The sequence below is a fragment of the Candidatus Formimonas warabiya genome (genome assembly GCF_002777255.1).
In the GTDB taxonomy this organism is placed as follows: Bacteria; Bacillota; Dehalobacteriia; order Dehalobacteriales; family Dehalobacteriaceae; genus Formimonas; species Formimonas warabiya.
Genome location: NZ_CP017634.1, coordinates 4613297 through 4670967 on the forward strand (window position 1 = coordinate 4613297; position 57671 = coordinate 4670967).

At 47.5% G+C, this 57671-nt stretch carries 45 protein-coding genes, 3 pseudogenes and 2 riboswitches (2 of these 50 running past the window's edge); of the genes and pseudogenes, 42 read left to right on the top strand and 6 right to left on the bottom strand.

Annotation, left to right across the window (positions count from 1 at the left end):
• Positions 1-799, bottom strand: partial view of a UbiD family decarboxylase gene (locus tag DCMF_RS20900; RefSeq protein ID WP_148136220.1) — the 5' portion only. It extends 575 nt beyond the left edge of the window; only the first 799 of its 1374 coding nucleotides appear in the window; the start codon lies at positions 797-799; the stop codon falls past the left edge of the window.
• A gap of 25 nt (positions 800-824) precedes the next feature.
• Positions 825-1382 (bottom strand): hypothetical protein, encoded by a 558-nt coding sequence (locus DCMF_RS20905; RefSeq protein WP_236860079.1) that lies wholly within the window; start codon positions 1380-1382, stop codon positions 825-827.
• Between the two features lie 117 nt (positions 1383-1499).
• A riboswitch (cobalamin riboswitch) is annotated at positions 1500-1681 on the bottom strand.
• Between the two features lie 197 nt (positions 1682-1878).
• On the opposite strand from DCMF_RS20905, the gene DCMF_RS20910 reads away from it, so the two are divergent.
• From DCMF_RS20910 to DCMF_RS20970, 13 genes are all read left to right on the top strand, one after another.
• Positions 1879-3765 (top strand): HAMP domain-containing sensor histidine kinase, encoded by a 1887-nt coding sequence (locus DCMF_RS20910; protein ID WP_148136221.1) that lies wholly within the window; start codon positions 1879-1881, stop codon positions 3763-3765.
• A complete protein-coding gene (locus tag DCMF_RS20915; protein ID WP_236860358.1) occupies positions 3765-4457 on the top strand; it encodes a sigma-54-dependent transcriptional regulator in 693 nt (230 codons plus the stop codon). The genes DCMF_RS20910 and DCMF_RS20915 overlap by 1 nt, the downstream gene beginning before the upstream one ends.
• 135 nt (positions 4458-4592) lie before the next feature.
• Positions 4593-5879: a glycosyltransferase family 4 protein gene (locus DCMF_RS20920; RefSeq protein WP_148136223.1), complete on the top strand. Its 1287-nt coding sequence runs from the start codon at positions 4593-4595 to the stop codon at positions 5877-5879.
• Between the two features lie 110 nt (positions 5880-5989).
• Entirely contained in the window at positions 5990-6634 is a 645-nt protein-coding gene (locus tag DCMF_RS20925; protein ID WP_236860080.1) for a PHP-associated domain-containing protein, read from the top strand.
• Between the two features lie 225 nt (positions 6635-6859).
• Entirely contained in the window at positions 6860-7588 is a 729-nt protein-coding gene (locus tag DCMF_RS20930; RefSeq protein WP_214658788.1) for an HAD family hydrolase, read from the top strand.
• Positions 7585-8001: a secondary thiamine-phosphate synthase enzyme YjbQ gene (locus DCMF_RS20935; protein WP_148136225.1), complete on the top strand. Its 417-nt coding sequence runs from the start codon at positions 7585-7587 to the stop codon at positions 7999-8001. The genes DCMF_RS20930 and DCMF_RS20935 overlap by 4 nt, the downstream gene beginning before the upstream one ends.
• Positions 8002-8175: 174 nt before the next feature.
• Positions 8176-8310: riboswitch (cyclic di-AMP (ydaO/yuaA leader) on the top strand.
• Positions 8311-8565: 255 nt separating this feature from the next.
• Positions 8566-9216, top strand: coding sequence for a potassium channel family protein (locus tag DCMF_RS20940; RefSeq protein WP_148136226.1), 651 nt, complete (start codon positions 8566-8568; stop codon positions 9214-9216).
• Positions 9217-9624: 408 nt separating this feature from the next.
• Positions 9625-9708: a potassium-transporting ATPase subunit F gene (locus tag DCMF_RS30530; protein ID WP_148138013.1), complete on the top strand. Its 84-nt coding sequence runs from the start codon at positions 9625-9627 to the stop codon at positions 9706-9708.
• A 2-nt stretch (positions 9709-9710) separates the two neighbouring features.
• Positions 9711-11432, top strand: coding sequence for a potassium-transporting ATPase subunit KdpA (gene kdpA, locus DCMF_RS20950; RefSeq protein WP_148136227.1), 1722 nt, complete (start codon positions 9711-9713; stop codon positions 11430-11432).
• A 20-nt stretch (positions 11433-11452) separates the two neighbouring features.
• Entirely contained in the window at positions 11453-13489 is a 2037-nt protein-coding gene (gene kdpB, locus DCMF_RS20955; protein WP_148138014.1) for a potassium-transporting ATPase subunit KdpB, read from the top strand.
• Between the two features lie 57 nt (positions 13490-13546).
• A complete protein-coding gene (kdpC, locus tag DCMF_RS20960; protein WP_148136228.1) occupies positions 13547-14131 on the top strand; it encodes a potassium-transporting ATPase subunit KdpC in 585 nt (194 codons plus the stop codon).
• A gap of 7 nt (positions 14132-14138) precedes the next feature.
• The gene (locus DCMF_RS20965) at positions 14139-16871 is read left to right on the top strand and encodes a sensor histidine kinase (protein ID WP_148136229.1); all 2733 of its coding nucleotides are present in this window, start codon (positions 14139-14141) and stop codon (positions 16869-16871) included.
• Positions 16837-17520 (top strand): response regulator, encoded by a 684-nt coding sequence (locus DCMF_RS20970; RefSeq protein WP_148136230.1) that lies wholly within the window; start codon positions 16837-16839, stop codon positions 17518-17520. Before DCMF_RS20965 ends, DCMF_RS20970 begins: the two co-directional genes overlap by 35 nt.
• A gap of 19 nt (positions 17521-17539) precedes the next feature.
• Here the strand turns inward: DCMF_RS20970 and DCMF_RS20975 are convergent, their stop codons facing one another.
• The 4 genes from DCMF_RS20975 to DCMF_RS20990 are packed head-to-tail and all read right to left on the bottom strand — an operon-like array spanning position 17540 to position 19058.
• Complete coding sequence (locus tag DCMF_RS20975; protein ID WP_148136231.1) at positions 17540-17884, bottom strand: phage holin family protein; 345 nt, start codon at positions 17882-17884, stop codon at positions 17540-17542.
• A gap of 26 nt (positions 17885-17910) precedes the next feature.
• Entirely contained in the window at positions 17911-18243 is a 333-nt protein-coding gene (locus DCMF_RS20980) for a hypothetical protein (RefSeq protein ID WP_148136232.1), read from the bottom strand.
• Entirely contained in the window at positions 18233-18646 is a 414-nt protein-coding gene (locus tag DCMF_RS20985) for an SHOCT-like domain-containing protein (protein WP_148136233.1), read from the bottom strand. The genes DCMF_RS20980 and DCMF_RS20985 overlap by 11 nt, the downstream gene beginning before the upstream one ends.
• A 34-nt stretch (positions 18647-18680) precedes the next feature.
• A complete protein-coding gene (locus DCMF_RS20990; protein ID WP_148138015.1) occupies positions 18681-19058 on the bottom strand; it encodes a DUF2089 domain-containing protein in 378 nt (125 codons plus the stop codon).
• Between the two features lie 358 nt (positions 19059-19416).
• On the opposite strand from DCMF_RS20990, the gene lgt reads away from it, so the two are divergent.
• The 29 genes and pseudogenes from lgt to DCMF_RS21140 form a co-directional block, all read left to right on the top strand.
• Positions 19417-20211 carry a prolipoprotein diacylglyceryl transferase gene (gene lgt / locus DCMF_RS20995; RefSeq protein ID WP_148136234.1) on the top strand — a complete coding sequence of 265 codons (795 nt, stop codon included), beginning with the start codon at positions 19417-19419 and terminating at the stop codon, positions 20209-20211.
• Positions 20212-20336: 125 nt separating this feature from the next.
• Positions 20337-21062, top strand: a complete 726-nt coding sequence (locus DCMF_RS21000) for a copper amine oxidase N-terminal domain-containing protein (protein WP_148136235.1) — start codon at positions 20337-20339, stop codon at positions 21060-21062.
• Positions 21063-21251: 189 nt separating this feature from the next.
• Positions 21252-21824 carry a metallophosphoesterase family protein gene (locus DCMF_RS21005; protein WP_214658789.1) on the top strand — a complete coding sequence of 191 codons (573 nt, stop codon included), beginning with the start codon at positions 21252-21254 and terminating at the stop codon, positions 21822-21824.
• Between the two features lie 139 nt (positions 21825-21963).
• Positions 21964-22719, top strand: a complete 756-nt coding sequence (locus DCMF_RS21010) for an N-acetylmuramoyl-L-alanine amidase family protein (protein WP_148136237.1) — start codon at positions 21964-21966, stop codon at positions 22717-22719.
• A 173-nt stretch (positions 22720-22892) separates the two neighbouring features.
• Positions 22893-23921, top strand: a complete 1029-nt coding sequence (locus DCMF_RS21015) for a GvpL/GvpF family gas vesicle protein (RefSeq protein WP_148136238.1) — start codon at positions 22893-22895, stop codon at positions 23919-23921.
• A gap of 244 nt (positions 23922-24165) precedes the next feature.
• A complete protein-coding gene (locus tag DCMF_RS21020) occupies positions 24166-25113 on the top strand; it encodes a LysO family transporter (protein ID WP_148136239.1) in 948 nt (315 codons plus the stop codon).
• 160 nt (positions 25114-25273) lie between these two features.
• A complete protein-coding gene (locus DCMF_RS21025; RefSeq protein WP_148136240.1) occupies positions 25274-26194 on the top strand; it encodes a DMT family transporter in 921 nt (306 codons plus the stop codon).
• Between the two features lie 276 nt (positions 26195-26470).
• A complete protein-coding gene (locus tag DCMF_RS21030) occupies positions 26471-27649 on the top strand; it encodes an acetyl-CoA C-acetyltransferase (RefSeq protein ID WP_148136241.1) in 1179 nt (392 codons plus the stop codon).
• Positions 27650-27731: 82 nt separating this feature from the next.
• Complete coding sequence (gene kdd / locus DCMF_RS21035) at positions 27732-28772, top strand: L-erythro-3,5-diaminohexanoate dehydrogenase (protein ID WP_148136242.1); 1041 nt, start codon at positions 27732-27734, stop codon at positions 28770-28772.
• 1 nt (position 28773) lies between these two features.
• Entirely contained in the window at positions 28774-29808 is a 1035-nt protein-coding gene (gene kamB, locus DCMF_RS21040; RefSeq protein WP_148136243.1) for a lysine 5,6-aminomutase reactivase subunit KamB, read from the top strand.
• 12 nt (positions 29809-29820) lie between these two features.
• The gene (locus tag DCMF_RS21045) at positions 29821-31269 is read left to right on the top strand and encodes a sigma-54 interaction domain-containing protein (protein ID WP_236860082.1); all 1449 of its coding nucleotides are present in this window, start codon (positions 29821-29823) and stop codon (positions 31267-31269) included.
• Positions 31270-31346: 77 nt separating this feature from the next.
• Positions 31347-32906: a lysine 5,6-aminomutase subunit alpha gene (gene kamD, locus DCMF_RS21050; protein WP_335582358.1), complete on the top strand. Its 1560-nt coding sequence runs from the start codon at positions 31347-31349 to the stop codon at positions 32904-32906.
• Positions 32899-33651, top strand: coding sequence for a lysine 5,6-aminomutase subunit beta (gene kamE / locus DCMF_RS21055; RefSeq protein ID WP_148136245.1), 753 nt, complete (start codon positions 32899-32901; stop codon positions 33649-33651). The genes kamD and kamE overlap by 8 nt, the downstream gene beginning before the upstream one ends.
• Positions 33644-34456, top strand: coding sequence for a 3-keto-5-aminohexanoate cleavage enzyme (kce, locus tag DCMF_RS21060; RefSeq protein WP_148136246.1), 813 nt, complete (start codon positions 33644-33646; stop codon positions 34454-34456). The genes kamE and kce overlap by 8 nt, the downstream gene beginning before the upstream one ends.
• 353 nt (positions 34457-34809) lie before the next feature.
• Positions 34810-36231 carry an amino acid permease gene (locus tag DCMF_RS21065; protein WP_148138016.1) on the top strand — a complete coding sequence of 474 codons (1422 nt, stop codon included), beginning with the start codon at positions 34810-34812 and terminating at the stop codon, positions 36229-36231.
• A gap of 530 nt (positions 36232-36761) precedes the next feature.
• Entirely contained in the window at positions 36762-38033 is a 1272-nt protein-coding gene (gene kamA, locus DCMF_RS21070; RefSeq protein WP_148136247.1) for a lysine 2,3-aminomutase, read from the top strand.
• Positions 38034-38122: 89 nt separating this feature from the next.
• Complete coding sequence (locus DCMF_RS21075) at positions 38123-39604, top strand: trimethylamine methyltransferase family protein (RefSeq protein WP_148136248.1); 1482 nt, start codon at positions 38123-38125, stop codon at positions 39602-39604.
• Positions 39605-39757: 153 nt separating this feature from the next.
• On the top strand, positions 39758-40420 hold the full coding sequence (locus DCMF_RS21080) for a CoA transferase subunit A (RefSeq protein WP_148136249.1): 663 nt from the start codon (positions 39758-39760) through the stop codon (positions 40418-40420).
• A pseudogene (locus tag DCMF_RS21085) lies at positions 40413-41068 on the top strand (3-oxoacid CoA-transferase subunit B). The gene DCMF_RS21080 and the pseudogene DCMF_RS21085 overlap by 8 nt, the downstream one beginning before the upstream one ends.
• A gap of 139 nt (positions 41069-41207) precedes the next feature.
• Positions 41208-42599: pseudogene (gene mtbB, locus DCMF_RS21090) on the top strand ([dimethylamine--corrinoid protein] Co-methyltransferase).
• A gap of 36 nt (positions 42600-42635) precedes the next feature.
• Positions 42636-43280, top strand: coding sequence for a methyltransferase cognate corrinoid protein (locus DCMF_RS21095; protein WP_148136250.1), 645 nt, complete (start codon positions 42636-42638; stop codon positions 43278-43280).
• 68 nt (positions 43281-43348) lie between these two features.
• Positions 43349-44794 (top strand): annotated as a pseudogene (mttB, locus tag DCMF_RS29820) ([trimethylamine--corrinoid protein] Co-methyltransferase).
• A gap of 54 nt (positions 44795-44848) precedes the next feature.
• Positions 44849-46099 carry an aspartate aminotransferase family protein gene (locus DCMF_RS21110; RefSeq protein WP_148136253.1) on the top strand — a complete coding sequence of 417 codons (1251 nt, stop codon included), beginning with the start codon at positions 44849-44851 and terminating at the stop codon, positions 46097-46099.
• 419 nt (positions 46100-46518) lie between these two features.
• On the top strand, positions 46519-48555 hold the full coding sequence (locus tag DCMF_RS21115; RefSeq protein WP_148136254.1) for a DNRLRE domain-containing protein: 2037 nt from the start codon (positions 46519-46521) through the stop codon (positions 48553-48555).
• Between the two features lie 53 nt (positions 48556-48608).
• A complete protein-coding gene (locus DCMF_RS21120) occupies positions 48609-53912 on the top strand; it encodes an RHS repeat-associated core domain-containing protein (protein WP_148136255.1) in 5304 nt (1767 codons plus the stop codon).
• 109 nt (positions 53913-54021) lie between these two features.
• Positions 54022-54477, top strand: a complete 456-nt coding sequence (locus tag DCMF_RS21125; RefSeq protein ID WP_148136256.1) for a hypothetical protein — start codon at positions 54022-54024, stop codon at positions 54475-54477.
• Positions 54478-54869: 392 nt separating this feature from the next.
• The gene (locus DCMF_RS21130) at positions 54870-55325 is read left to right on the top strand and encodes a hypothetical protein (RefSeq protein ID WP_148136257.1); all 456 of its coding nucleotides are present in this window, start codon (positions 54870-54872) and stop codon (positions 55323-55325) included.
• 463 nt (positions 55326-55788) lie between these two features.
• Positions 55789-56262 (top strand): hypothetical protein, encoded by a 474-nt coding sequence (locus DCMF_RS21135; protein ID WP_148136258.1) that lies wholly within the window; start codon positions 55789-55791, stop codon positions 56260-56262.
• Between the two features lie 816 nt (positions 56263-57078).
• A protein-coding gene (locus tag DCMF_RS21140) for a DUF364 domain-containing protein (RefSeq protein WP_148136259.1) crosses the window boundary here: on the top strand, positions 57079-57671 show its 5' portion. It continues 172 nt past the right edge of the window; only the first 593 of its 765 coding nucleotides appear in the window; its start codon is at positions 57079-57081; its stop codon lies beyond the right edge, outside the window.

The window sequence follows — 57671 nt, forward strand, 5'->3', positions numbered from 1 at the left end:
AATTGGTGAACTCGGCAAAGGGTCCCTCCGGTTCGTGGGTGTCGGCCAGGATTTCTCCTTCAATGACAATCTCCGCCCAGTAAGGCACTTCCACATCAATGGTGCTGCATCGGGCAATCTGCATGGGTGCGCCGAAAAGACCGCCCATGCGGGCGAATTTTCCCTGATCATAGGGGACCAGAGCCATGGAACCCAGGGAAATAGCGGGATGGACGCCCAATACGACGGCCGCCTCCAGGTTTTTGCCGGTTCTTGCCGCCCGGCGGTGGTATTCCCACAGGCGCTGGCGGGAATGGAGACTCACGGATAATTTGTTTTTACTTTTAAATTGCATGCGGTGGTAGCCGCAGGTATCGGCTCCTGATTCCGGGTCTTTGGCGGTAACCAGACCCGCGGTGACATAAGGGCCGGCATCAATGGGGAAATGGGTCAGGATCGGCAGTTTCGTCAGGTCCAGTTCCTCTCCGGCCAAAATATTTTCTTTGAAAGGGGGATTCTCACCAACTTCGGGTGCAATCGCTTTCTTAATTTTTTCGGAAAAAGCAGTAGGAAGCTGCCCTTCCGGCACGGCGATGCCTAAAGCCAGCCGTTCCCTGGTGGCGATGGTGTTGGCAATGACCGGAAACTCCGATCCGGCGATTTTATGAAAATAGACCACCGGATAGCTCTTTTGCCGGTCCAATTCCATGATTAAAGCAGTTGGTTCGTATTGAGGCTTTAACTCCTGCTCAATATGTAAAACGTCATGAGGATGAGACTCTTCAAAGTCGGCTAAAAATTCTCTCCAATCCTGTTTCACGGTCATTCCTCCAGAACAAAATCTTTTAAATAACGCCGGATTTCTTCACGTTGTCGTAAATAATTTTGGTAAAGACGGTGCCGCCGATGATCCCTGCCAGGGTGGTGATTCCGGAAGCAATCAAGATTACCGGCATGGGCAGGTGCAGAATGACGCTTAAACCGATGCCAACACAAATGTTGCCTAATATATTGCTCACAATCTGGGCGAGCAAATGGTGGGACCACTTATCCATGGAAAGCTTCCAGGCTACGAGGGAGTAGCCCAGGGAGGCCAGGCCGTTCGCCGGAATAAAGAAGGGGGCCAGGGGGGAAAGTCCGGAGGCCACGGCTACCAGCGCTTGTACTTCCGAGGTAATCAGCCCTGCGGGCTGCTTGAAGAGCAATACCACCAGTCCGGTAAAGATGGCCCATGTCACACCGCCAATAATCACGCAGGACGGATTAATCATAGCGTCAATCCGGTGGGCGACCTGCTGCACGAGCACAAATACGATGCCTAAAAAAACCGCCCCCACGAGAGCCTTGGTATCCATACGGCCAAATTTTCTGCTTTCTTCCATTGATGCGGTCATTTCTTGCATTTTAAAACTCCTCCTTGATTTGATTGTTTTGGTGAAAAATAAAAAGCCCTCAGCCATAACGAATTACGGCTAAGGACTTTACCATCATCCCTAGGTGAGCATCCTCTCTCCCGGAGGACTTTTACCGATAAACAGGCAGGTTTCCTGACTCACGCTTCATTACTTGCCTGCGCCTTCCCATTCTCCTGAAGAAGAACAGTGGTTTGTGCAGGAGTTCTGCGTTACAGTGGCGGGACCGTTCAGGAGTTGCACCTGATTCCCTTTTATCCCTTATGGGCACCTGTTTACCTTATTGATTTCACTCATATTATAAATATCTGAAGAGAATTGGTCAATATATTTTTGAGAAGTATCATGGGACATCTGGGATTTGGCTAAGGAGATTTTACGTTTTTTTTATGCTTTGAGGTGTAATTATTAACGACGTTTTGACAGAGAATAGTGCTACAATGCAGTGTATAATACATCAGGTGCGGGGATTAAGGTGGTTTAAAAGTTGGCCAGTCTTAAGCAAAAGATAACCCTGGGTTATTTATTTCTGGTATTATTGAGTCTTTTAGCCGGTATTTGGGCCATATTTAATTTTGACAAATTAGTATCCAACACCATTGATCTCACCGAGGACAATTATAAAAGTGTGGTAGCAGCCCAAAATATGATTGGCGCTATCGAACGTCAAGATAGTGCCCAGCTCATTCTTTTGTTAAAGCATGAAGATAAAGCTCTTCAAATGATAAATGATGCAAAAAGTGAATTCAAAAAATGGTTTGTGGTAGCATCCAACAACATTACCGTTCCTCACGAAGATCAGATTATTTTAGGCATTGACGCTGCTTATCATGACTATGACCGCTTAAATGACCAGTTGATGAATAATCAAAAGGCAGGGAATCACGCAGAGGCGGAAGATCTATATTTTTCCGCGATTGATCCCCAGTTTAAATCATTGCGTAAACAACTGCAAAACCTGGCGGAAATAAATAATAGGACCATGTTCCAAAAGATTAACCAGTCACTGGCTACAACCAGGCAGGCTACCATGGTTGTTCTGTTAGCCGCATTGGTGGCGGTATTCTCTGCATTAGCCTTAGCGGCCAATCAGTTTAAAACCATTATTCGGCCGGCAAAAGCGCTCTCGGAAGTGATGAAAAAAACAGCACAAGGGGAACTTGGGGCCAGGCTGGAGCTTTTTTCTAAAGATGAAATTGGCAAATTAACCATGGACTTTAATGAAATGTCGGAAAAGCTGCAGCAAAAAGAACTCAATCATGTACAAAAATTGCTCGCCCAGGAAAAAAAGCTGGCCTCAATTATCAACGTCATCACAGATGGCATTATTGTAACGGATCATCAATTTAACATTTTAACAATAAATCCCAAGGCAGGAGAGATTTTAAACACAGATCAGGATCAGACCGGGAATGTAAACTTGTTTGAAGTTGTAAAAAGTTCTGGGGCAAGGCGGTTATTTAAATTAGCCTTGGCGCGGGAACTCAAAGAAAGAGGTGAATACGACGTTTTAAAGTCCCTAAATCTTGAGGAAGATGCTGGGGAAAGTGTAAATCTGGAAAATGCTATTCCCTTAGATGCAAATCATAAACTCTTTTATACCATTGAATTAATTAAATTAACTCCCCAGGATATGGAAGATGCCCAATATTTGCTGGTGATCAGGGATATCACCCAGTTCAAAGAGATCGATCAGTTAAAAACTGAAATGATCTCAAAGATTTCCCATGAGTTAAAAACTCCTCTTACCTCCATGCTGCTGGGCATTGAGATGCTCAATGAACGTATCGCAAACAAGAAAGAAAAAAACATCATTGATGCTCTGACAGAAGAAACGGTACGTCTGAATCGTTTAGTAAACGGGCTCCTTGAACTGTCAAAATGGAAAATGAACAAGCTGGAATTAAAATTAGGGCCTGTTAACCTAGCTGATTTAATTACGCACATCGTCAACACTTTTAAAATGGAAGCCAACGATGAGGGTAAAAAAATTGAGCTGCACATCGCAGAAGATGATTTGACAGCACGAATTGACAGCGATAAAGTCAGTTCGGTATTGTCCAACTTAATTGCCAATGCCTTAAGATACTCGCCTCCGGATGGTACTGTTACTATTTCGGCCCATAAAGAAAAAGAGTTTATCCAAATCGCGGTCGCGGATCTGGGACCTGGAATTCCCCAAGAAATGCAGGAAAAGATTTTTGATGAATTCTTCCAGATCAAAGGCAGGCCGGGAGGCAATGCCGGTTTGGGTCTAGCCATAGCTGAAGAGATTGTGAAAGCCCATCATGGATCAATCTGGGTAGAATCCGACGGCAAAAAGGGGTCCGTTTTTAAATTCAAAATTCCCAATAAACTGGAGGGTAAAATGTGATGAAAGCCAAGATTCTTTTGGTTGATGACGAAAAAAACATTCGCATGTTAATAGAGGACTGTCTTGAGGCGGCAGGCTATGAGGTATTTACTGCTGTTGACGGGGAACATGGGATAGAGAAGTTCGCCGATAATAGTTTTGACTTGGTGCTGCTTGACATGCTTTTGCCGGGAATAGACGGTCTGGAGGTCTTAAGCAGAATCAAGAGTAAAAAACCGGAACAACTGGTTGCCATGATCACAGCCCACGGCACCATCGAAACAGCGGTGGATGCCATGAAATTGGGAGCGGTGGATTATTTGCAAAAGCCATTTACTCCGGAAGAAATCAGGGTGCTGGTCAAAAAAATATTAGAGAGGGAAAGAATGGCCGAAGTACCGGGGGAAAATTGGATTAGTTGTTTAGAACGGGCCAAATTAAAAATTACCCAAAGAAAATTTGACGAAGCAATAGAGATGCTGAAGAGAACATTTGAATTTTCCCCCGAACACCCGGAACCTTTTAACTTGGCCGGTGCCATTTATGAACTAAAGAAAAGATTTAGCGACGCCAGGAAGATGTACCGGGCGGCATTGGCCATAGATCCCGGTTATAAACCGGCCTTGGATAATCTTCACCGTCTCACCCAGATGAATTACCTGGAAGAAGGCCTGGACCTGGGCCATTTTGAAACACAAGAGCCAGGGAAGTAGAGGTTGATACGATGCATATGATGATACCTTCATGCTCCCGTAGCACCATATTGTCTAATATTTCTGCCGCCTGAAGAATGACCAGGCGGCATTTTTTTTGAAAAAAAGAATGATCAGGCAGGAATAGGCAAAACAATGTTCAATTTGTTTTCCATGGATAAAAGAAAGCAAGGGATAGATATGCCAAGAATTCTCCAAGTATTATGCCAAAAACCAGGGAAGACAGGCAGCGGCATCTTTCTTTTGGCACTGGCAGATTTAGGAGCAAAAAAGGGGCATGAGCAGGCTGTGATAGCAGGAGTTTCCCGGGAAGAGGCTGGCATGTACCAGGAATGTCTTGGGCAAAAATCAGCCTTTTTTCCGGTCCAATTTCAAACAGAGATGCTGCCCTTTCCCATCGTGGGAATGAGTGATGTGATGCCCTACCCGAGCACGAGATACCGGGATTTGTCCGATGACATGTTTCACCGGTGGTGCCGGGCCTTTCAGGTAACCCTGGCGAAAGCGATGGACAGTTTCCAGCCCGATTTAATTCTTTCCCATCACCTGTGGCTGCTCACTTCTTTAACCAGGAGAACGGTTCAAAATATACCTGTGGTGGGAATTTGCCATGGTACCTGTTTAAGGCAGCTGGCGCTGGCAGAACAGTTTGCCTCTTATGCCATTGAGGGATGCCGGACCCTGGACGGCGTATTCGCTTTAAATAATTTCCAAAAGAAGGCGATTGGGGAGGATTACGGTATTGAGGAAGACCGGATCGCAGTTACCGGGGCAGGTTACCATAGCCATATTTTTTACCGTGATCCGGAGAAAATTCCCGGCACAACGATAAAATTGGTTTATGCGGGGAAACTCAGCTTATCCAAAGGAGTCCATTCTCTGATTAAGGTATACCGAAGGCTGTATCAAAGGGGACTTGCCGTCGAACTTCATCTTGTCGGTTCAGGCAGCGGAAATGAGGAAGGGCAAATTCGAGAGATGGCTCAGGCAACCGGAGGGAAAATCTTTTTCTATGGAGCCGTGTCTCAAGAGCAGTTAGGGGATATTTTTCGGCACTGTGATATTTTTATCCTCCCCTCCTTTTATGAGGGTTTATCCCTGGTCCTGATGGAAGCACTGGCGTCCGGACTCAGGGCGGTAACAACTGATCTGCCCGGTATCAAAGAGTATCTGGGAGAGGTTATTAATTGCAGCGGGTTAGTCAAATATGTGGAACTACCCCGGCTGAAGGATGTGGACATACCCCTTGAGGAAGATTTGCCTGATTTTGAGGAACGGTTGTATGAAACCGTGAAAGAACAGATCCTTGCCGGGGAAGATGGGGCTGTGTGGGAAGATGAGGAGATAAAACAGGCTGTTGCGGATTTGAGCTGGGAAGGAGTTTATCAAAAGATGGAAGATTTTTATACAAAATTTTTATGAGAGAAGAAATTTGCATAAATAATTTAGATTTTCCATCCTTTTCAGGCGGCTGTATAATTACAGCATGGGAAAAACGGATCCTGTCAAAGACTGGAAAAGGATGGGGAAAAATGATGATTATTGACACCCACCTGCATGAGAGTAAATATTCTCTGGACAGCAGCGTATCTTTGGAGGAAATCGTGTCCCGGGCCAGAGAAATGGGCCTGGACGGGGTATGCATCACGGATCATGAAAGTAATGAAATTACTGATGAGGCGAAACGGCTTTCAAAAGAAACAGGATTTTTGATTCTGGTAGGAGCGGAGATTCTTACCTATGAAGGCGACATGACCGTTTTTGGATTGGCCGGACTTCCCCAGGAAAAGATGCATGCCTGTGAATTGATAGAATTGGTCAGCCAAAATAAGGGGGTTGCCATCAGTTCACATCCTTACCGGCAAAACAATAGAGGCATGGGCGATCATATTCGGGATTTAAGGAACCTTTGGGCAGTAGAAGCCTTTAACGGCAGTACGGAATTTTCCCATAACATGCGTGCTTATCATCTTTCCCGGGAGTTGAATTTACCCTGTCTGGGAGGCAGCGATGCCCATTTAAGACATAAGGTGGGGAGATTCGCCACAGTTTTTCCGGACGGTATCCGTGATGAAAGGGATTTTATTGAAGCCGTGGTGGCCAAAGAAGTTTTTCCCGTTACTTTTGAAGGAGGAAGATTTATTTCTTGCATCGAAGATTCCTGCCCGGGATTTTAAACGATATAAATTTTTTGCATACGGCACTATGGATGAACGTAAAGACAAGCTCTTGACGTTCATTTTTTATACTTACACAGTTTATAAGTTTCAAAAGGTTAAAATTTCAGGAAAAATAGCCGGTTTCGTAAGTAAAAATTCTGTTAGAAGAGAAGGATAATCAAGGGGGAGATCAGAATTAATGGATCAGAAAAAGGAATGATCAACGGGTAGAGGATGAGAAACATGGGGGATTTTCAATGGATTTTTTTTGACTGTATGGAGACTTTGGTTGATCTGACCCAGCTGCCCGCCCAAAAGGATTATGCTTTATGGGCTTTTCAAGGTTCCGGCCGGGAAGATTTTTGGGAAGGTTTTGAGGAATTTTTTTGCCACTACCAATTGGTGAAAAAGACGATGGGAGAAGAATTTCCTCAGTTTCAGGAGCATGAAATTTCCCGGGGGTTTGAGCGGGTAATTCGTCTCAAAGCGCCGGATGCTCCCGGAGCACGGATATCGGCGATAAGAGATGGGCTGTGCCGAAATTTTTGGACCAACTATGTAGCGAAATGTTATGTACAGGACGAGGTAAAAATGGTGCTTCGGCAGCTGGTTCAGGATTATCAGCTGGGCGTGGTTTCAAATTTTACGGTGATGAACGGTATTGAGGAACTGCTGAAAAAAAACGGCATCGACCAGTATTTCCGGTTTGTCATTACCTCCGTCAAAGAGGGATGGCGGAAACCGCACCCCCGGATCTACCAGGCGGCTCTTGAACGAGCCCGGGTTGCTCCGGAATCCGTCCTTTTTGTGGGCGATGATTTTGAATGTGATTATGCCGGACCAGGGAGACTAGGTTTTAGGACCCTCCTGTTGGACCGGTCGGACAGGTTTCTTCATGTACCGGCACGGGTAAGAAATTTTCCCGAATTATTGGCCTTGGCAAAACCAGGTGAGAAAGGAAGGATGCTATGAAGAGCTACCGGAAGGAATTATGGTTCGAAACCCGGGGGCGCAGAGAGTATATTAATATTACACCGGACGTCCAGTCCTGCTTGAAAGAAAGCGGCATCAAAGAAGGCCTGCTGCTTTGCAATGCCATGCATATTACGGCCAGTGTTTTTATTAACGACGATGAAAAAGGACTGCACAGGGATTTTGAAAATTTTCTGGAAAAATTGGCACCGGAAAAGCCTTATGAGCAGTATTTTCATAACGGATTTGAAGATAATGCCGACGCCCACTTAAAACGCAGCGTGATGGGAAGAGAAGTTGTCGTGGCCGTAACAGGGGGAAAATTAGATTTTGGACCCTGGGAACAGATTTTTTACGGGGAGTTTGACGGCAAAAGAAAAAAACGGGTACTGGTAAAAATCATCGGGGAGTGAGCAAAAAGGCAAGAAAGGAAGCAAAACGGCATAAAACAGGTGAATCACATGATATCTTTCGTAAGGGCACAGTGAAACCCTGAAACCAAGAGGTTTTTGGTTTTTTTCGTGTGATTCTCATCTTTTTAATCGGTTGCATCCGGTGCCGTTGTAGACTATAATTTGCTCATTGTGAGGAAATAGTCGCTGAATTCCTGTATGGAAACGGGGGACCCAACCGTTGGGGTTAATCGTACCGTTTGGTATGTAGGGCCATCTCTTCTGGCCCGAGCCCGCCAGCTAACCTCGTAAGCGTGGGAAGGGACAGGTGTGCAGGAGGGTGTTGATCAAATCCGGCATACCTTGGTTGAAAGCGTCTTTTTCCAGGCTGAAGCGGCCTGGTTTTTTAATACTTTCAGAATTTATATGTTTCAAAAGGTTGAAAGTATAAGTGCAACTAAGGCTTACCCTAAAGGACTGGAATTTCTATGCATTGTATAAATACAATGCTAGAAATTCTGGCGCGCCGTCGCCAAAGGCTTGGCGCAAGCCAAGTTTTCTAATGAATAAAGGTGAGGGAAGTTAATGAAAAGGCAGTATGCGGTTCTGGGATTAGGGCGTTTTGGGTCAAGTGTGGCGATCACGCTGGCCAATCTGGGGCAAGATGTTTTGGCGGTGGATAACGATGAAGCAGCGGTGCGGCGGATTGCCGATCGTGTTACGCAAGCGGCTCGAGCGGATGCTACGGATAGTGAAGGCCTCAAATCGTTAGGCATCAAAAATTTTGACGCGGTGATTGTGGCATTTGGTCCGGATATGCAATCCAGTATTATGGCTGTGGTGCTGCTGAAAGAGCTAAAGGTGCCCTATATCGTGGCGAAAGCCGATAATGAGCTGCACGGCACGATCCTGGAAAAGGTAGGGGCGGATAAGGTTGTTTATCCGGAAAGGGACATGGCATACCGGACTGCCAGCATGCTAACTGCCCACAATATTGTGGACCAGATTAAATTATCCAAGGAGTTTCAGATAGCGGAGATTCAACCGTCGGCTAAATTAGTGGGAAAGACGGTGGGAGAGTTGCGTCAAGGAGCCAAAAATTACCTTTATGTTTATGGATTAAAAAGGAATAAGGACATTCTGATAGAACCTCGTCCTGAGACTGTGATTGAGAAGAATGACGTGCTGGTAGTTTTGGCTAATTTAGAAGCTGTAAAAAACTTGGAAAGTGACTAAAGTAGACTAAAATGGAGGATAAGGTTAATTTAACGTGACCGGCTGCGGTCACTTTTTTTTGTACCTTTAGAATTTTGCACCATTTTTCTTTATGTATTTTTTATGTGTTTGAATCTTTTTTTTGGGACTTTTTAACCTAGTCTAAGGGTATGATATTTCATAGCCGGCAGGGAGTTTATGGCTAAGGGGTACACGTAAAATCCCATTTTTGCTGTTTTTTGAGCCTGGACTTGACCTTTTTTTTATGTCCTATGCCTGATTATTGATGCCATTTTAACCAGACCTGCATGTATGATACTTAGTGTAAAAAGCTTTTGAAGGAAAACCGGGTTTCAGCAGGCAGGGCAAATGTTAAAAAAAATAATCCGAAAATTAAAAATTACGGTTTGTCATCAGGAGGGAAAGTAAATGGAGTTTGTTTTAGGCGGTTTGATCGCCGGGGGAATTTTGGTTTACCTGGTCTATTCATTAATGAAGGCAGAGGAGTTGTAACAATGGATAGCTTTACAAAATATGGGATGGACATTTTGCAAATGGTCATTTATCTGGCTGTGCTTCTTCTTTGCGCTAAGCCGTTGGGAGAGTTCATGGCTAAAGTGTATACGGGAAAAGCCACATTTTTAGACCGGGTGATCGGGCCGGGAGAAAGGTGGATTTACCGGATACTGAAAATTGATCCGGAAGAAGAGATGAATTGGAAAGAATATGCCAAAGCCCTGTTGATTTTTAATCTCCTGGGTATTTTTCTCACTTTTCTGATTCAGGTTTTTCAGGGCTTTTTTCCCTGGAACCCCCAAAATCTCAGCGGCGTATCTCCTTGGCTGGCCTTCAATACGGCAGTAAGCTTTGTCACCAATACCAACTGGCAGGCATACGGCGGAGAAACCACCATGAGCTATTTTACCCAAATGGCAGGATTGGCGGTCCATAATTTTCTTTCCGCAGCCACAGGCATCGCTGTGGTTGTGGCTTTAGCCAGAGGTTTGGGCAGGCGTTCCGCAGCCACAATCGGAAATTACTGGACGGACCTGACCAAATCAGTACTTTATGTGCTCCTTCCTCTTTCCCTGATCGGGGCATTGGTGCTGGTCTCCCAGGGGGTGATTCAGAATTTGTCTCCTTATCTTCATCTTACTACGGTGGAAGGAATAAAACAAAGTATCGCCATGGGGCCGGCGGCATCTCAGGAAATCATCAAAGAATTGGGCACCAACGGAGGAGGCTTCCTGAATGCCAATTCCGCCCATCCCTTTGAAAACCCCACTCCTTTCACCAATTTTATAGAGATACTGGCGATTCTGGTGATCCCAGCCGGGTTGACCGTTACCTTCGGGCGGATGGTAGGGGATACGAAACAGGGAAGATCCATCCTTACTGCCATGGTTGTGTTGTTTCTATGCACATTAGCAGGGTGTTATGCGGCGGAAATCATGGGCAATCCCCAGGTTTCTGCCCTGGAAATTCAAGGACCTTCGGCGCTGGAAGGCAAAGAAGTCCGTTTTGGCGTGGGAAACTCGGCCCTTTTTGCCACGGTAACTACCGCTGCTTCCTGCGGAGCGGTAAACTCCATGCATGACAGCTTCACACCCCTGGGCGGTCTGATGCCGATGCTGCAGATTATGCTGGGAGAAGTGATTTTTGGGGGTGTGGGTTCAGGATTGTACGGGATGTTGATTTTTGCTATTTTAGCCGTTTTCCTGGTGGGCTTAATGGTAGGCCGGACCCCGGAGTATTTAGGTAAAAAAATTGAGTCCTGGGAAATGAAGATGGCCGTCTTAGCGATCCTGATTCCGGCCGCTACCATCCTCATCGGCAGCTCGGTAGCGGCTGTGATCAAGCCGGGGGTTTCTTCCATCCTGAATCCAGGTCCCCACGGTTTGAGTGAAATTCTTTATGCCTACTCCTCTACCGCGGGAAACAATGGCAGTGCCTTTGCCGGCCTTTCTGTGAATACCCCTTTTTATAACGGCACACTTGCTTTGGCAATGCTGCTGGGTCGTTTCGGGGTGATTTTACCGGTGCTGGCCGTGGCGGGCAGCATGGTGGGGAAAAAGACAGTGGCAGCCGGACCGGGGACTTTTCGCACGGATACCCTGTTTTTTGCCGTGATGCTGATGATTACCGTGCTGATCGTGGGGGCTTTGACTTTCTTACCTGCCTTGGCTTTAGGGCCTCTGGTTGAGCACTTGCTCCTGTTTGCCGGAAAAGTTTTTTAAGAGGAATAGAGGTGACGAAAATGGAAGAGAAAACAAACAATAAGATCACTAAAACGATGATCTGGCAAGCGGTGAAAGAGTCCTTTTATAAGCTGAATCCCCGGACTATGTGGCGCAATCCCGTGATGTTTGTAGTAGAAATTGGCGCAGCATTAACCACGCTCTATCTGATTTGGGATGCCATCACAGGCCAGATGGACCATGGAGGGTTTAACCTGCAGATTACGATCTGGCTCTGGTTTACCGTGGTTTTTGCCAATTTTGCCGAAGGGCTGGCCGAGGGCCGGGGTAAGGCCCAGGCAGAAGCCCTGCGCAAGACCAGACGGGAAACCAATGCCAAAAAAATCGTGGGTGATGGGACGGAAATCGTTTCTGCCACAAAATTACGCCGGGGAGATATGGTGCTGGTGGAAGCAGGGGAGACGATCCCCGGAGATGGTGAAGTGATCGAGGGCATTGCTTCTGTCGATGAAAGTGCGGTTACCGGGGAGTCGGCCCCGGTGATCCGGGAGTCGGGAGGAGATCGGAGTTCTGTGACCGGGGGAACCAGAGTGCTTTCCGACTGGATCAAAATACGAATTTCCGCCGACCCGGGAGAGACTTTCCTGGACCGGATGATTCACCTGGTGGAAGGCGCCAAACGGCAGAGAACCCCTAATGAGATTGCCTTGTCGATCCTACTGGTGGGTTTAACCATCATCTTTTTGCTGGTGGTAACAAGCCTGGAACCTTTTGCCATCTATTCCCAAGCCGAAGTTTCCGTGACCGTGCTCGTGGCCCTGCTGGTCTGCCTGATTCCTACCACCATCGGGGGCCTGTTAAGCGCCATCGGCATTGCGGGCATGGACCGGCTTTTGAAGCGGAACGTGCTGGCCATGTCCGGAAGGGCGGCAGAAGCGGCAGGAGACGTGGATGTCCTCTTGCTTGATAAAACGGGAACAATTACCCTGGGTAACCGGGTGGCTGTGGCGTTTATCCCGGCACCGGGGGTCGAGGAGAAAGCATTGGCGGATGCGGCCCAGCTTTCTTCACTGGCGGATGAAACCCCTGAGGGCCGGAGTGTGGTGATTTTGGCCAAAGAAAAATACGGGCTGCGTCAAAGGGATTTAGCCGGGCTAGGAGCGACATTTATTCCCTTCAGCGCCCATACCCGGATGAGTGGGGTGAATGTGGAGGGACGGGAAATTCGGAAAGGGGCTGCCGATGCTATTGCAGGGTATCTATCTTCTCAAGGAGGCTCCCTGCCGGATGGAGTCGACAGCGCCGTAAAAGAAATTGCCAAAAAAGGAGGCACACCGCTGGTCGTGGCTCAAGGAGCTAAGGCATTGGGGGTTATTTACCTCAAAGACGTGGTGAAAGGCGGCATCAAGGAACGTTTTGCGGAACTGCGCCGCATGGGCATTAAAACGGTGATGATTACCGGAGATAATCCCCTCACTGCGGCAGCGATTGCCGCAGAGGCCGGGGTGGATGACTTTCTGGCGGAAGCCACTCCGGAAACGAAACTAAAATTAATCCGGGAGTATCAAGAAAAAGGCCACATGGTGGCAATGACCGGGGACGGCACCAATGATGCCCCTGCCCTGGCCCAGGCAGACGTAGGGGTAGCGATGAACAGCGGCACCCAAGCGGCAAAAGAGGCGGGGAATATGGTAGACCTGGACAGCAATCCCACAAAATTAATTGAGATTGTGGAAATCGGCAAACAGCTGCTCATGACCAGAGGGTCCTTAACGACTTTTAGTATTGCCAATGACGTGGCCAAATATTTTGCCATTATCCCGGCCCTTTTTGTCACCACGTATCCTGAATTAGGCGCATTGAATGTGATGGGCTTGGCGACGCCCAACAGCGCCATCCTTTCGGCTGTGATTTTTAACGCCCTGATTATTGTGATGCTGATTCCTCTTGCTTTGCGGGGTGTGACCTACAGGCCGCTGGGGGCGGATGTGCTGCTCCGGCGAAATATGTTTATTTATGGGTTAGGCGGATTAATTGCTCCCTTCCTGGGCATCAAATTAATTGATCTGGTTCTGGTGATAGTAGGAGTCAAATAAGCTATGTCCCTATCAACAGGAATGATAGGATAGAAAAAAGAAAGAGGTTTTGAGCGGATGATCACACAGTTGAAAAGAGGATTTTTTCTTTTACTGATCATGACTGTCCTGACGGGACTTCTCTACCCGCTGGCAGTTACTGCATTGGCCCAATTGATTTTTCCGGCCCAGGCCAACGGCTCTCTGGTATACCGGAACAATCAGGCAGTAGGGTCGGTTTTGATCGGGCAGGCCTTTTCCGGGCCGGAATACTTTCACGGCAGACCTTCCGCTGCCGGGCAAAAGGGATACGATGGTGCCGCGTCTTCCGGATCCAATTTAGGCCCCACCAACAAGGCCTTGTTGGCACAAATCGCCCAACGGGCGGAAGATGTGCGCCGGGAAAATGGAAAGGCCCCCGGCACACCGGTACCGGCGGATTTGGTTACTGCTTCCGCCAGCGGCCTGGATCCCCATATCAGCCCGGAAGCAGCTTATTTTCAGGTCTCCCGGGTAGCCCGGGCGAGAAACCTGCCGGAAAAAGAGGTGCGCGGCCTGGTGGAGAGCCGGGTGGAAGACCGGGTCTTAGGAATTTTGGGAGAGAAAAGGGTAAATGTCTTGCAGTTAAACTTATCTTTGGATAGGATGGAAACAGAGAGGTGAAAGAGAAATGGGGGAAAATAAACGTCCCGATCCGGATGCTCTGCTGGCCAATCTGAATCAGGGCCGGGGGAAGCTGAGCGTATTCCTGGGAGCAGTAGCGGGAGTGGGCAAAACCTATGCCATGCTGGAGGCGGCCCGGGAGGGGCTGGCCGAAGGGTGGGACATCGTAGCCGGTTGGGTGGACACCCACGGACGAAAAGAAACTGAAGCCCTCCTGCAGGACATCCCTCTTGTCCCCCCGCGTAAGCTGGAATACAGGGGGAAAGAGTTTCCGGAGATGGATTTGGATGCGCTTCTGGCCCGGAAGCCGGAAATTGCCTTAGTAGATGAACTGGCCCATACCAATGTTTCCGGCTCCCGGCATGCCAGACGCTATCAGGATGTGGAGGAACTGCTCCAGGCCGGGATCAACGTGATCACCACTTTAAATATTCAGCATGTGGAGAGCTTAAATGATATTGTTGCCCGTATTACCGGGGTTACCGTCGGTGAAAGGGTGCCGGACAAGATCCTGGAAAATGCGGAAATCAAATTGGTGGACATTCCTGCGGAAGACTTAATCGCCCGGTTAAAGGAAGGAAAGGTCTATGTTCCCGGCCAGGCGGCAGAGGCCTTGAAAAAATTCTTCCGCCCCGGGAATATTAATGCTTTACGGGAGTTAGCCCTGCGCTATACCGCCCAGCGGGTAGACCGGCAGTTGGAAAACTATATGCGCGCCAAGGCTATTGCCGGTCCCTGGCCGGCAGGAGAAAAGGTGCTGGTTTGCGTCAGCCCCAGTCCTTTTGCCCCCCGGTTAATCAGGGTGGCCAAGCGGACGGCGGCGGGACTGCATGCCGATTTGCTGGCGGTTTACATTGAGCCGCCCAACTGTGATTTGAGTGAAACAGAAAGGAACAGGCTGACGAAAAGTTTCCGTTTGGCCGAAGCACTGGGCGCAGAAATCATCACTCTGACCCGGGACGATGTGGCAGAGGGGCTTTTGGAATTTGCCCGGGATCGAAATGTCACCCAGATCGTGATCGGAAATCCCCTTCATTTTAAATTTGGCAATCTGTTTCGGGGATCGGTGGTAGATCAGGTGATCCGCCGCAGTGAAGGGATCAGCGTTCATGTGATATCTGCTGATTCTAAAGAAGGAAAAGGGTCGGAGCAGCCGCCCAAGAAAAAGACCCGTTCCCGGAAAAATAAAAAAGTCAGCCGCATGGCGTATGTGTGGGGAATCTTAGGGATCACGCTACTCACCCTGATGTTGAAAATATGGGGATCCTACCTGGGTCAGATCAATATTGCCCTTCTCTTCCTGCTCCCCGTTTTATTCACTGCGGTAAAATGGGGCCATCGGGTTTCTGTGGTGATGGCCTTTCTGGCCATTTTGGCCTATGATTTTTTCCTGGTGCCCCCTTTCAGAAGTTTTACCGTGGCTGACATCCGTTATGCGGTCAGTTTTCTCATCTTTATGACTGTGGCCTTGCTCACAGGCACCATGTCTCAGCGCCTGAAAAACCAGGTCCACGCCATCCGGCAGCGGGAAGTGCGCATGGCCGCCCTGAATACCCTGAGCCAGAAGATTGCTTTTACCATTGATCTGAACACAGTCTTAGATACCCTGGTGAAAAAAATTTCTGAGACCCTGGACGGGCAGGTGGTGGTTTTTTTGGCGGAGGAAAATGAAAAACTTCTCATCAGAGCCGGTACTTTTTTGCCTATTGACGAAAATGAACTGGCTGTTTCAACCTGGGTCTTTCATCATAACCAGGCGGCGGGACGGGGAACGGATACCCTGAACGGCGTCCAGGGATTGTATTTGCCTTTAAGTACGGAACAGGGCGTGGTAGGCGTTCTCGGCATCCATTTTAATAAACCGGAATATTATTTTCACCCGGAATACCGTCATTTGCTGGAGGCTTTTTCCAGCCTGGCCGCAGTAGCGGTGACCAGAATTAAGTTATGGGAAAACGCCCAAGAGGCTCATTTGCTTAAGGAGTCGGACCGGCTCTATTCGGCCCTGCTGAATTCCCTCTCTCATGATTTGCACACACCCCTTGCTTCCATCATCGGTGCCATAACGGGGTTGATAGAGGGGGAAGAAATCTATGATGCTGCGGCGCGCCGGGAATTGTTTCAAACCATTAACCAGGAATCTCAGCGCATGAACAGGCTGGTCAATAATCTTCTTGACATGACCCGTCTGGAAGGAGGAATTCTCAAGCTCAAAAAAGAATGGTGTGATTTAGAGGATATTATCGGCGTAGTCATGGGACGCCAAAAAGAATTTTTGGCCAAAAGGACTGTAAAAATTGTGGTGGAACCGGCACTCCCTTTAGTGTTGGTGGATTTTGTCCTGATTGAACAGGTGCTCGTGAATCTGATGGATAATGCACTGAAGTATTCTGATCCGGAAAGCGAAATTTCCCTATCCGCCCACAGGCGGGATGAATGGGTAGAACTGGCCGTAACTAACCTGGGCAGGGAAATCCCCCCGGGGGATTTAGAGAAGATCTTCGAAAAGTTTTACCGCATTCATTCCATGATTCCCACAGGGGGAAGCGGGCTGGGGCTGGCCATTTGCAAGGGTATTATCGAAGCCCACGGGGGAAAAATCCGGGCCCAAAATAATCCGGGGCAAGGTGTTACCTTTGCCTTCACGCTTCCTCTCCCGGAGCGGATTCCGGATGATGCCGGCTTAGAGAAAGAAGGAAATGAAGATGAACCCCAAAGGAGTCCGGGTATTAATCATTGATGATGAGCCCCAAATTCGACGGTTATTAAGAGTAACGCTGAAGGCCCACGGCTGTGAAACGGAGGAAGCGATGGACGGGAACACCGGTTTGCAGCAGGTCGTCTTTTTCCGTCCCGATTTAATTATTCTGGACCTGGGCCTGCCTGATCTGGACGGGCTGGAAGTGGTGAAGCGGGTAAGAGAATGGTCCGCGGTACCGATCATTGTTTTATCTGTGCGGGATCAGGAGCAGGACAAGGTGAGCGTTTTAGATGCCGGAGCGGACGACTATTTAACCAAGCCCTTTGGTTTGGGTGAGCTGTTGGCCCGGATGCGGGCGGCTCTGCGCCATGTGGGAGGGAAGAGCGAGGAACCGGTACTCCGTTTTGGAAACCTGGTGGTTGATTTGGCGCAAAGACGTGTGGAAGTAGACGGGCAGGAGATAAAATTGACCCCCATCGAATGGGATATTTTAAAAGCTTTAGCGGTAAACGGGGGAAAGATTTTGACCCACCGGCAGCTTCTTCGTGCCGTATGGGGACCGGGATATGAGGAAGAGATCCATTACCTCCGTGTCTATGTAGGGCAACTCCGGCGTAAAATTGAGGCAAATTTTGCCCAGCCGGTGCACATTATTACAGAGCCGGGGGTAGGATACCGGTTGTTATGAAGAAAAACATTGAGATTGATCAGGATTGATGCCGCAATGCTTTTACCGTCATATTCAGGGCGGAAATGATCAAAGCCGTGCCCAATGCCGGCCAGAAGCCCGGCACGGTCAGGCCGGGAATGAACAGGTCCGCCAGCATCACCATCCAGGTGTTCATGATGAAGGTAAACAGGCCCAAAGTGAGGAGATTAAGGGGCAGCGTTACGATGAATAAGACGGGACGAAGGGTAAAGTTGATCAGTGTCAGGATCACGGCTGCCCCCAAAACAGCCAGCGGGGAAAAAAGGTTGATCGCGGGGAAGAGAGCTGCAGCGGCATAAAATGCGGCGATGTTAACGACAATTCTGGTGATCAGTTTTTCCATGATTCATTCCTCCCAAACAGGTAAGACTAGAAAAAGTCAATTTTCACCCGGCATAAGCGCGGTTTTTTGGTTTCTACTTCCGCCATGCACCATCTGCCGTAATGGCACAGTTCGTTTAAAATGCTGCGGCACATCTTCACTATTGTGCTCGGTTTGATGCCGGGGCCCTTGCCCCGGCATCCATGTTGAGGGAAGGGCAGAGACGCTTTGGGACTGATTAATTCCCAAAATTCAACCAGTTCCGAGAGCGCATCTAAAGTTTGGCCCAAAAGAAACAATGGAAGAGGAAAAACCAGACTTAGGCGGTCAACTTTAATTTTGACCAGCATCAACAAGCTGCGGTTTTTATTAATCCACATAGACTTCTACCCGTACCTGTCCTTCTACCGGGTCCATGACGTCTATGTCCACCAATTTCTCGTCCACTAATCCTTGCTCAATGGCCTTTACTAATTCTCCAATGTCAATCTGGCTCAGGTCGATTCCCTTTTTAGCCATTTCGTTCCGGGCTTCTTCAGGAATGAAATTCATGCCGAAGCCGGCAAATTTTGAAGCTGCTTTCAATAAACCCATGGGAATGTTGACGTTCACCTTGGTAGAGTTGGCCGTATACACGCGCACCCGCAGGAAACGGTTCTTAAGGGACACCACGCTTGCTTTCTGTTCGCCGTCCTCTAATGCCTGCAGCAATTCCAGTCCTTCCGCCGCACTTATTTTTCCTTCTTCAATCATCACCAGTATTTTTTTCTTTTCTTCCTTCATTGTCCGAAGACCCCTTTCCATTTGTTTGATGCTTTTATTTTCCGCTGCGCCTTAATTGCTCCGCAGCTTCACCGGGGGTAATCTCACCTTTTTCCAGGGCAGCAAGGATTTCCTGTTTCCGATCTTCCCCAGGATCGTTTTTTTCCACCCGGTAACCCAGGAATTCGATGACTCCGTCCAGCCGGTTTCTTACAGTAGGGTAGGAAATGCCCAGTTCTTTTTCCACATCTTTGATGTTGCCCCGGCATTTAATGAATACTTCAATAAATTCTCTCTGGTCGTCGGGTAACTGGCAGAATTTACAGGTGGCAAATTCCCCTTCCAGTTTGGTAGAACAGAAATTGCAGGATAATTTACTCACAGACAAAGCATGACCGCATACGGGGCATTTTCCGGGGGCTTGATACTTTATGATAATCACCTTCTTTGTTTAATATGCTAAATTTAAGGTAATTCTACATCTGATATTTAATAAAGTCAATATATATATTAAAAAAGTTAATATTAAAATTAAAATAATTAATATTTTACTAGTGTTGCCGAAATGGGGCGGGGGTATGTATGCGTGAATCAGTAAAAAAAAGTTTATGATTTGGCAGGAAAAAGCGGGATCGCGGAAAATATTGTCTCATGAAGGCAGAGAGGGATTGCGGGAAAGTGTGGTGTAGGGAAAAACCTTGTTATAAATAAGTGATCAAAGATCATACTATTAAAACAGTGGCCAAAAAAGGATCAATGTTTGGCAGAAAAAGGGAAAGAAGGACAGAATCATGTGGATACCGAATCCTGTTGCATTTGAAATCGGGCCTTTTGCCATCCGGTGGTACGGAATTCTCATGAGTACCGCCTTGGCTTTGGGTACTTTTCTGGCCTACCGGGAGGCGGAAAAACAAAAGATCGACCCGGAAAATATTATTAATCTGGTGGTGATTGCCGCTCCTTTGGGTTTTATCGGGGCCCGTATTTATTATATTGTTTTCTTTAATCTGGAGTATTATCTCTCCCATCCGGCGGAGATTCCCGCTGTTTGGCACGGGGGCCTGGCGATACACGGAGCGCTGATCGGCGGTGTTTTAGGCGGCTACCTGGTGGTGCGGCATTATAAACTTGATTTCTGGCAGATGGCGGATATTGTGGCACCAAGTCTTATTTTGGGTCAGGCCATCGGCCGGTGGGGAAACTTTTTTAATCAAGAAGCCTATGGTTATGAAACGAATTTGCCCTGGGCCATGTATATTGACGGGGCTTACCGCCACCCCACCTTTCTCTATGAGTCCCTTTGGGACCTCATGGTATTCGTTTTTTTGCTTTGGCTGAGACGAAAAAACTGGATCAAACGGGGCGATGTATTTGCCTCCTATTTTGCCTTTTATTCTTTAGGCCGGGTGTTTGTGGAACATTTCCGCACGGACAGCCTGATGATGGGGCCCCTCCGGGCTGCTCAGGTGGTAAGCATCCTGGGCATGATTGCCGGGGTCTGTTTTATTTGGTACAACCATCGGCAAAGGGTGGTGCCGGCGGAAGAGAATTTGCCTCTCAAAGAACCGCCCAAAAAGAGAAAATAATCCCCCTGTTATTTATGAACAGGGTTTTTCTTTTTTAGGGAACCTTTTCAAGACTTTTTACATCTATATGGTAAGCATTTTCATGGATGGCCGTTTTTTTCATTCAAAAGGAAGAGGTGAATAGGATGAATAAACGATTTGCAGCTCTGGTTGTTTTAGGTGTCTTTTTGGGAGGAATCACTGTGGGGGTTCTTGCGGCAAGCCCCATTCGCATTATGGTAAACGGGGTTGAAGTGAAATCCGATGTAAATCCCCAGATCATAAAAGGACGCACCATGGTTCCTTTAAGGACTGTGGCGGAAGCGCTGGGAAATGAAGTAAAATGGGACGGCAAAACCCAAGAGGTGAAAATCGACTCCGGGGACAATGTATGGGAGGAGCCTTTTGATCCCTGGAAGAACCTGGACGATTACCGGGCCGTATCCGTGGTCTCCCAGTATTTATCCCTGCTGCAGGGGGCTGTATGGGGAGGCGACCTGGATAGCTACCCCTTCCTCTTTTCAAAAGCAGTTCGGGAAGCTGCCGAGCCATGGAACAGAGTGTGGCAGCCCTCTATGTCCGGACGGGTGGGCTCGTCGGTCTGCCGCCTGAGTTTTCAAGTCCTTGACGGCCATGTGGCGGGAAAAGATGCGCAAGGATATCCTGTTTATGAGGTTGCAGCCCGCCTAAACTATTATGACCCGGGGGCCGGGGAGCCTGTATTAAAGGAATGGGTAAAAGTGTATACCGTTATTTCTGAGGTTTCCCCGGATCAGAATGGGATCAACGGTAACCATATGGTGATTGATGGAGAAAAGACAATGAAAGAAGTGCCCCATAAGTCGAACCAAATGCCAAGTTTTTGGAACTAGCAAAATTTTTCTGTCAGACGGTCCCCAGGTATTTGCAGCCGGATCCTAAAAAGCCCTTTGGGGCTTTTTTTAATCGGTTTTCCCGGTACCCGGATCCCGAAAAGCCCTTTGGGCTTTTTTCTACCGACATAGGTGATGTTTTTTGATCATATAAATAACAAAGCAGCCTATTCCAGTGGGGGGAAGACTATGATTCATATGGGCATTATTTCCGACACACATATTGGACACCGGGAAGTAAAATCCGCCAATTGTGGCATACCCCCAGTAATATTAGAATCTATTAAAACCTGTGATCTCATTGTCCACTGCGGTGATATCGGATGCTGCAAAGAGGTATTGGCTTTTCTGTCCCGCCTGGCTCCTGTGACGGCGGTGAAGGGTAACCACGACAAGCATACAAAAGAAGGGATTCCTTTTAAGGTGAAAATGGATTTAGCCGGATGGCGCATCGGCATTACCCATGGTCACGGAGACAATGTACGCAGGGAACCCTTAAGTATTATCAAGTTTTTTAAAGAGCCTCTGGACATCATTATTTTTGGACATATTCACCGGCCTTTTGTTTATGCGGACCAAGACCTGGTATTATTAAATTCCGGAAGTACGTCCAGTACGTCGTATACTCCTTTTGCCAGTTTCATGACCGTGCTGTTCCAGGAAGAAAAAATTGAAACTACCATCCATGTTCTGGATAGGAAACGGGAAAAAATCGAGAAGATCCAAAAAGCGGCTTTTTTAAAACCGGTAGGAGGGAAATAACAGTTTTCACTCTCCCCTAAGATATGGAACAGAAATGGGGAGATATTCATAATATATTAATAGCATAGACAAGCATAGCACAGGAAGCCCTAAACCGGTTCCGGGCATTTTATTTATCAAAACTGGAGGAAAGACGATCATGAAAATTGGGATTGATCCCGGTCATGGCGGGGAAGATTCCGGAGAGATTGGGTCTTCGGGGTTAAAGGAGAAAGAAATTACTTTAGCAGTGGGGATGTTATTAGGGAACGCGCTAAAGGACAACGGGCTTGATGTCGTTTATACCAGAGAAAAAGATACCACGGTAAAATTGCCTGTGCGGACAGATTTGTTAAATCGCGCCAAATGTGATGTGATTATTTCCCTTCATGTGAATGCGGCCGGCGACAGTAAAAAGAACTATTTAACGACGCGGGTCCAATCAAAGAAGGGAAAAGCGGAGGTCCTGGCGTTATTTGTGCAGCGCCGGTTGGTCGCGGCAACCGGATGGCGGGATGGCGGTGTGCATGAAGCGAAAGTGCCTGTAATCCAAGAAACTAGAATTCCCACAATTATTGTGGAACTAGGCTTTATCTCCAATCCGGGCCAGGAAAAATGGCTCGCCGTTCCGGAGCATCAACGCAAACTTGCGCACGCAATCGCTCAAGGGATCCTTGAGTTTTGGGGACAACCCTATCAAGAACCGGAAGTGAAAAAGGGGAAAGAATCCTTAGCCGGTAAAAAGATCGATCGGGAAGTAAAGGTGATGCTGGGAGGAAAAGAAATACCCGCCGGGATGATTCGGACGGAAGAGGGAAAAGAAAAGGCTTTAGTCCAGTTAAGCGACATCGCCGACCTGTTAAGGCTGCAATTTAAATATGACCCTGAGACCAAAACCATTACGGTGAAGACATGAAACAAGAAGTCCCGGTCAGCTGAAGGAAGATCGCCCATGGTGAAAATTAATTGATTATGGTTTTGAATAGGTAGCTGGAGACATATGATAATATATCTCCAGTTTTTCTGTGGACCCAATAGAATGATTTATTTTGCCAATTTCATAAAGCTTAAAACAGGGAGAGGAGAGCAATGATAACAAGTAACTCTGTTCTGGATTTTCTGCAGCCGGAGCTGGATAATATGATTAAAGAGGCAAAAGAGACCGCCTTAAAAAATGTTAAAGAAAAGCTCATCTTAAATTTTGAGAGTATTCTTTATGAACAAGCGATGAATCAGCTGTCAAGCCGGCCTTTAGCCAAAGAGGTGCAGGTGACCGAACCGTTTCAGTATAGGTCTTCCCAAGCTATCTCCGGTGCGCACAAAAAGGTCTATTTATACGGAATTACGGAAGTGGCCGCGGACCACTTTGTTTCCCAGGGAAACTTTGACGGTATTGCCGATGGGACCAAGGTTTTTACCCTGATCCATAAAAATCTTCTTGCGGTAATTAGTGAAGTATCTCCAGAGGATTTTAACGAAGGGAAGATCCCGGAATTAGCGGAAAAGAGGGAGTGGCTGGAAGACAAAACGGAGCGCCATCAAAAGGTCATTTCTCTCTTAATGGGTAAATATGCCGTGATTCCCATGGGTTTTTGCTCTCTTTATCCGTCCCAGGATCAATTAAGGATTTTTTTAGAGGAGAACTATCATGATCTGATCGAACAGCTCACGAATATTCATAACAAAACGGAATGGGGATTAAAGCTCTACCTAAACGAGGAGCTGTTTAAACAATTTCTCCAGGAAAAAGATGAGAGTATTAACAATCTGATGAACGAAATGTCTCTTAACCAGACAGGGAAAGGGTATTTGCCCAAGAAAAGGTTAGCCAACCGGATCGAGAAAAAAGCCTTTGATATTGCCGAGGAGGTACACCGCCGGCTGTGCCGTTTTTCCGCCGGTGCTATTTTAAATAAACTTCCTCCGAAAGAGGTTGGGGGGAAGGGAGAACGGATGATTCTCAATGGCGCTTATTTATTAGAGAAAAACAAAGAGGATAATTTTTTTGAGACCGTAAAATGGCTGGAAGAAACAGAAGGGCCCCGGGGTTTTGTTTTTGAGATTACAGGGCCATGGCCCTGTTATAATTTTTGCCGTGTTTCGTCCACGGGTACCTGATGATCAAAAAGAGCCGCGGACTAGTGGGCCCCGGGGACAGTATCCCGGCATGCACATCGTTAACAGACTCCAACCCCCAAAACTCAGACCTCTCAAAAGCGCGGCCGCCGGCCGCGCTTTTTGACGATACCGGGGAAGATCCCCCTGGAAGCTTTCCTGCCGATAAAGCCTGCCATCCTTCCTTACGATTTGGCATAAAGCTTGCAATGCAATATTGTTTGACAATGAAAAGGAGGGAAAGAAAATGACCTGGTTCCCCTTTATTTGCCTGGGAATTGGAGCCTTGATAGGTTTCACCAGGTGGGTTAAACCTATGTTGAAATGGGTTGATCTGATCATCAACATAGGCTTAATCATCTTAATGCTTACGTTAGGCGCTAAGATTGGCAGCAACGATTCTCTGATTAGCAGCTTGGGGCTATTAGGTTTTAGATGCTTACTCACAGCAGCTTTAGCAATTGCTTTTAGTGTGCTATTTACGGTGCTGTTGGAAAAAACAATACTCCCCTTAGAAGAGGTTCAAAAGAAGCTAGCCAGCCAAAATATGGGCATTGAACAGGAAATTGATCATATTGAAGAAAAAAAGCCCGCATCACCCCTGGTCTGGATGATGCCGGCCTGTGTGATTTTAGGCATAGGGATGGGATACCTGTTGATTTCTCCCCCGCAAATTTTTGTCTTGGATTACACGCTGATGGTATCTCTCGTGATCATTTACGTAGGGGTGGGTATTAGCTTTGGTGTGAACCGGGATGTCTTCCGATACGTTCGGGTCTTAGGCTGGAAGATTGTACTGATTTCGGCAGCTATTGTTGCCGGAAGCCTGGCCGGCGGGTTTGCTTCCGGGCTGGTATTAGGGATGCCGGCTTACATTACCGTTACTGCGGCCGGCGGCATGAGCTACTATAGTGTTACCGGTGCTTATTTAACGCAGGTATATGGTATCGAAGTAGGAGCATATGGTTTTCTCGTGAATGTGGCCAGAGAGTTCCTGACCGTGCTCTTTCTGCCTCTTTTGATAAAAATCAGTAAAGGCAGCCCAATTGCCGGCGGTGCGGCAGGAAACATGGATACCATGCTGGCTCCCGTTACTAAATTTGTGGGACCGGAACTGGGACTGGTGACCCTCATTACAGGGACTATTCTTACCTTCCTCGTTCCTTTTCTGCTCCCGGTTCTTGTGCACCTCTAATGGGACGGAGAAGGCCACCCACTATGCTGGAGTATCATTTGCCGGCATGCCGGGTGCTTTGATTGCTGTGCGGCTTATTTTGGGGTTGTAATGAAAACGGAGCCGGTATTTGATATAATGGTTACATATTTTTCTAATTCTAATTAATGGAGGACACAGGGTGAAAAGTTCGGTGCGTTCAATGGTAGCAGACTTGAGTTTGATTTTCATCGCCATGATTTGGGGTTTTTCTTTTACGACGATCAAGGTTTCTATCGGCATGATACCGCCCATGGAGTTTATCGGCGTGCGTTTTGTGATTGCCTCTGCAGTACTGGCTATCCTCTTTTACAAGCATCTCCTGCGCACGAACCGGTACGAAATCATGGCCGGGTGTGTGATCGGCATCTTTTTGTTTCTCGGCTATTGTACCCAAACCATCGGCTTGCAGTATACCACCCCGGGAAAATCAGGCTTTATTACCGGGATCTATATTGTGCTTGTACCATTCCTGGCTTCCATCATCCAAAAGAAGTCTGTGGGCGCGCTGCCTATTACGGGAGCGGTGATTGCGGTTACGGGTCTGGGGCTGCTCTCGGTAAATTTAAATGAGCTTTACCTGCTCGGTGAAGGGGATTTTCTCACCCTCATTTGTTCTGTTGGTTTTGCCTTACATATCCTGTGTGTGGAGCGGTATTCCCCCAAGTATGATCCTTTTGTGCTCACCATCGTCCAGATTGCTTTTACCGGTGTTTTAAGCCTGATCTATTCCGGCCTGTTTGAGACCTTTCAGCCCGGGATACCGGGTCAGGTGTGGCAGGCCATTTTGTTTACGGCTTTGCTGAGCACCTGTTTTGCCTTTCTTGCCCAAAACATTGCCCAAAAATTTACCTCCTCCAGTCATACGGCTTTGCTGCTTGGATTGGAATCCCCTTTTGCTCTGCTCTTTTCCATCCTGTTGTGGGGTGAATCCCCCACCCTGCGGGGATATATCGGATGTTTGCTGATTTTTGCGGCGATCCTGCTGGTAGAAATGGGGCCTATGCTCTTCCGGAAAAAGGCTGGTGAAATTACCGGTGCGGAGATGTGTGAAAAAGGGTAGGAAGTTTCCGGGAAAGGATGTTCTTTGAAATGCCCAAAATTAGGCATATACTTGCCCAATTTTGGGCATTTTTGCGCTGCCCAGGTTTTTTCAGGAACAAAACGCACAAGTGCCGAATCCTAAGCATTTTCTTTTCCAATAGGAACATAAATGGCTCCATATCAGCCTCAAATATGGTTTTAGGGCTGCGCGAAAAAAATGGTATGGATTTTGCATAGTAACATATAAGAGAATCTAGTCAGTGTAAAAAATTAAATATGAAAGGGAGGGGAAGAAATGAGTATACCTGTCATTGTCAGTGCTGTACGCACGGCGATAGGCAGCTATGGAGGAGCGCTTAAGGATGTAAAAGCAGCGGATCTAGGAGCCGCGGTCATTGCTGAAGCTTGTTCCAGAGCAAAGATTGCTGCCGAGATGGTGGAAGAAGTAATTATGGGCAATGTTCTGCAGGCCGGGTTAGGGCAAAACGTGGCCAGGCAGGCGGCCTTGAAGGCGGGATTACCCGTAGAAGTTCCGGCCATGACCGTTAACAAAGTTTGCGCATCCGGAATGAAAACAGTTGCTTTAGCCGCCCAGGCCGTGCAAATGGGTGACGCCCAGGTCGTGGTGGCCGGAGGGACGGAAAATATGAGCCAGGCGCCTTATCTGCTCTACAACGCCCGGTGGGGCCAAAGAATGGGAGACGGCGTGCTGGTGGATGAGATGATCAAAGACGGCTTGTGGTGCGCCATCGGCGATCATCATATGGGGATTACCGCAGAGAACGTAGCCCAAAAATATCAGATCAGCAGGGAAGAACAGGATGAATTTTCTTTCCAAAGCCAAAAGAAGACGGACAGCGCCTGGGGGCAGAATCTTTTCGAACAGGAAATTGTCCCGGTCTCTATTCCGCAAAAGAAGGGCGAACCCGTGATATTTAAAAAGGATGAGCACTTTAAACCCGGGACGACACGGGAAAAGCTGGCCGCCTTAAAACCGGCATTTCAAAAGGGTGGTACGGTCACCGCGGGAAATGCCTCCGGCATTAATGACGGCGCCGCCGCCCTGGTGATCATGTCGGAAGAACGGGCCCATAGTTTAGGGCTGGTTCCGCTGGCCCGGATTGCGGCCTATGCCTCCAGCGGCGTGGAACCAGGGGTGATGGGAATGGGGCCGGTGGCGGCGGTTCATAAGGCCCTGGCCAAAGCAGGCTGGAAGCTGGAGGACATTGATTATATCGAGGCAAACGAAGCCTTTGCCGCCCAAAGTGTCGCCGTAGGAAAACAGCTGGGCTGGGATGCCGGCAAAGTGAATGTTTGGGGTGGAGCCGTGGCCTTAGGGCATCCCATCGGCGCCAGCGGGGCTAGAATCATCGTCACTTTACTTCATGTGATGGAAAAGAACGGCGGGAAAAAAGGTTTGGCCACCTTATGTGTGGGCGGGGGCCAGGGCATGGCAGTGCTTGTCGAAAAATGAAGGAATTGGCGGTAAAAAAACTGAAGCCCTGGTGAAGGAGATAAAACTAAGATCATAGAATCATTTTCAGGAGGTTAAAAGAATGTACAAACCGGGATGTCCGTACGGAACGCACAGAGTGCTGGAGCCGAAAGGAGTATTACCCCAGCCGGCATGGAAAATTGATAATACCATGGAGATTTATGACAATGAGCTTCTCATCGATGTCGATACCTTGAATATTGATGCCGCCAGTTTTACCCAAATTAAGAAACAGGCGCAAGGGGATGCGGAGGCTTTTGCGGCCATTATGCGGGATATCGTCAGCCAGCGGGGTAAACATCACAACCCGGTCACCGGGTCCGGCGGCATGCTGATGGGAACGGTGCAAGAAATCGGTCCCAAATTTGCCGGGAAAACCCCGGTAAAAGTGGGCGACAGGATCGCCACCCTGGTTTCCCTGTCCCTGACACCGCTGCAGATCCATCGCATTAAAGCCATCGATATGGAGAAAGACCAGGCTTCCGTAGAAGCCCAGGCGATCCTTTTCAGCAGCGGAATCTATGCGGTGCTGCCGGAAGATATGTCCCCCACCCTGGCTTTAGCCATATTGGACGTAGCAGGCGCTCCGGCCCAAACGGCCCATCTGGTGCGGCCGGGACAGACGGTGCTGATTATCGGCGGCGGGGGAAAATCCGGACTGCTGTGCGCCTATGAAGCGAAGAAAAGAGCAGGAATTACGGGCAAGATTATCGGCCTGGGTTCAGGAAAAGCCAGTTGTGCGCGCATGGAAAGATTAGGAGTCTTTGACCATATTCTTCAGGTGGATGCCACGGATCCCCTGAAAGTCTTGGCCGCCATTCAGGAGGCTACCCAGGGTAATCTGGCGGATGTGACGATTAACTGTGTGAATATTCCGGGAACCGAAATGAGTTCCATTCTGGCCACAAAGGAAAACGGCCTTGTTTACTTCTTCAGCATGGCGACCAGCTTTACGGCGGCTGCCCTTGGTGCGGAAGGAATCGGCAAAGATGTGACCATGCTCATCGGCAACGGATACTGCAAGGACCATGCGGTGGTTTCCCTGCAAACAGTGCGCGAGTGCCCGGTCTTGATGGAAATATTCCAGGAGCTTTTTGCCTGAGATGGATCATTGGGATGGGCTGCTGCACAGTCACAAGGGCACTTTGACAGTGGTGGGCATGGCAAAAAACGTGGGCAAAACGGTGACCCTGAATTCCCTGATCGATTTCTTTTCCCGGCGGGGATGGACCGTCGGCGTGACTTCCGTGGGCAGGGACGGAGAAAGATATGATGCCTTGACCCAGCTCAGGAAACCTGCCATCACTTTACAGCCGGGGACTTTTCTGGCCACGGCGGACCTGGTCCTGGGGAACCAAAAACCGGTGCAGCTTTTGAGATACACGGGGATGCGCACGCCCATGGGAGAAGTGGCCCTGTTTCAGGTAAAAGAGACGGCCGATGTGGTGGTGGCCGGGCCGAGCAAAAACCATGAGTTGAGGAAGGTAGTGGAGCTTTTCCTGGCGGACCTAAAAGTCCGGTGTGTTTTAATCGACGGGGCTTTTGACCGGCAGAGTGCGGTGGATCCCGCCGTAAGCGGAAAGGTGATCTTAGCCAGCGGCGCTACTTTGAGCCGAAACATGGAAGAAGTGATCGCACTGACGAAATGCCGGGTGGAGCAGCTAACCCTGGCTCCCTGCCCGGCCCCTTTGAAAAAAATGATAGAGAACAGTGGGGCCAGAATCCTTCTTTTTGACGGGGAAAATATCAGGGAAGTATCCTTGCCCACGGCTTTGCTTCGGAAAACAGCCTGGCGGGAAATTTTCCGGGAGCAGCCTTCCGACCTGTTTATTAAGGGGGCTGTAGGCAATGAACTGGCGGAAGCTTTGCTGGAAAATAGAGGGCCTTGCCGGGTCATTGTCCCCGATGGGAGTAAAGTTTTTATCGACGCCTTCCTGTGGAAAAGGCTGGCGGCCCAGGAGATTTTTTTTCAAGCACTGCATCCTATTTGTTTGCTTGCTGTTACCATCAACCCTACCTACCCGGGCGGAAAGGGCTATGACCCGGATGAGCTGCTGGAGAAAATGGGCAGCGCCCTGCACCCGCTTCCGGTGCTGGATGTAATGCAGGGCAAAAAGTATCAAAGAGAGTTCCGGTAAGGAGGAAATGAATTGGAGAACCTGTCAAATACTGGCGACGGTTACTTGGATCTGGTTTTTGATTTGTTGGAAGATGCCGTGCAAATTGTAAACTGTGCGGGCATGACCGTCTATTACAATCGAGCTGCGGCAGAAATGGATGGACTAAACCAAGAGGATGTGATCGGAAAGCATATTTTACAGGTTTATCCGTCTTTAACACTGGAAACCAGTAGTTTGCTGCAGGTTTTGGAAACTGAAAAACCTATTCTCAATCAACAGCAGTCCATCGTTAATAGTCTAGGTAAAGCAATGACCCTGCTTTATTGTACCTACCCCCTTTATCAAGAGGGTAAATTGATGGGAGCTTGTGATATCTCGAGAAATATTACCAAAATGAAGGAACTGTCCGAACGTGTCCTGGACCTCCATGCGGAACTGGTGGATTCCAAGTCTCCCAATCGGAAAAAACCCCGGGCTTTTCTCACCGGGGGATTAGCCCGCTATACTTTTAATGACATTATCGGCCAGCATGAATCCATCATCAATTTAAAGGTAAAGGCCCAAAGAATTGCCGGAAGTTCCTCCCCTATTCTGGTTTACGGAGAGACAGGGACGGGAAAAGAGCTGGTGGTTCAGTCGATTCATAATGCCTCGCCCTTTAAACACGGGCCTTTTATCGCCCAGAATTGCGCCGCCTTTCCGGTGACTCTGCTGGAAAGCATCTTATTTGGCACGGTAAAAGGCAGTTTTACCGGGGCGGAAGATAAACCGGGATTGTTTGAACTGGCGGACGGCGGCACCCTTCTTTTGGACGAAATCAACTCTATGCCCATGGAACTGCAGAGTAAGCTTTTACGGGTTTTGCAGGAGGGGGCGGTCCGGCGCGTAGGGGATACCAGAATGCGGCCGGTGGATACTAGGATCGTGGCCTGCACCAATGTAGAACCGGAAAAAGCGGTGCAAAAAAAGGAATTGCGCATTGACCTTTATTACCGGCTGAATGTGGTCTCTTTGCGCGTGCCCCCTTTGCGGGAGCGAAAAAGCGATATCCCGGCCTTAACAGATTATTTTATCAAAATGTATAACAACAAGCTGGGCTGCCGGGTAAACAGGCTCAGCCCCGAGGCGAGCCAGATGTTTATGAACTACTCTTGGCCGGGAAATGTCCGGGAATTGCAGCATGCCATCGAACATGCGGCAAACGTGGTATCCGGTCCCGTGATCGGACTGGAACATTTTCCGGACCACTTGCAGCAGATCCATAAAACCATCCTCGATGATGAAGCTTTAAATATGAACGGGCAGGGGAATTTGCCCGAATTATTAAGAAAAGTGGAGATGAAATGCCTTACCCAGGCCATGGAGAAGTGCGGCTTTAATATTTCCCGGGCCGCGCTGCACCTGGGCATACCCAGGCAAACGCTGCAATATAAATTAAAAATCTTCGGTATCCTGGGAGAAGTGGGAAAATCCTCTTAATTGGGGACATTCCTCTGACGGGATAGGAATACCCAAAATAGAGGTGTGTCCCCTGACCTTTAAAGGAGGGATAAATAGTGAAGCTGGATTTAGATGAGAATCTTGTGGCCCGTGGCCGCGAGATGGCGGGGAAGATTGTCGATGAAGTACATAAACATATCGAAAGTCATACCACGGTTGCTGTAGAAAGAGCCGTCCTGCGCCTGCTGGGCGTGGACGGAGTTGACCGGGCGGAGGTGCCCCTGGCCAACGTGCTGGTGGATCAACTCCGCCGGGAAGGGGTTCTGGGCAAAGGGGTCATTTACTGGATCGCCAATGCCTCCCTTCAGCTAGAGCTGACTCCCCAGCAAATTGTCGAAGCGGCGGTGGAGGGAAAGATGGAACTGACCAAGCTGCCTTCCCGGCCGGCCGATGGAGTGAAAAATAAAGCGGAAAGCCTGGCGGAACATGCTTTGTCCACCATCCGGGCCAGGCGGAGAGAACGGGAAGAACTGATCCGGACTTTGGGAAAAGGGAAAGAACCCCTGATCTATGTAATTGTGGCCACGGGAAATGTTTATGAGGATGCGGTTCAGGCCAAAGCTGCCGCCAAGCAAGGGGCGGATATTATTGCCGTGATCCGGACCACCGGTCAGAGCCTCCTGGATTATGTGCCCTATGGTCCTACCACCGAAGGCTTTGGGGGCACCTATGCCACCCAGGCCAATTTTAAGATCATCCGCCAGGCTCTGGACGAAGTCAGTCAGGAAGTGGGCCGCTATATTCATTTGACCAATTATTGTTCCGGGCTGTGCATGCCGGAAATCGCGGCCATGGGGGCCATGGAACGCTTGGATATGATGCTGAACGACTCCATGTACGGAATTATTTTCCGGGACATAAATATGAAGCGGACCTTTGTGGACCAGTTTTTTTCCCGGCTGATCAACGGCTATGCCGGAATTATTATTAATACCGGGGAAGATAACTACCTGACTACCGCTGATGCCATCGAGAGTGCCCACACGGTGCTCGCTTCCGAACTGATTAATGAGCAGTTTGCCTTCCGGTGCGGCATGAAAGAGTCACAGCTTGGTTTGGGGCATGCTTTTGAAATCAACCCGGATGTGGAAAACGGTTTTTTGTACGAGTTGGCCCATGCGGAACTGGTGCGCAATGTATTCCCCTATTCTCCCATTAAATATATGCCTCCCACCAAATATATGACCGGCAACATCTTTAGAGGACATATCCAGGATGCCATGTTTAATACCTGTTCGGTGATGACCGGCCAAAGTATTCATCTCCTGGGCATGCTCACGGAAGCCATCCATACGCCCCATATTCATGACCGTTTCCTCAGCATTCAAGCCGCCAAGTATATCTTCAACAATATGCGGGGCCTCAGGGACGAGATCAGCTTCCGGTCTGACGGTTTTATCCAGACCCGGGCCAAAGCGGTGTTGCAGGAAACGGTAGATTTTCTGGAAAAGGTGGCCCGCATCGGGCTGATGCAGGGCCTGGCCCAAGGATGGTTTGCCGATATTGTACGCACGCCTGAGGGCGGGAAAGGTTTGGAAGGCGTCATACCGCGGGATCCGGATTATTTGAATCCCCTGATTCCGCTGATGCTGAAGGGAGGAAGGGCCGATGCCTAATCACGCTGCAGTCAAACCCTATGGGGATACCATGGATGACGGCATGATCCAGATCTCATTCACCCTGCCCGTGCCTCTGTCCAATGCGTCAAAGGAAGGGGCCCGGCAGCTGATGCTGAAGCTGGGACTGGAGGAGCCTGCGGTAGTACATGCCGAAGACCTGGGGGAAATCTTCAGTTATTACGTGGTTTATGCCAAGTGTAAAGAAACGGTTGATCTGAACCAAATCGTGGTCCCTGAAGTAAAGGTGAAGGTACTGGATAAACACGAAGTGGACCAGTTTATTGCGGATAAATTTAAGCGGAAGCTGAATATTGTGGGGGCCTGCATCGAAAGCGACGCCCATACCGTAGGGATCGATGCTATTATGAACATGAAGGGTTTTAACGGTCATAAGGGTCTGGAGAGCTTCCACGAGATCAATGCCTATAATTTGGGCGCTCAGGTTACCTGCGAAGAAGTGATCAGAAAGGCTTACGAATTAAATGCCGATGCCATCCTGATCTCCCAGGTGGTGACCCAGAAAAACATTCATATCACCAATTTGACCAAACTGGCGGATATGCTGGAAGCTGAGGGACTGAGAGAAAAAATCATCTTAGTCGTGGGCGGGCCGAGAATCAACCATGAACTGGCGAAGGAGCTGGGCTATGATGCGGGCTTTGGGCCCAACACCTATGCGGAACATGTGGCCTCCTATATTGTCCAGGAGATGGAAAAGGTAAGAGGTGTTTTTATTGGATAAACTGATCATTACGGTTGCTGCGGTCGGTGCAGAAGTGACAAAAAAAGATAACCCGAATTTACCGGTTACCCCTTTGGAGATCGCGGAGGAAGCCCAACGATGTGCGGAAAAGGGAGCCTCCATCATTCACCTGCACGTCCGTGACGGGGACGGCAACCCTACCCAGTCCAAAGAGGTTTTTGCCGAAACCATTCGATTGATCAAAGAACGTACCAATATCATCATCCAAACCTCTACCGGAGGCGCTGCCTGGATGAGTGGGGAAGAGCGCCTGCAGCCCATTGAACTAAAACCGGAAATGGCCACCTTAACCACCGGAACGGTAAACTTTGGCGCGGAGCTATTTTCTAACCCTACGCCCATGGTGGAGCAATTTGCCAAAAAGATTGTCGAGAACGGGGTGAAGCCGGAAATCGAGGTTTTTGAGGTAGGGATGATCAACAATGCCTTGAATCTGGTAAAAAAGGGCATTTTGCAGCTGCCCCTGCATTTTGATTTTGTCATGGGTGTTCCCGGGGGAATTCCCGGGGAACCGAGACATTTGCTCCATCTTGTGGAGTCTCTTCCCGCCGGGTGCACCTGGACTGTGGCAGGTATCGGACGCTATGAGCTCTCTCTGGGCACTCTGGCCATCCTGCTGGGAGGAAATGTCCGGGTAGGATTTGAAGACAACATTTTCTACGCCAAGGGAGTACTTGCCCAAAGCAATGGGCAACTGGTGGAAAGGATGGCCCGGCTGGCCAAAGAACTGGGCAGAGAGGTTGCCACCCCGGACGAAGCGCGGAAAATTCTGCACTTGATTTAAATAGCTGGTTTCCATATGCTGAGTTTTCAGCGTAATAGCCGAAAATTCAGCATATCATTTTTAATATTTGCCCTCATTTTTTTTATTTTTCTATATCATAAATTTACTAAGGGCTTCTATTTCCTCAGGACAAAATTAGGCGATACCTGTTTAGAAAAGCAGGAAGATGGGATCGTCGTATGGTATAATTATTGCTATGGTTTTAAGGAAGGAGGGTAGAGAATCCGGGTGCAGTTTGGTGGTAATCCACCAAAGATAAATATACAAGAGGAGGGTATTTTGTGAGTGAAACTGGATTAGGTCTTCAAAAGCATGGTGAGGGAGAACTCCATCGAAGTCTGAAGCTGAGGCACATGAACATGATTGCGATAGGTGGGGCGATCGGGACAGGCTTGTTTTTTGCAAGCGGCAGTGCAATAAGTACCTCAGGCCCTGGGGGGGCACTACTGGCATATGGCTTAATGGGGATATTGGTTTACTTCCTGATGACATCTCTTGGCGAAATGGCTACCTTGATTCCTCTTTCCGGATCCTTTGAAACCTACGCTTCCAGATTTGTAGACCCGGCCCTTGGTTTTGCCCTTGGCTGGAATTATTGGTTCAGCTGGGCTATCACCGTAGCGGCAGAATTGGTTGCAGCCGCACTTATCATTAAATTCTGGTTACCGGATACTCCGGCCACCATGTGGGCGATTATCTTTTTAGCAATACTCTTCGTATTAAACGTACTGTCGGCAAGATCATACGGTGAAGCTGAGTTTTGGTTTGCCGGCATTAAGGTTGTGACCATCATTATCTTCCTTCTCGTCGGTGTACTGATGATTATCGGTATCATGGGCGGCCATACCGTGGGTTTTTCCAACTGGGTATTGGATGACGGCGCGGGCAACAAGGCCCCGTTCATCGGCGGCTTTTTCGGCATGCTGAGCGTCTTTCTCGTTGCCGGGTGGTCTTTCCAGGGGACGGAGCTGGTCGGCCTGGCCTCCGGTGAATCCGAGCACCCGGAAAGAACCATTCCCAAGGCGATCAGCGCTGTATTCTGGCGCATCCTCCTGTTCTATATCGGCGCCATATTTGTGGTGGGAACCTTGATGCCTTTCACAGAGCCGGACCTCTTAAACGGAAGTGTTGAGAACATAGCGGCATCGCCCTTTACTCTCGTGTTTAAGAACGCCGGCTTTGCCTTTGCCGCTTCACTGATGAACGCAGTTATCATGACCTCGGTGCTTTCCTGCGGCAATTCAGGCCTTTATGCTTCCACCCGGATGCTTTACGCCATGGCATCTGAGGGCAGAGCTCCTCAGATATTCGCCAAGGTAAATAAAAGAGGCGTACCGATGTACGCTTTATACATTACCACGGCCATTGCTGCGGTAGCCTTCTTTGCTTCTCTGATTGGCGAAGGTAAAGTGTACTACATGCTCTACAACGCATCAGGCCTGACCGGTTTCTTCGCCTGGTTCGGGATCGCAGTCTGCCATTACAGGTTCAGAAAAGCCTATGTGGCACAGGGCGGAAAGATCGAAGATCTCAAATATAAAGCCAAATGGTATCCTTTCGGACCGGTATTTGCCCTGATCCTTTGCACCATCGTCATCTTTGGGGCCAATACCTGGGTATTCCAGGACGGTAACTTCACCTGGTTCGATTTTATTACCAATTATGCCTTAATTCCTATCTTTATTGCCGTATACCTGGGATATAAGATCGTTAAAAAGACGAAGCTGGTACCGCTCCAGGACTGTGACTTCAAATCTCTCGAGTACAAAAAATAATCTTTTTTATCTAGTCTGATTTGCAAGTTAAAAGCCGCTCATCTTCTCTGCTGCTTTTGCCGGAAGATGAGCGGTTTTTCTTTTGAAAGCAAAAAGCGGCGGATGCCGGAAATTGGGCACCCGCCAAGGGGAAACCCGCGGGGATAGATTTCTTGTGTCCTGGTGGGGCGGTGCTGAACAAGTCCATTGCGGGGTGATAAAAAAATTTTTCCGGCCCCAGGTGCAATTGGTGATTTAGAAAAAAAATTTACAGAGTATTAAAAATAATGACGAATGTTGGGCACCGGAAAAAGTACCCTTTTGTGCCAATGGCTTTTAAAGAATTTCAAGCGATTTTTGGCCTATCCTCTCCTTCGGTGCCGAAAAAAGGGCTGTGGGAATGCCGGAAATCCGGCACATGGCTTACTCCCGGAGAGAAACAACCCGGATTTATCAAGGGGTAAAAGGTTTTTTCGCCTTTTTCATTTCTCGGCACGTTTCTTGCAAAAGCCTAATGGCAAACCGAAAGCATTTGGAAGGGAGCAAGCGGCATGAGAAACTATCGAGACATTCCTCTCTGGTCCAGGGTGAAAGAAGAGGAGTGGCAGGATTGGCGTTGGCAGGTGGCGAATCGTATCACTTCATGGGAAACCTTAAAACAGGTTATTCCCTTAACCATGGAGGAAGAAGAAGGTATTGTTAATTGCTTAAAAAGTTTACGCATGGCGATTACGCCATATTATGCTACTTTAATTGATGCCGACGATCCGGATTGCCCGATTCGTAAACAAGCAGTTCCTACTTCGGCGGAACTGCACCGGAGTTCTTTCGATTTGGCCGATCCCTTGCATGAAGACAAGGATTCTCCTGTGCCCGGCTTAACGCATAGATATCCGGACCGGGTCCTGTTCTTGCTGACCGACCAGTGCTCCATGTACTGCCGGCATTGTACCCGGCGCCGGTTAGCCGGCCAGCACGACCAATCCCGCACCAAGGAAGATATTGACCGCTGCATCCAATACATCCGGGAAACCCTGGTGGTCCGTGATGTGGTCCTGTCCGGGGGAGATGCTTTTTTAATTAACGATGCTATGATTGAATATGTGTTACGGGAACTGCGCAAAATCCCCCACGTAGAAATTATTCGTTTTGGGTCCCGGACTCCGGTGGTGATGCCCCAGAGGATTACCCCCGCCCTGGTAGGGATTTTGAAAAAATATCATCCCGTATTCGTCAATGTCCATTTTAATCATCCCAAAGAAATTACCGACGAAGCGGCCGAGGCCTGTGCCCGTCTGGCGGATGCCGGGATTCCCCTGGGAAACCAGTCTGTGCTCTTGCGGGGCGTCAACGACTGTCCGGAACTTTTGAAAAAACTAAGCCATGAATTGTTGAAGATCCGGGTACGGCCCTACTACATTTACCAATGTGACATGTCCCAGGGTATTGAACATTTTAGAACGTCGGTCAGTGAAGGAATTCAGGCCATTGAATATATGCGGGGCCATACCTCAGGGTTGGCGGTTCCTACTTTTGTCGTGGACGCGCCCGGAGGGGGAGGCAAGATCCCTGTGATGCCCCAATATCTGGTCTCCATGGGTTTGGGCAAAGTGGTTCTGCGTAATTACGAAGGAATGTACTCCGCTTACACGGAACCCAAACAGCTCATCGATCCCGAGGCGCCCTGCACCATTTGCGGCACCCATCATCACGACACCAAGATTGGGCTCACCGGCCTCTTAAGCGGTCAGGCCTATTCCATGGAACCCAATAATCGCTTGCTCAAAAAAGAAGGGCAGCACAAATTGTCCAGGGCGGAATAGAAAGAGTATTGTGAAATTAAATTCCGGTGTATAATGAGGAATGTACGAAGAGCAGGCGAAAGCCTGCATAGGAAAAAGGAGAAATCAAGATGCCAAAATTCTCTTTCGAAAGGCAACCGAAATACCGGGTCCTTTCCGAGGATCAAATCAGCACCATTCATGAAAAGGCCTTACATATTCTGGAGCATACCGGGGTTAAGTTCGATTCGGACGAAGCGTTAAAAATTTTAAAGGATCACGGTGCCGTTGTCGACTTTGACAGGCAAATTGCCCAAATTCCCGCCCGCCTGGTCCTGGACAGTATTGATAAGACTCCCGAGTCCCTGCAGCTTTATGACCGGGAGGGAAATCCTTCCGTGTGCCTGGATGGAAACAGCGCTCATTTCGCGCCCGGGTCCGCGCCTATTCATTTTATGGAGTCGGACGGGACGACCGTGCGGCCGGCCCTAGCCCGGGATTTAAAGAACATTTCCCGGGTGAATGATGCCCTGGCCAACATACAATTGCAATCGACAGCGGTAAATCTAAGCGATGTCCCTAAAGTAATCGGTGACAGCTACCGGTTATACCTGCTTTTAAAAAATTCCCCCAAACCGATTGTGTCGGGGGCTTTCAGCGTTCATGGCATTACGGACATGCGGGATATGCTGGCCGCTGTGGCCGGCGGGGAAGAAGAACTGCGGGAAAAGCCCCGGGTCCTTTTTGATATTTGCCCTTCACCTCCCCTGAAATGGACCCATATCAGCTGCCAAAATATCATTGACTGTGCCCGGTTCGGGCTGCCCATCGAAACCATTTCCGTGCCCATGCCGGGGGCCGCTTCACCGGCTACCCTGGCCGGCTCCGTCCTGCTGCACACGGTGGAGACGCTGAGCGGGATTGTGCTGGCCCAATGTGTCTGCCCGGGTACGCCCATGGTCTACGGGGGGGCGCCCATGTATTTTGATATGCGGCACAGCACCACTTCTCTGAATGCCATGGAATCGGAATTAATCAGCGCCGCCTATGCCCAAATCGGCAAATTCTACGGCATGCCCATTCATACCTATGCCGCTTTAAGCGACTCCAAACTTGTTGATGCCCAGGCAGGCCTGGAAACCGGCATGAGCGGCCTGCTGGCCCTTCAAGCCGGCATTAACGTAATCTCCGGCACCGGGGTTTTGGAATTTTGCAATACCTTCAGTATTGAAAAGCTGGTGATGGATAACGAGATCTGCGGCATGGCGCTGCGGGTGGCTCAAGGGATTGACTGCTCCGAGGAAACCCTGGCGGTAGATCTAATCAGTGACTTAGGGCCAGGGGGAGATTACCTTTCCACGGAGCATACCTTTCACTGGTTTAAGAAGGAACCCTACATGCCTGCCGCGATCATTGACCGGAGAAGCCGCAATAGTTGGGAAGAGGCCGGGTCCCCCAGTACATTTGCCCTCGCCCGGGAAAAAGCAGAGAACATTTTAACAGGACATCAGCCGGTAGCGTTGGATGCTGAGCGGGACCGGACCCTAGACCGGACCGTGAAAAGGATTATGAAAGACCTTCAGGTAACAGAGCTTCCTTTAGGACCCAGTTAACAAAAAGGAAATCTTCAGCGGTTCCTCAGGAGTCAGAAGTCAGGAGCCGGCATCACAGAAGGGTGTATCGTCCCGGAGCATTCAGAATTCTGCCTGCTGAATTCTGAATACTTGAATACCTGAATCGTAACAATATGTAATTGGAGGTGGCGTATGGCAAAGATCTGTTCGTCTGCAGATGCGGTAAAGTTGATTGCTGACGGTATGTCCCTGATGATCGGGGGGTTTTTAGCGGTAGGCACCCCGGAAAATTTGATTGATGCCTTGGTGGCCCAAGGAACGAGGGGATTAACGGTAATTGCCAATGATACCGGATTTCCGGGAAAAGGGATCGGCAAGCTTCAAGATACCAAGCAAATAGCCAAATTATATGCCTCTTATATTGGCGCCCATCCGGAAACAGGACGGTGCATGCACAGCGGTGCAATGGAAGTGATATTGACTCCCCAAGGGACTTTAGCCGAGCAAATCAGGGCGGGCGGTGCCGGACTGGGCGGTTTCCTCACACCCACCGGGGTGGGGACCGTGGTGGCAAAAGGGAAAGAGGAAATCACTATCAAGGGAAAAACCTATCTTTTAGAACTGCCCTTAAGCGCCGATGTAGCCTTGATTAAAGCCTACCGGGCCGATACCGCGGGGAACCTGATTTATCGCCGTTCGGCGCGAAATTTCAACCCGATAATGGCCATGGGAGCCGGCCTGGTCATTGCGGAGGTAGAGGAAATTGTGGCCGTAGGAACTTTTGACCCTGATGCTGTGATGACGCCGGGGATCTTTATAGATTATTTGGTCAAGGAGGAGAGCCAGCATGCCTGATGACAGCCGTACCCGGATTGCAAAAAGGGTGGCCCGCGAACTCCACGACGGTGATGTGGTAAATTTAGGGATTGGGATGCCCACGATGGTTGCTAATTTTATTCCCGAAGGGGTTTCCATTATTCTACAGTCGGAAAACGGTTTTTTAGGTATCGGGCCTCAGCCGGAGCCGGGCCGGGAAGATAAGGATTTGACCAATGCCGGAGGAAAGCCGGTGACCATTTTACCCTTTGGATGCTGTTTTGACAGTGCCGCTTCCTTTGCCATTATTCGGGGGGACATGTGGATTGTACCGTGCTGGGCGCGCTGGAAGTGGATGAAAAAGGGAATCTGGCCAACTGGATGGTGCCGGGGAAAATGGTTCCCGGCATGGGGGGCGCCATGGACCTGGTGGTGGGCGCCAAGAGGGTGATCATTGCCATGGAGCATCTGGGCAAGGATGGCAGCCCGAAAATACTGAAAGAATGCCGGCTGCCTTTAACGGCCATCGCAGAAGTGGATTTAATTGTCACCGACATGGCGGTGATTGAAGTAAAGCCGGAAGGGCTGCATCTCAGGGAGATCGCCGAAACCACCACGCTGGATGCGGTTCTGGCCGCTACAGGAGCCGATTTGATTGTTCCCGAAGGAGAAATTTCCCGCTTCTAAAGTTTAAAGTCAAAAGTCAAAAGCCTAAGATTCTTTAATCTGGTCTTTAAGACTCTTCGGCTGACCTTCGACTTTAGACTTTTGATATTTGACTCATACAAGTTACCATTCATCACCACAAACTAAGGAGGGAAAGATTTTGTCTAAATTTTTTACCCGTATGGGCGACGGGTCAGGCATTTATCTTAGCGCAGACGATATTCGCTGGGATCTGGAAGAAGGCACCAAGGATGCCGCGGACCGCGGCAAAATTCCGGAACTGACCAAAGAAGAATTGGACCATTTGTATGACATTATTACCATGCCGGGTATTGTCGTCGGCGTAGAGAGAGGAAATGAAGTTGTCACGACTTCCGATTCCGGGGGGTGCAAAATTACCTATCATGCCAATATTGCCATTGACAGGGGCACCGCCGTACTGATTCATGAAAAGGTTCTGGGCGCGGATTCTCTTGATATCGGCCATATTGACTACAGCTATAAGGCGGTAAAGTCTGTCCTGCATGATGAAGCCGCCGTGATGGAACTGACCCAGCTCAACGCCGTGATGCCCGTATTATACGGGTCCATGCCCAACCTGGGACTGTATACCAAACCGGACGGGCCGGTGGACAATTGGTCGGAGCTTTTGCCTTTGGGAAAAATTGCCGAAGCCAGAGCTGCCCAAGAAGAAGCTGTGGAACATGCGGTAAAGGACATCGTCTATGTGGCGGGCGGTATGTATGAATCCGGCGCGGACGGCATGAATATCGACACCTGCGGCGCTTCCGGGGATGCCGACGTACTGGCTGCTTTAAAGGCAATTGAGCTGATCAAGCAAAAATATCCCGATTTGGGTATTGAAATGGGCATGGCCGGGGAATTTGTCATCGGTATGCACGGCAAGCTGGAATACGACGGCGTGCGCTTAGCCGGACTATATCCCCATAAGCAGGTAAAATTAGCGGAAAAAGCAGGGGCAAATATTTTCGGCTGTGTGGTTAATACCAACAGCAACATGTCCCTGGCCTGGAACCTGGCCCGTACCGTCACCTTTGTCAAGGCGTGCACCGAGGCCGCGACCATCCCGGTTCATGTGAACGTAGGCATGGGGGTGGGGGCTGTGCCCATGAGTGAAATGCCTTCCGTAGATGCGGTGAGCCGGGTGGATAAGGCCCTGGTGGAAATCGGCAAGGCGGACGGGTTGTAGATTGGCGTAGGCGATCCTTTTGGATTGGAAATCGCGCACGAGGTTGCCTGCGGCATGGGCGGAATTCGTACGGCCGGAGATCTGGTCTTACGGATGCAATTGTCCAAAGGCATGAAAATCAACGACGCGAAAAAATATGTGGCGGAAAAACTTGGCGTTTCTCCTGTTGACCTTAGCGACTGCGCGATTATGCGGGAAATAAGAGAGGATCTGAACCTGGGGCGTCCCATGCCCCCTGATCACGTGGCCAAAGGGATGGAAGCCAAAATCCGCATTGCCAAAGCCTTGGATATCAAGATTAACTCGGTGGAGCGTTTTATGCGCATGGCAGGCTTGAAATAAAAGAGATGAAAGATAAAATTTCAAGGAGGTAGTGATGTGAGCAAAGAAGCTATTTTTCAGGAAGCCCAAGAAGCGATCTTAAAATGTGATGCTCCGAAAGCGGTTGCCGTGGCAAAACAGGCCCTGGCCGAAGGCCTTGATCCGGTGGAAGTATTAAGCAAGGGCTTTAGTACAGGAATCCAGAGGATTGGGGATCTTTTTGGGAGAGGCGAAGTGTTCTTGCCGGAACTGATCCTTTCCGCACAAGTGATGAAGGAGGCAACCGCCGTTTTAGATGCCGCCATGCAGGGGAGCCAGGCCCAGAAGAAAGGCAAAATGCTCATTGCCACGGTAGAAGGCGATGTTCATGATATCGGCAAAGGGATCGTGGTTTCTTTGGTGAAGACCCAGGGCATCGAGGTGATTGACCTGGGCCGTGAAGTGCCGGTGGCCAAAATCATGGAAAAGGCCGTGGAGTACAGTGTGGATATTATCGGCACCAGCGCCCTTCTCACCACGACTATTACCGAACAGAAAAAATTGGAAGATGCCTTAAGGAAAGAGGGGCTGCGGGACCGGTTTAAAACCATGGTGGGCGGAGCTCCGTGCACCCAGCGGTGGGCGGATAGGATCGGCGCCGATGCCTATGCCGAAGATGCCGCAGAGGCTGTGACCAAGGCGTTGAAGCTATTAGGGGCCTAATAGCCTCCGAAGAAAAAAAACTAGGAGGGAGTAGGTTGAGCCGAAGAAACCTTTATGCTGGAAACAGCATGCAAGAAGGATTTGGATTAAATGTTTTTTCTCAGGACGCACTGGACCGGATCCATAATGCCACGCTGGAAATACTGTGGTATGAAGGGATCAAGATTCAGAGCGAAGAGGCTTTGGAAATATTTCATGGCGGCGGATGCGTCGTGGACAAGAAAAACCAAAAAGTATACATTCCCCCCCATGTGGTGGAAGACTGCATCCGGTCCACCCCGTCCACGGTGCTGCTGGCCGGGCGGGACCCTAAAAACGACATTGTTTTGGACGGATCGCGGGTCAACTTCTGCAATTTCAGCAAAGGGGTCAATGTGGTTGACCCTTACACCGGAGCGGTAAGGCCATCCACCAAACAGGACGAGGCCAATGTGGCGATCCTGGTGGACGCTCTGGAGCAGTACGACCTGCTGGATGTGGCGGTGGAAGCCCGGGATATTGACGCCCGCACGGCCAATCTGGAATGTTATGAAGCCATGGTTTCCAATAGTACCAAGCATTCCACCCAGTCGCCCCACAGTTTTGAGGAGGCCCAAACATTGATTGATATGGCGGCTGCCGTGGCAGGGGGAAAGGATAAATTACGGGAACGGCCCATTACCTCATCCACCGTGTGCCCGACAAGCCCTTTGTCCATTGCCCCGGAAACCTGTGAGCCCATTATTACCTATGCCAGGAACCGGGTTCCTTTGACCGTCCTCTCCATGGCCATGGCAGGCGGGACTTCTCCCGTAACACTGGCAGGCACCCTGGTCACCCATAATGCGGAAGTGCTGAGCGGAATTGTTCTGGCCCAGTTGACGAATAAAGGGACCCCCAATATGTACGGCAGCTCTACCACGATCATGGATTTGAGGCTGGCTTCCGCCGCCATCGGCTGCCCCGAACTGGGCATGATCAGTGCCGCGGTGTGCAAATTGGCCCAGTATTACAACATCCCCAGTTATGTGGCCGGAACATAGACGGATAGCAAGATAGGCGACGAACAGGCCGGGCACGAAAAGACCCTTACCATGATGCTGGCCGCATTAGCAGGCGCTAATATGATCTATGGCCTGGGCATGGTGGATTTGGGCATGACCCTGGATTTCGGCCAGCTGGTCGTGGATAATGAAATTGCCAAAATGGTGCGCAGGACCCTGATGGGCATACCCGTGAACGAAGAAACCCTCGCCGTGGACGTGATCCGTAAGGTAGGTACCGGAGGACACTTCCTGATGGAAGAGCATACCTTAGCCCATATGCGCACCGACCAGTCCCAGTCCAAGCTATTTGACCGCAATACCCGCCAAAACTGGCAGGCAAAAGGGGCCAAAGATTTGGCCACCCGGGCCACCGAAGAGGCGAGATTTATCCTGGAAAACCATAAACCGCAACCCCTTCCGTCAAGCACGGCCCAAACCCTCAGAGAAATGATCGAAGAGGCCGAACGCAGATGGGGAGTAAAAAAATAAAGTCACAGGCCCCTGCCGTCCAAGCAGGGGCCTGTAAACAGGGAGGTTGGATAGATGGAAAGTCAAAAACTTCAACTGGAAAAATCCATGGAGATGTTTGAGGAAGCGCAGAGGTTATCCCCGGGCGGGTTAATGGGGATCCGGCGCCCCTATAATTTTGTTCCCGGAGAATACCCCATTTTTATCGAAAAGGGTTATGGGGGACATATTATCGATGTGGACGGCAATGACTATATTGATATGCTCTGCGCATACGGCCCCATCATTCTGGGCTATAACGAGCCGGAAATAAACAACGCGGCCAAAGAACAAATGGATAAGGGTTTCTGCTTTTCCCTGGTTCAACCCATTCAGAATGAGCTGGAGCGAAAATTGGCCGAACTGATCCCCTGCGCGGAAATGTCTATTCTGGTGAAAACGGGTTCCGACGCCACGGGGGTTGCCGTACGCATTGCCCGGGGCTATACGGATAAAAATAAAATTCTGCGCTGCGGTTACCATGGCTGGCATGACTGGTGCGTGGAAAACCACGGCGGTGTACCCCAGGCCGTGCTGGATTTAACCCAGGAATTCCCTTATGGGGATCTGGATGCCTTAGAAAAATTACTGGAAGAAAACAAGGATGATGTGGCGGGAATCATCATTACCCCGGTGGGCCATCCGACGGCCCAGCCTGTGATGGCGCCTCCTGACGGATATCTGCAAGGAGTAAGGGATTTAGCGGATCAATATGGGGCGGTCCTGATCTTTGATGAAATCCGCTCCGGCTTCCGGGTGGCTATCGGCGGGGCCCAGCAGCGTTACGGGGTGACCCCCGATCTGTCCACCTTTGGAAAAGCCATGGCCAACGGCTATGCCATTGCCGCTTGCGTGGGCAAGGCCGAGTTTATGAAGGTGGCGGAAAAGAAGGTCTTTATCAGCTCCACCTTCTTCCCCAATAGCCTGGAAATGGCCGCTGCCCTGAAATGTATCGAAATCCTGCAGCGGGACAAAGTTCTGGAAGACATTTGGACCCGGGGCGAGCGGTTTTTAGAGGATTCCCGCAAACTGTTCGCCGACTCCGGCGTACCGGCCACCGTTTCCGGAATTCCGCCCATGCCCTTCTATACATTTGACAAGGTGGATGATCACTACAAAGAACGGCGGGAATGCTTCTATACGGAGACGATCCGCCGGGGCCTGTTCATCCAGCCCTATCACCACTACTACATTTGCTACCGTCATACCGACGCGGATCTGCAAAATGCCTTAAATGCCGTTGCCGAGGCGTTGGATGTGTGCAAAAAGAAATATCCGGTGAAATAAATTTTATAAAGAGCAAGACGGGGTGGGTGCTTGATATCAAGCACCCACCCCGTCTTGCTTTTTGCTTATTTATAGTATTTTTTAAACACAAAGCTAATTTTGTCAACATGCGCTTTGAGAAAATCTACTGCAAAATTAATTGAAAACAGGCTAAATTTGTCGGAAACTAATCCCCATAAAGAGCAGGGAGAATATTACAAAAAGTAGAAATAAAGGATAAAAAGGCAGACTGTGCCTCCTTGGATAAAAAATAGGGCGGATGCTTCCTTCCGGCACCTGAGCAAACGCATATATCGGTGGTTAGATACGGTTAATTACGAAGGGTATGAATAGGTATTGTTGCATCCTGTTGATAGGTCCAAACGTAGAGACATATTTTTCAATATATAAAAATTAAAATTAGATAGGAGAGTGGATTCATGACCAGGTTATTGCATCTATGCAAGGTAGGAATTTTTAAATGTTTGTCGGCTGCCCTTTTGATGATCCTAACAATGGCATTTTTTCCGCCGCTTGTCAATGCTGACACTTCCGTACAAGTTGGCGCGGATCCCCAGGCTTGGGGTGTAAAACGGGACGCGGCGGAAATTGCAGGAAAAAGAACACAAAACTCTAAAACCTTTGATAACCATGACGGTAGCTATACGCTCGTTATTGGTCAGAATTATCACTATCAGACCTCTGAGGGAAAATGGGAAGAGATTGACACCAAGTTAGAAAATGCTTCAGGTAAAAAGATGAGCGGACAAGCCTATGATTTATCTGTAACCAAGGCTCCATTTCATGCGTATTTTGGAAAGAACAGCAATGCTCCGCAATTATTTGAGGTACCGGGAAAAGGGCAGATCATAATTCAGCCGATAGATTCCAAGTCTAGTTCCGGAACGGTTACAGAAAATAAAATCATGTATCCGGCCGTTTGGAAAGAAGTCGATTGGGTACGCACCGTATTACCGGAGGGTGTAAAATCGGATATCATACTGCATAATACAACTGCGCAAAACGAATTTAGATTTAAGGTCCAAGCTCCCAACCTGGAGTATGAACAGCAATCGGATGGTACAGTTTTGTGGAAACAGGGCAAAGAAGTGGTGGCTATGTTTCGAGCGGCAACCGTAATGGACGCAGCGGGCAAAGAAGGGGTTGCCTATCAACGGATCGAGTCAACTGTTGCGGGTCTGGAACTCGTAATAGGAGTTGACCCTGATTGGCTGGCAGCCCCGGACAGGGCGTGGCCTGTCACAATTGACCCAACGGTAACTATACAACCAAGTACGCAAACAGGAATAGATACTACTGTAAATTCTGGTTTGCCTACCTCAAGTTATGCAAGACAATTTTATATGTCTTATGGAAAAGATTCCAGAGGAAATTGGAGAGCATTATTAAAGTTTGATATTTCTAGCATTCCTGCAAGCAAAGCCATAATATCAGCTAAAATACAAGTTACTTGTTATTATGGAACCAGCACCATTGCAATGTTACATAAGGTTACCTCTCGTTGGATTGAAACTGTAACTTGGGATACACAACCAACATATGATGCAACGCCTATTTTGACCCTAGATACTCCATCTCCAGAGGCTAAACAACTATGGGATATTACAGCTTTGTTTACTTCTTGGTATAACGGGACTGTTCCTAATTATGGAGTTGTGTGGGAAAGAGATAACTGGCGTTGGAGTAGTTGGTATACGAGTGATTATTCAAAATCATCAGACAGACCTGCATTAATTGTTGTTTATACAACTGCCCCACTTGTTACTCCAACAAGTCCGCTGGGAACCGCTGCTGTACCATCCTATATCAGCACGTTAACCCCTTCGATAACATGGAGTTACTCTGATACAGATGCAGATGCACAAGCATCTTATCAAGTAATCATTAAAAGATCAAGTGACGATGTAACTGTTAAAGATAGTGGTGAAGTCGCAGGAGCAGCAACAAGTTACATAGTTCCCGCTTCTACTATTACGGTAAATACAAAATATTATTATCAAGTTAGAGTGAAAGACAGTAAAGGGGCATGGAGTAGTTATACCCCTTCCCAGTATTTTTTGGCATTGGCCAGTCCATCCAACTTTTCTCTTATACCTGGACAAACCACGGTAAATGCCACCTGGAGCAGTAATGGAAACCCGGCTGATACTGTTTACCAGTTATGGCGGGGTAATCAAGTTGTATATCAAGGTACCGGATTATCATACAGTGATACAGAATTAACACCCAATACTACTTATCAGTATTCCGTTAATGCCTTGGGTTCCGATGGCGGTGCCACAGATTCGGTTTCAGGTTCAGTTACCACTTATTCTTCTACAACCATTATTATTGATTATAATTACGACAGCCAAAATAGGCTGAACTCCATTCAACTGCCCACGGGAGAGGTCATCACAAACTTCCAGTATGATGCCAATGGAAATCTCATTAAGCGACAAGTACTCGGTCAGTAAGGATAAAAAAGCACGGAAAAAATATAGATCTAAAATCAAGGGAGGGGTTTATTTTGAAAAAAATTATCGTATGGCTGCTGATCGCCACATTTTTAGTCAGTAGTATTCCGGTCCCAGGCCTGGCCCAAACCGGTCAGGGAGATGTACAGGTTCAAGAGCAAATAACGGTCAATGAATCCGACGGTACTGAAGAACAGGACCAAGACCAAAGTATTGTTGATACGCCCCAAAATACCATTACCTCTGATGAAGAAGAAAACAGTATGACAACTGATCCGGATACACCCATATTCTCAAATCCCTCCGCGGATAACTCTGTAAATGATGAGGTATACGGCGAAGAAAACAATACGGTAATAGAGGATGTATATGGAATTGATATGGAATTGCAAAACCTCAGACGGAAGGCCGTGATGGAAGTTCTATCCAGAATCAATACCTTTAACGCGGCTTCCGAAGAAGAGAAGCAGTTGATTCTTGAGGTTTTTCAAGTAGATGAAGAAACCATCTCAATTTTTGAAGAAAAGGGTTATTCACTGCTAGATGCCATACAATTTGCGATTCTAGTCTTACACTACGATTTTTCGATCGCGGAAATAGAGCAGGCTACCACAGTGTATAAAGATTTTAAGAAAATAAGTTATGAACTGATTCATCAAAAATTAGCTCAGGAACAGTTAAAGCTCACGGACGAAGATTCGGCAAATCTTTCATTAATGTCAAGTGATAGCGGCCTGGAAACGGATTATGACAAATATTTTTCCGCTCCCTATGATGTAAAAACTGCCAACGACGAAAGTATTGATTATAACTCAGGACGGCTCAGCATCGAAAAGAATTTATTATCCTTGCCGGGAAGAAATCAGCTTGATTTAAACGTTTCAGTCAGGTATGATTCCGCAGTGGCAAATTTTTACGATTATACCTGGAGATACTGGCCAGGAGGTGGAGACCCCTGGATCGGCAACTACACCTCGTCTACCGCCCCTTATTTAGAAGCACGGGATCAGCTTGGCCCGGGCTGGTCCTTCGGTTTTTCCTCCATAGAAATTATTGAAACAGACGATGATGATGAGCTGTATTTGCACCTGGGAGACGGAAGAACATATAAAGTTAACTTTACTTCCACAGCGGGAGATTCAAATTTAAAAGACTATCCCGGAAAAGACCTGAGGCTGGAAACGGATGATGAGACGTTTACCAGTGGATACGAATGTTCCGCCTATGTTTTAATTCATAAGGACGGCAAGAAAGAGTACTTTGGCTATGAGGGAAAGCTATTGGGAATCACAGACAGATACAACAATACCATAAAATTCGAGTATACCACGGTGAGCGGAAATTCTGTCATTTTAATTACAGACACTTTGAACCGGGTCACCAAAATCCTGTATGAAAACACGTCCCCGGGTAAAAAAGTAACCATATTGGAACCGGACAGCACACCCGCTGATACCGACAATCCCAGAACCCAATTATTCTTGGAACTAACAACCGTGAAATATGTTCTTACCAAAATAGTAGACCAGAAAAACCGGGAAACAACATTCAACTATAATTATGACACAGGCATGTTTAACTTCTTTGATGGCGGTTGTATGATTCGGCAGGATGGACAAGATGTTATCCTTGATTCCCATGACGGATATAATACATACGCGAACCTAACAAGTATCACATATCCCACAAGCGCATCCAGTTCTTATACATTCGAAAAAACGAACGGGAATCTTGGAGAAAAGGGAATCTATGAATATTACCGGGTCAACGTCAGGAAAGATCTCGAGAATGGCTCCGAATACAACAAAAAGACCTTTAGCTATAGCGACCAGAACGGAGGGAACAATTACACCGGTTACCCCAGCGCGCGGGATCCTAATTCCTTGCCCAGCACATTAGAATACAGCATCCAAATAGCGGATGAAAATAACAGAAAAGATATCTGCACATTTAACAACAAACATCTAAAAATAAAAGAAGAAAACAAAATTACCAATGGTGAAACGGAAACCCTGCTGAAAGAAACGACCAGCACGTATGACACCAATAAATTACCTGATTTAGTAACCACGGTAAACTATGGTTATGCGGGAGACAATTTGACTGATGGAACTCAATTAACAAAGAGTCAAGATTATGATTATAATGAGTACGGCGACCTGCTCAGGTATCTTGATGAACAAGGCGCGGTTACAGAGTATCAATACGAAGCAAACTATCATCAAAAAACTTTGGAAAAAAGAACAATTGATCAAAGCAGATGGGCCAAAACCGAATACGGCGTTAATTCCAGCACCGGAAATGTCGAATGGATGAAACAATATTATACCGACAATGGCACCGAAAAAACCATCAATACCTATTATCCCGCCTATGACAGCTATGGAAATATTCTGACCAGTCAGATCGAAAAAGAAAACGGCACGCGGATCCAAGAAAATTATGAATACAGCGCTACCTATAACCATGCCTATTTAACCAAAAAATATTCCACGGTCACAGATTATACCGGGAGCCCGGAAATCATTGAAGAAAACTACACCTATAATCTATACACCGGGAGATTATTCACCGCAAATAATAACGGTCAAGAAACCAAATACTATTATGACGAATTAGGCAGGCAAACCAAAATCATCAATCCCGACCTGTCCGAAAAAAACATATCCTACAATGACACCACCAATACCGCCACCATTACCCTGGAAAACAACTTTCAGGCCAGGAACCTCTATGACGGGTTGGGCCGCTTAGTAAAAAAACAGGAAATCAAAGAAGGCCAGTGGGTGACCACCCAGGAAAACCATTATAACGCCCTCAGCCAGGTCGATTGGACAAAAGACGGCAAAAACAACAACACCCGGTTTGAATATGACATTTTCGGCCGGGTCACCAAAACAATTAACCCCGATGCCACCTTCAGAAGGACCCAATATTACGACACAAAAAGCAAAAAAATCGAGATAAACGAAGAAAACGCGGAGCACGCCTATTTCTACGATCAAGGAGGAAACCTAATCAAAGAAACGGTCAAACCGCGCATCAATCAGGGGGAAGAATATACCTCCACCTATGCCTACGATTACCTGGGCCGTAAAACCTATCAAAAAGATCCCCAAGGATCTGAAACCTATTACACCTATGATGAATTAGGCCGATTGACAACAGTCCAGAACGCCCAAAATGAAATAACCCGCTACCAGTATAACCACCAGAACCAGCTCACCAAGATCATCCAGCAAAAACTGGACAGCAGCGGAAATCAAACCGGCACCATCGAAAACACCAAAGAATATGACGAACTGGGCCGGCTGATCAAAAGCATTGACCCCAGCCAGCATATCGAATATATTAAATATGACAGGTTCGGAAACATCACCCATAAAAAAGACCGGCTGGGACAAATCATCAGCTATACCTACGATACCCTGAACAGACCCCTCACAGAGACAGCCAAAGACACCGGCGGAAACACCCAGCAGACAATCACCTACAACTACACCAGACTAAACACAGAAAACATCTTAACCATCACCGACAGCAGGGGAATGGTAACTTATGAATTCTATGCCAACGGCAAGCTCAAAAAAGAAACCCAGCCTGACGGAAAAAACATCTACTACGAATACGATCAAAACGGCAACAAAAGCAAAATGGTTGACCCCTACGGGTTAAGCGTGGACTATACCTACGATCAACTGAACCGGTTAGATCTGGTGACCATTGGCCAGACAAAAACCTTTGACTACGACTACTACAACGATGGCATGCTGAAATCCATCAAATACCCCAATACAAATATCGTCGCAAACTACACATACGACGACGCGAACAGATTAAACACCCTGACCAATACCATCGGTACGGAAAACACATCCTACAGTTACGGTTATGACGCCAACAGCAACATTACCTCGGTGAATGACAACGGCTCCATAACAAATTACCAGTACGACCCGTTGAACCGTCTGGAAATCATCGACAGGACATACAACAACCAAAGAGTCCAATATAGTTACGACAACCGGGGGAACAGGACGGAGGAAATTATCAACTTTTCCCCCTATCCCCTAACCAATGCTCAGTTCACCTATAACGTTTTCAATCAACTAACCCAGTATAACGAAAATTACTTCTATCAATATGACTACAGAGGATTAAGAACACAAAAGAAAACCGTTCAAGGAGGAGTAACAACCGGAATAACCAGATACTTTAACGACAGTATCGGAAGAGTGATAGCAGAAGCGGACATAAACGGCAATGCCACGTCTCAAATCATTTGGGCAGACAAACCCCTGGCGATAAAGAAGGGTAACGCATATTATTATTACATATACAACGGGCACGGGGATGTCGTTAAGTTAGTCAACGAAAGCGGTACTATTGTCAATAGTTACACATATGATGAATGGGGAAATATCTTAAGCAAGAATGAGCAGATTGCCAATCCGATCAGGTATGCTGCTGGATATTATGACGAAGAAAGCGGCTTGTATTACCTAATGGCCAGGTACTATGATCCCACCGTTGGAAGGTTTATCTCGGAGGACAGTGTTGAAGGCCAGTTGACCAATCCATTGAGCTTAAATAGGTATGTTTATGCTGTAAATAATCCGGTTATCTATAATGACCCAAACGGGAATATTTTTGGGACAATTATAGGCGGTTTAATTGGTGGTATTATCGGGGGGATCAGTGCTGCACTGCATCATACGGATATTGGAACAGGGATAATATCTGGTGCTGTTGGAGGAGCAATTGCCGGAGCTGCTGTAGATATTACAATAGCTACAGGAGGTACCGCGCTTGTACCACTAGCTATTGGTTCTGCTGTAGGAGGGGGGGTAGGTGCAATGGCTGGAAATGCAATAGACCAAGTAGGTAATAGATGGAATTGGGGTTATGGGGAGAACTTATCTTATGTTGGTAGTACTCTTAACTACGGAAGTATGGTTACAAGTGGTATTATTGGTTTAGGGACAGGTGCACTTAGTGGCTATACTGGTTATGGCATAATCCAAGCAGGAAAATATGGAGAATCGTTATTTAGTAATGCTGCAAAAAATGCATTAACTTATGGAGATAATATTACAGTTGAAAATACGATGGCTGGAATATATCGTTCCGCTTATAACATGTCTAATTCTTTACTTAGAGCTGATGTTACATTTACTTCCTTATATAATATGGGTTCTAGTTTAGCAGATTATTATGTTAATTCAAATTATAAAAATAACAATTATAATTACAATAACAATTACAATAACAGTTACAATAACAGTTACAATTATTATACTTACTCACCATACTACAGCTCCTATAATTCATTGTATTACAACTATTTTCCCTATTAATGATTAAAAATTTAATGTTATCAGTAAAAAAAGTTATCAGGAACAGGCTAACAGAGATTACAATTTTTCCTATAATCTCTTTTAAAATTTAATAAGAGTGGTGAGAAATGTGAAGAGTTTTCCTTTTGTATCCTCTGGTACCCAAATTTTGGCCATTACATTTGCAATTATATCATCAATACTGCCGATAGTAGCTATTTTTGCAGGAAGTACTTTGGGAGTATTGATATTTCTGCCCATATGGATAATTTCTTGTATAATAATTTTGTATAATTGTTTTGGGAAAAAAATTGAAATAGATGAATATGGAGTAAGATTTATTGCTATATATAAAAAGCATGAATTAATTTGGTCAGAAATAAAAGAAATTGGTATATCGAATCTTTTTGTAGGGTATAGAGGAGGTGCTCCGGTAATATATTTTTCGACACAATATAACGTTGGTAACTATATCTCAACAGAAATGATTGGTGATAATTTAATATTGATGCGGTATCGTAAAAGTGCTATTAAGGAGATCAGAAAATATTGGCCTAGTGATATTTTTGGTTACAATCAGAAATAAGTTTTTACCGCAGAGGCTAATATCACTAGGAAGATAGGGGGAGGGTTCTTTTGTCTGGATAACAACTGCCAGAAAAAGGTGAAATACCTTTGGACGATAAAATATCAAGATAACAAAGATTAAGGAAAACAAAATTGGCTACATCATGTTATTCTCGAGGAAAAAGGAACCTGTTCTTGGATGAGGATGATAAAATGTAATCTTTTATAAAACAGTAAACGGTAAAAATAAGAGAAAAGGTCTACTTCATGTCTTTTGCCTCATGAACAATTATGTGTACTTAATGATTAGGAAAGAGCGTCATAAGAGAAATACGAAAGTATTGGCAGAATGAGATTTTGGGAGCAACAATCCGAATATCCAATAATGAGTGAAATTGTGGAGGGTATATTATGATCTATAAAACGAACCTGCCAACTAACAGTAACCTTGAGATCACGATTGAAACATCATTGTGGAGTAAACCGAAATTTTATGTTAATGGGAAATTAACTGAAAGAGTAAAAGAAAAAGGCAATCCATACATTATAAAACTGGAGGATGGAACATCGGAAAAAGTATTCTTAAAATTGAACCCTTTTGATAATGTACCAATTATAAAATTCAAGGATGAGGAGATTCTTTTCGTCCGAAAATTGTACTGGTACGAATATGTGCTGGGTGGGCTTCCCTTGATACTTGTCATAATTGGTGGGGCACTAGGTGGTTTACTCGGAGCATTAGGTGCAATTATGAATTTTAGAATAATAAGAACCGATTATTCGTTGCCTCTAAAAGCAGTATTTATTCTCGGTGTTACCATTCTATCATATTTCTGCTATATTCTTGTGGCATCTTTATTACTATAAGAATAAGAAACCAAGGAGACTAAGAACCAAGGGAAACCAGGGGGATGGTTCTCACGGTTCCATGGGTTTTCCCTTGGGTTCCAAACTGACACATGGGGACAGGTTCCTTGTGTGCAAGAAAAAGATGTGATAGGACACACACAGGGACAGGTTCCTTGTGTGCGCCAAGCAAAGGGCACGTTGTAATCCTATTGGTGTTTTCCGGAAAGAACTGCAGCGTCCCCGGTTCAGTAGACAGATAAAACACAAGGATATCTTTTAATTTTTTAGAATTGCTCAATGTTCCATGCTGTTTCATGTTCCTGCTATTGCGGCAGTATGGAACTCTTCTGGGGTTAGGTAGTCATTTGCCTGGTGTAATCGTCATCGGTTATATTGTTAACCTTCTTTAAAACGAGGGACCTGTCCCCTTGTTTCCTTCCTTGTTTCCTTTGTTTCCCCCACCACCGGAAATGTCGAATGGATGAAACAATATTATACCGACAATGGCACCGAAAAAACCATCAATACCTATTATCCCGCCTATGACAGCTATGGAAATATTCTGACCAAGCAAATAGAAAAAGAAGACGGCACGCGGATCCAAGAAAATTATGAATACAGCGCTACCTATAACCACGCCTATTTAACCAAAAAATATTCCACGGTCACAGATTATACCGGGAGCCCGGAAATCGTCCAAGAAAACTACACCTATAATTTATACACCGGGAGATTATTCACCGCAAATAATAACGGCCACGAAACCAAATACTATTATGACGAATTAGGCAGGCAAACCAAAATCATCAATCCCGACCTGTTTGAAAAAAACATATCCTACAATGACACCACCAATACCGCCACCATTACCCTGGAAAACAACTTTCAGGCCAGGAACCTCTATGACGGGTTGGGCCGCTTAGTAAAAAAACAGGAAATCAAAGAAGGCCAGTAAAATACAGAGGGACAGGTCCCTTGTGTGCAACGCTTTTTTGGAACAATAATAGGGGCATTAGGGTGGCGCAATAATTGGAGGAATAGCTGAAGCTATAAATGGGAGCGATATTTGGACAGGAGTAATTTCTGGGGCATTTAGTGGAGGTGTTGCAGGACTTGCTGCATACGTAATTTAATAGCTTAATAAGGTGGACGTAGTTTTACTGCTGTTCCACCTTAAAATAAGGTTGTGAAAAACGTGAGAAACAACAAGCAAAATGGTGAGTACTATATTTATTCTACTAAAATATTTGGGAAGAAGTGGTTCTGGAAAACAGTATTTCTTCTCCCAATGTTTTTGGTAATAACATATTCGAGTCTATATTATTTTTATAATCACCAAATGGCAGATATATTTTATGTACTTAAAACATATGGTCTGTTATGCTTATTTGTATTTTTTCTGATTTTTTTATTCGAATCAGCAAAGGGATTAATTATAAGTTTTGTACATTCAGGTATAAAAGGAAAACTATTTATTTTGTTTATATTAATACTACTTCTATTAAAGGGAATTTCGCAGTTTCTAACGTCACAGAAATAAAAGTTCAGTATCGGCTTGGGCCGCTTGGTAAGGATATTTTGCCATTCAAAATCACTCTTTCGCATTTTTTGGTATGCCATTTTCTTGCCATTTTGAACTGTACTTTTATTGGGGTACTCATTTGACTGTAATTGACATATGTTCAATGTAACCATACAATAGATATTGGGCATATGTCTAAAATTATATGTATCCAATCCAATTAAAAATAGAAAAAGGGCGGCTCGAGAGATGATTGTAGAACGTGTTTATAATTTAGCTCTGCCAAGGCTTGAGGGGAAGAAAATTAGAGAGGTCAGGGTAGGACTGGGGCTGATAGCTGTGGAACTTGATGATGGCTCATTAGGAGTAACCTATGTATTAAGAAAAGAAACAGCCGATGGCTGCTCACTCCTCCCCCAAGGCGGAAGCATTATTGGCATGCCGGCCCAAGAAATTGCCGGATGGGCTCTGCAGGGCAAGAATGTGATTAGTTCTGCCATGGGGTTGGCGGTACTAAATTCAGTCGCTGAATTTGACAAATTGGAGCAGGTCGAAAATGTGAGCAGCTCCGATGCCGCGTTTTCCGTAGAAATTCGCCCAAACGATACGGTTGGGGTTATTGGTCATATCGGACCGATCATTTTTAACCTGAAAGATAAAGTCCAAAGCCTGTTTATCTTTGAACGGGGCGAGAACCTGGCAGGCGGGGTTTATCCGGAAAGCAAACAATCAGAACTTTTGCCGGAGTGCCAGGTAGTGTTTGTCAGCAGCACTTCTCTCATCAACAGGACAGCTGAAAAGGTATTGGATTATTGTACCGGCGCACGTGATATCGTAATGGT

Excerpts from the sequence above, each read along its gene's own strand:
- DCMF_RS20935 (WP_148136225.1), top strand. The coding sequence starts at position 7,585 with ATGAAGAGCTACCGGAAGGAATTATGGTTCGAAACCCGGGGGCGCAGA.
- DCMF_RS20975 (WP_148136231.1), bottom strand. The coding sequence starts at position 17,884 with ATGGAAAAACTGATCACCAGAATTGTCGTTAACATCGCCGCATTTTAT.
- DCMF_RS21020 (WP_148136239.1), top strand. The coding sequence starts at position 24,166 with ATGACCTGGTTCCCCTTTATTTGCCTGGGAATTGGAGCCTTGATAGGT.
- kdd (WP_148136242.1), top strand. The coding sequence starts at position 27,732 with ATGTACAAACCGGGATGTCCGTACGGAACGCACAGAGTGCTGGAGCCG.
- DCMF_RS20920 (WP_148136223.1), top strand. The coding sequence starts at position 4,593 with ATGTTCAATTTGTTTTCCATGGATAAAAGAAAGCAAGGGATAGATATG.
- DCMF_RS20980 (WP_148136232.1), bottom strand. The coding sequence starts at position 18,243 with ATGTGGATTAATAAAAACCGCAGCTTGTTGATGCTGGTCAAAATTAAA.
- DCMF_RS21000 (WP_148136235.1), top strand. The coding sequence starts at position 20,337 with ATGAATAAACGATTTGCAGCTCTGGTTGTTTTAGGTGTCTTTTTGGGA.
- DCMF_RS21010 (WP_148136237.1), top strand. The coding sequence starts at position 21,964 with ATGAAAATTGGGATTGATCCCGGTCATGGCGGGGAAGATTCCGGAGAG.
- DCMF_RS20985 (WP_148136233.1), bottom strand. The coding sequence starts at position 18,646 with ATGAAGGAAGAAAAGAAAAAAATACTGGTGATGATTGAAGAAGGAAAA.
- DCMF_RS21015 (WP_148136238.1), top strand. The coding sequence starts at position 22,893 with ATGATAACAAGTAACTCTGTTCTGGATTTTCTGCAGCCGGAGCTGGAT.
- DCMF_RS21115 (WP_148136254.1), top strand. The coding sequence starts at position 46,519 with ATGACCAGGTTATTGCATCTATGCAAGGTAGGAATTTTTAAATGTTTG.
- DCMF_RS20940 (WP_148136226.1), top strand. The coding sequence starts at position 8,566 with ATGAAAAGGCAGTATGCGGTTCTGGGATTAGGGCGTTTTGGGTCAAGT.
- kdpC (WP_148136228.1), top strand. The coding sequence starts at position 13,547 with ATGATCACACAGTTGAAAAGAGGATTTTTTCTTTTACTGATCATGACT.
- DCMF_RS21110 (WP_148136253.1), top strand. The coding sequence starts at position 44,849 with ATGGAAAGTCAAAAACTTCAACTGGAAAAATCCATGGAGATGTTTGAG.
- kamE (WP_148136245.1), top strand. The coding sequence starts at position 32,899 with ATGCCTAATCACGCTGCAGTCAAACCCTATGGGGATACCATGGATGAC.
- DCMF_RS20970 (WP_148136230.1), top strand. The coding sequence starts at position 16,837 with ATGAACCCCAAAGGAGTCCGGGTATTAATCATTGATGATGAGCCCCAA.
- DCMF_RS21130 (WP_148136257.1), top strand. The coding sequence starts at position 54,870 with ATGATCTATAAAACGAACCTGCCAACTAACAGTAACCTTGAGATCACG.
- DCMF_RS21005 (WP_214658789.1), top strand. The coding sequence starts at position 21,252 with ATGATTCATATGGGCATTATTTCCGACACACATATTGGACACCGGGAA.
- DCMF_RS30530 (WP_148138013.1), top strand. The coding sequence starts at position 9,625 with ATGGAGTTTGTTTTAGGCGGTTTGATCGCCGGGGGAATTTTGGTTTAC.
- DCMF_RS21065 (WP_148138016.1), top strand. The coding sequence starts at position 34,810 with ATGAACATGATTGCGATAGGTGGGGCGATCGGGACAGGCTTGTTTTTT.
- kdpB (WP_148138014.1), top strand. The coding sequence starts at position 11,453 with ATGGAAGAGAAAACAAACAATAAGATCACTAAAACGATGATCTGGCAA.
- kamA (WP_148136247.1), top strand. The coding sequence starts at position 36,762 with ATGAGAAACTATCGAGACATTCCTCTCTGGTCCAGGGTGAAAGAAGAG.
- lgt (WP_148136234.1), top strand. The coding sequence starts at position 19,417 with ATGTGGATACCGAATCCTGTTGCATTTGAAATCGGGCCTTTTGCCATC.
- DCMF_RS21075 (WP_148136248.1), top strand. The coding sequence starts at position 38,123 with ATGCCAAAATTCTCTTTCGAAAGGCAACCGAAATACCGGGTCCTTTCC.
- DCMF_RS20915 (WP_236860358.1), top strand. The coding sequence starts at position 3,765 with ATGAAAGCCAAGATTCTTTTGGTTGATGACGAAAAAAACATTCGCATG.
- DCMF_RS21030 (WP_148136241.1), top strand. The coding sequence starts at position 26,471 with ATGAGTATACCTGTCATTGTCAGTGCTGTACGCACGGCGATAGGCAGC.
- DCMF_RS21080 (WP_148136249.1), top strand. The coding sequence starts at position 39,758 with ATGGCAAAGATCTGTTCGTCTGCAGATGCGGTAAAGTTGATTGCTGAC.
- DCMF_RS20965 (WP_148136229.1), top strand. The coding sequence starts at position 14,139 with ATGGGGGAAAATAAACGTCCCGATCCGGATGCTCTGCTGGCCAATCTG.
- DCMF_RS20930 (WP_214658788.1), top strand. The coding sequence starts at position 6,860 with ATGGGGGATTTTCAATGGATTTTTTTTGACTGTATGGAGACTTTGGTT.
- kamB (WP_148136243.1), top strand. The coding sequence starts at position 28,774 with ATGGATCATTGGGATGGGCTGCTGCACAGTCACAAGGGCACTTTGACA.
- DCMF_RS21135 (WP_148136258.1), top strand. The coding sequence starts at position 55,789 with ATGAAACAATATTATACCGACAATGGCACCGAAAAAACCATCAATACC.
- DCMF_RS20925 (WP_236860080.1), top strand. The coding sequence starts at position 5,990 with ATGATGATTATTGACACCCACCTGCATGAGAGTAAATATTCTCTGGAC.
- DCMF_RS20905 (WP_236860079.1), bottom strand. The coding sequence starts at position 1,382 with ATGCAAGAAATGACCGCATCAATGGAAGAAAGCAGAAAATTTGGCCGT.
- kdpA (WP_148136227.1), top strand. The coding sequence starts at position 9,711 with ATGGATAGCTTTACAAAATATGGGATGGACATTTTGCAAATGGTCATT.